Below are 56,832 nucleotides of genomic sequence, written 5' to 3'. Positions count from 1 at the left end.
GAAGGCCGGCGTGCCGCTGTTCATCGTGGTGGTGTTGACCCTGCTGATGCTGCAACTGCGCAGCTTCTCGCGCACGGCGATGGTGTTCCTCACCGCGCCGCTGGGGCTGATCGGCGTGACCCTGTTCCTGATGGTGTTCCGCCAGCCGTTCGGCTTCGTGGCCATGCTCGGGACCATCGCGCTGTCGGGGATGATCATGCGCAACTCGGTGATCCTGGTGGATCAGATCGAGCAGGACATCGCTGCCGGGCTCACGCCGTGGCAGGCGATCATCGAGGCGACGGTCAGGCGTTTCCGGCCGATCGTGCTGACCGCGTTGGCGGCGGTGCTGGCGATGATCCCGCTGTCACGCAGCGTGTTCTTCGGGCCGATGGCGGTGGCGATCATGGGCGGGCTGATTGTCGCGACGGCGCTGACCCTGCTGTTCCTGCCAGCGTTGTATGCGGCGTGGTTCCGGGTCAGGAAAACCTGAGCTTCTGTAGGAGCGAAGCTTGCTCGCGATTTAGACGCCGCTGTGTGCCTGGCACACTGCAGCGCCTAAATCGCGAGCAATCGAGCGTCGACCGGCCGCTCCTATGGGTAGGAGTTACAGGCTACCGAACACCTTCTTCGCCAGGCTGGTGGCCGCTGCCGCCGGGTTCTCGCGAATGGTCGCTTCCTGTTTGCCGATCATCTCGAACAGGCCGTTGAGCGCCTGTTCGGTCACGTAGCTTTCGATATTCGCGTTCTTCGCATCCAGCACGCCGAAGGTGGCGGCCTGGCCGGCGAAGGCGTTGTACTGCTTGGCCAGGCCCACCTGGTCGGTGGCCTGTTTGACGATTGGCAGGAACTTCACGCGGATCTGTTCGCGGCTGGTCTTGCTCAGGTACTGGGTGGCGGAATCCTTGCCACCGCTGAGAATGCCCTTGGCGTCCTCCACGCTCATCTTCTTCACGGCATCCACCAGCAGCGCCTGGGCCTGCGGCACGGCGGCCTCGGCGGCCTTGTTCATGCTGGTCTCGAGTTCCTCGACCTGGGCGCCCATGCCGAACTGCTTCATTTTCTTTGCCACTTTGCCGAGGTTGCCCGGCAGTTCGATGCGCACGTCCGGGTTGTTGCTGAAACCGCCGGCGGTGCCCAGTTGTTTGACCGCGACCTGGGCTCCCTGGGTCAGGGCGTCCTTGAGGCCGCCGGTGGCGTCTTGCTGCGACAGGTCGCCGAGGGACAGCGCCAGGGCACTGGCACAGATCAGCAGGCCGGCGCACAGGCTGGTGAAGCGAAGGGAAGAACGGAGCATGGCAGCTTCCTTGTTCGAGAAAAGGGATTAGCGAACCGCGTCGACACGGATTTTCAGCGGTTGCGGATCGCTGCCGTCGAGTTTCACCCCGTTATGCTCGGTGGTGACGAACAGCAGTTTGCCAGCCACTTCGATCCGCGCGCTGACCGAATAACGGTGCCCGGGTTTGACCTGGGCCGGGTCGTAGCTGAGGTGGAAGGGCAGCGGCACCTGGCCTTTGACCGGGCCCTTCTGTTCGGCCAGCAGCACCGCGGGGGCGTCGGCCAGCGACACGTCCTGCAGGCTGACGCTCAGGGTGGCGGCTGGCGGCAGGGCGATGCGTTGCAGGTAGAAGACTTCGCCATCGAGGCTGGCTTTGCTGGCAGGTTGCATGCTGTTACAGGCCCCGAGCAGGGTGGTAAGGGCGAGCAGGGTGAGCTTTTTCATGCTGGATCTCCGTATCGGGGGGGGCGCCAGAAACTACCTGGCGCCGATAAGAATCTAGTCGCTTTGTTGCGGGGCGGCGACCTGTTCGGCGGCATCTTCGCTACGATGCAGGGCCACTTGGCGGATCGATAGGCGAATTTCCGCCGGCAACACGCGCTTGGCCGCGCCCTCGGCCAGTTCACCGAGCAGTTCGTGGTAGCTCAGCTTGCCGGCCTCGTCGCGGCGCAGCACGTCCTGCTCCAGCAAAGTCTGGATGAAGTGGCGGAACAGGCTCTTGTCGAAGAACTCCGGGGCATTCAGGCCATGCAGGATCGACAGGCGCTGGGCCATGACTGTGCACAGGTCTTCCAGCTCTTCGGCGCTGATGCTGCGCTGGCCGCTGTTGAGTAGCAGCGAGATGGCCATGTAGAAGCGCTGCAGGGTCTGGGCGATGCTCTTGGACAGCAGGGTCAGCAGCACGAAATGCCGCGAGCTTGGGGCCGGACGCAGGTACAGCTCCTTCTCGAAGCGCAGCAGGCCTTGCTCGACGAAGGCCTCCAGCCATTGGTCGATCACCCCGTCCAGCTCGTCCAGGGACCAACGGATGAACAGCTCTGACTGCAGGTAGGGGTACAGCGCCCGGGTGTAGCGCAGGATCTGTTCGCGGCTCATGCGCGACGAGCTCTGGAAGAAGCTCGCCAGCAACGCCGGCAGGGCGAAGATGTGCAGCACGTTGTTGCGGTAGTAGGTCATCAGGACGGCGTTCTGCTCGTCCAGGTAGAGGATCTTGCCCAGGGCATCGCTCTGCTCGGACAGCAGGTCCATGTCCTTCACGTGCTCGATCAAGGCCCGGCCATCGCCTTCCGGCAGGGTGGTGTGGGGCGAGTAGGGAACCTTGCGCAGCAGCGCCAGGTACAGGTCCAGGACCCGGGCCATGGCGCGGTCGTCGAGGGCCAGGCGGCTGGTGGACAGCAGCGCCAGGGCCACCAGGTTGACCGGATTGATCGCCGCCGCCTCGTTCAGGTGCTGGGCGACTTTTTCACCCAGGCGGTTGGTGGTTTCGTTGAGCCAGGCCGGCTTGAACTGCGGACCCAGCTCCTGGGCGCGCCAGCCCGGCTGTTCCTGGTCGAGGAACTCGGCCAGCTTGATCGGCTCGCCGAAGTTCACCGCCACCTGGCCGAAACGCTGCTTGAGGGCGCCGATGACCTTGAAGATGTCGAAGATCGACTCTTTCTTCTTGCTCGCCCCGCGCAGCTCGCCCAGGTAGGTGCGGCCTTCCAGCACGCGCTCGTAGCCGATGTACACCGGGACGAAGACGATCGGCATGCGCGAGGAGCGCAGGAAGCTGCGCAGGGTGATGGCCAGCATCCCGGTTTTCGGTTGCAGCATGCGCCCGGTGCGCGAGCGCCCGCCCTCGACGAAGTACTCCACCGGGAAACCCTTGGTGAACAGGGTGTGCAGGTATTCGTTGAACACCGAGGTGTAGAGCGGGTTGCCCTTGAAGGTGCGGCGCATGAAGAACGCTCCACCCCTGCGCAGCAGGCTGCCGATCACCGGCATGTTCAGGTTGATCCCGGCGGCGATGTGCGGCGGGGTCAGGCCGTTGCGGAACAGCAGGTAGGACAGCAGCAGGTAGTCGATGTGGCTGCGGTGGCAGGGCACGTAGATCACTTCGTGGCCCGGGGCGACTTTCTGCACGCTTTCGATGTGGTTGACCTTGATCCCGTCGTAGATCTTGTTCCAGAACCAGCTCAGCACCACTTCGAGGAAGCGGATCGCGGTGAAGGTGTAGTCCGAGGCGATCTCGTTGCCATAACGCAGGGCCACGGCCTTGGCTTTTTCCGGGGAGATCTTTTCCCGTTCGGCTTCGTCGAGGATCGCCTGCTTGACCAGCGGCTGGTTCAGCAGGCCCTTGACCAGGTTGCGTCGGTGGGAAATGTCCGGGCCGATCACCGCGGCCTTCAGGTTGCGAAAGTGCACCCGCAGGATGCGCTGGGCCATGCGCACGGTGCGCTCGTGGCCCTTGTTGTGCTCGATCAGTTCGCGCAGGTGGATCGGCGCGGAGAATTGCACCCGGGTCTTGCGGCCCAGGATCATGATGCTCAGCAGCCGGCGCAGACGCCCGGTGACTGCCCAGCTGTCGGCGAACAGCAGTTTCCACGGGCTCGATTCGCTGTCCGGCGACTGGCCCCAGAACACGCTGACCGGAATGATCTGCGCGTCTTCGGCGGCATTCTGGCTCAGGGCGCTGACCAGGCGGGTCAGGGTCGGTGGCGCGCCGCGCTTGTCCTGGCGGCCTAGCCAGTCCGGGGCCGGGGTCAGGTAGAAGAACGCGGCGGGTTCCAGCAGGTTACCCACCGAGACCGGCAGCACCGGGCGCGGCAACCCGGCCTTGGTGCACTCGGTATCGACCACGGCAAGGTCGGTGAGCGAAGGGTTTTGCAGGACGTAGAACACCGGACGACTGCGGTCGAGGTTGAGGGTGAAGGACGACTGGTTGATCGTCTCCGAGCGAACCCAGAGGTACAACAGTCGACGCAAGGTGCCAAACACAAGACGGCGGAACGGGGAGCGGGTCATACGGCTTCTGCTTTAGTGGAAAAAACCGAGCAGTTGCTCGGGGCGGCTAGTGTGCCGGATTCACCGAAAATCGGCAAAAAAGCGGCAAACAAGATTGAGTTGAGAGTTTTTCTGCCTGTCATATACTCGCCCGACTGACGCCTGGGCATGCGGGGCCCATCAATAGAATCCCAGGTCCAGGCGAAAGTTCTCACGGCTTCGTTTCAGTAAGCCGACTGATAATAAAAAGACGGAGGATGGATTGATGGCAACTCGCGAGACCGGCAGCGTGAAGTGGTTCAACGACGCCAAGGGCTACGGCTTCATTCAGCGTGAAGGTGGTGCCGATGTATTTGTCCACTACCGTGCTATTCGTGGTGAAGGCCACCGCTCGCTGACCGAAGGGCAGCAGGTTGAATACGCCGTGGTAGAGGGGCAGAAGGGTTTGCAGGCAGAGGATGTAGTCGGCTTGTAAGCGCTGTGCCTTGTAGGAGCGAAGCGTGCTCGCGATAGCGTCAACGCTATGGTGGGCAAGCCTCGCTCCTACAGTAATCAGAGTCAGGCGGTACGCCAGGTAATCTCTTCTTCCCCGTCGGCGCTGATGCGAATCCAGCGGTCGGCCGATTCCTCACCTTCTTCCTCGACCCAGCTGCCCGGTGCGCAGCGCACTTCGACGTTCAGCGCGGCGAAGGCGGCGCGGGCGCAGGCGATGTCGTCGTCCCACGGCGTCTGGTCGCTTTCCAGGTACAGGCTGTTCCATTTGCCCACGGCTTTGGGCAGCCAGGTCACTGGCACGCTGCCCGCCTTGCATTTGTAGGTCTGGCCCTTCTGCACCCAATCGCTGCACGGGCCCAGGGCCGCGCCGAGCCAGGCGGCGATGGCCTTGTGGTCGACGTCGGCGTCTTTCAGGTAAATCTCGATATCCGGTTGGCGCATGGATGTCCTCACTGCGGGTCTGAAAAATCCATTCGCGGATTTATTCGGTCTCGAGTCGCTGCTCGAGACCGTGGATTAATGGGTTATTGCAGCACGAAGTAATCGTAGCGCATCGACACGCTGACCTCGAAGGGCTCGGCCTGCTCGATCACGCTGGCGCGGCGTTCGGCACTGGCGCGCCAGCCGTGGGGCGTCATGGCCAGCAGGTTGGCGCGATCCTGCGGATTGCTCAGCGTCAGCTTGAAGTCCAGGGTTTCACTGTGTTGCAGCGCCATGCCCGCGGGCACCAGCGCCAGGTGTTTGTCGTCGGTGTATTCGCGGACCTCGTCGTACAGGCGCTCGCGCAATTCCATCAGGTGGCCGCTGGTCGGCCCGACCTTCATCAGGCCGCCGCCAGGGCTGAGCAGGCGCTTGGCTTCCTGCCAGTCCAGCGGGCTGAAGACGCTGGCGAGAAACTGGCAACTGGCGTCGGCCAGGGGCACCCGGGCCATGCTGGCGATCAACCAGGTCAACTGCGGGGCACGGCGGCAGGCGCGCTTGACCGCTTCCCGGGAGATGTCCAGGGCATAACCGTCCGCCTGGGGCAGGGCTTCGGCGATCTGGGCGGTGTAGTAACCCTCGCCGCAACCGATATCGACCCAGCGCTGCGGGGCGCGCTCGGCGGCCAGCTCGGCCAGGCGCCTGGCCACCGGGGCGTAATGGCCGGCATTGAGAAAGTCGCGGCGGGCTTCGACCATGGCCTGGTTGTCCCCCGGGTCACGGCTGTTCTTGTGCTGCACCGGCAGCAGGTTCAGGTAACCCTGGCGGGCACGGTCGAAGCGGTGCCCGGCCGGGCACACGACACCGTTGTCGACGGCGCTCAGGGGCGCCGCGCAGATAGGGCAGGCAAGCATCAGGCGAGCAACTTGATCAGGGTCTGGTAGTAGATTTCGGTCAGCACGTCGAGGTCGCTGGCCAGCACGCGCTCGTTGACCTGGTGGATGGTGGCGTTGACCGGGCCCAGCTCGACCACCTGGGTGCCGAGGGTGGCGATGAAGCGCCCGTCGGAGGTACCGCCGCTGGTGGAGGCCTTGGTCTCGCGGCCGGTGACGTCCTTGATGCTGGCCGACACCGCGTCGAGCAGGGCGCCCGGCTCGGTGAGGAACGGCAAGCCCGACAGCGCCCACTCTACATGCCAGTCCAGGCCGTGCTTGTCGAGGATGGTGGCCACGCGCTGTTGCAGGCCTTCGACCGTGGATTCGGTGGAGAAGCGGAAGTTGAACACCGCCACCAGCTCGCCGGGGATCACGTTGGTCGCACCGGTACCGGAATTCAGGTTGGAAATCTGGAAGCTGGTGGGCGGGAAGAAGGCATTGCCGTCGTCCCAATGCTCCGCGGCCAGTTCGGCCAGGGCCGGGGCTGCCAGGTGGATCGGGTTCTTGGCCAGGTGCGGGTAGGCCACGTGGCCCTGCACGCCGCGCACCGTGAGTTTGGCGCCGAGGGAGCCGCGACGGCCGTTCTTGACCACGTCACCGACCAGGCTGGTGCTCGACGGTTCGCCGACGATGCACCAGTCCAGGCGCTCCTTGCGCGCTGCCAGGCGCTCGACCACCGCCTTGGTGCCGTGGTGGGCCGGGCCTTCTTCGTCGCTGGTGATCAGGAAGGCCACCGAGCCTTTGTGCTCCGGGTAGTCGGCGACAAAACGCTCGGCCGCCACCAGCATCGCCGCGAGGCTGCCTTTCATGTCCGCCGCGCCGCGCCCGCAGAGCATGCCGTGCTCGTCGATCAACGCGTCGAACGGGTCGTTCTGCCAGGCCTGGACCGGGCCGGTGGGCACCACGTCGGTATGGCCGGCGAAACACAGCACCGGGCCTTCGTGCTTGCCGTGGCTGGCCCAGAAGTTATCCACATCCTCGATGCGCATCGGCTCCAGCTTGAAGCCGGCATCGCCCAGGCGCTGCATCATCAGCTTCTGGCAGTCGGCGTCGACCGGCGTCACCGACGGGCGGCGGATCAGGTCACAGGCGAGTTGCAGGGTCGGCGAAAGGTCGGCGTGGGCCGTCATGGGGAAACTCCGGTGCAAGGCGTTATGTGTAGGCGCGAGGCTTGCCCGCGATGGAAAACCTGAGGTGTCTCAGGCAAACCGCGTCGTGGCTATCGCGGGCAAGCCTCGCGCCTACGGTAATGGGGCAAGGCGCGCAAAATGGCGGATATCTTAAAGCAAAACGGCGGCCAGAGGCCGCCGTTTAGTGCTTTGCCGCGATTTATGCGGCTGCCACCGGCGCGCTTTCGGCAAGCGGTTTTGGCAGCGACGACAGGAAGGCCATGACCAGTGCCGCCACATACGGCAGCGACTGCACCAGCAGCATGGTCACCCAGAAGCGCATGTCGTTGCTCGGCAGGCCGCCCTGCACCAGGTAGATGCCCAGCGCCGCGCCCCACAACAGCAGCATGATGAACAGCTCTTCCCGGGCTTCCGAGATCGCCACCCAGAAGCCGTGGTTGTCGGCATTCTTCGGCGTGCGGAAGAACGGAATGCTGCTGGTGAAGAAGCCGTACAGCACCGCCTTGGCGATGGTGTGGGACAACGCCAGGCCCGCCACGGCCGCGCAGAACGCGTCCTTGAGGTTGACCCCGACCGCCCGGCGGTAGAGGAAGATGATCTTGCCGACCTTGAACACGAACAGCGCCAGGGGCGGGATCGCGAAGATCAGCAACGGCGGATCGACGCGCTGCGGCACGATGATCATCGCCGCCGACCAGAGCAGGGCGCCGAGGGTGAAGAAGATGTTCATGCCATCCGCCACCCACGGCAGCCAACCCGCGAGGAAGTGGTAGCGCTGGCCACGGGTCAGCTCGGTGTCCTTGCCGCGCAGCAGGCTGGCGGTATGGCGCTTGATGATCTGGATCGCCCCATAGGCCCAGCGGAAACGCTGTTTCTTGAAGTCGATGAAGGTATCCGGCATCAGGCCCTTGCCGTAACTGGTGTGGTAGTACGCCGCCGACAGGCCTTTCTCGAACACCCGCAGGCCCAGTTCGGCGTCTTCGCAGATGCACCAGTCGGCCCAGCCCAGTTCTTCCAGGACCGAACGGCGGGTCATGGTCATGGTGCCGTGCTGGATGATCGCGTCACGGTCGTTGCGGGTGACCATGCCGATATGGAAGAAGCCTTTGTATTCCGCGTAGCAGAGCTTCTTGAAGGTGCTTTCGTTCTGGTCGCGGTAATCCTGCGGCGATTGCACCACGGCGATTTTCGGGTCGGCGAAGTGCGGCACCATGTGCTTGAGCCAGTTGCGATCAACGCAGTAGTCCGAGTCGATCACCGCGATCACTTCGGCGTCCTTGGCGGTGTGCGGGATCAGGTAGTTCAGCGCGCCGCCCTTGAAACCGGCCAGGGGCGCGACGTGGAAGAACTTGAAGCGCGGGCCGAGGGTCTCGCAATAGGCCTGCACCGGCTCCCAGACCGCCGGGTCCTTGGTGTTGTTGTCGATGATCAGGACTTCGAAGTCCGGATAGTCGAGGTTGGCCAGGGCATTGAGGGTCTGTTTGACCATTTCCGGCGGCTCGTTGTAGCACGGCACATGGATCGAGACTTTCGGCCGGTAGTTGGAGTCGCCTTCGACCGGCAGGAACTCGCGCCGGCGCTTGTGCACCCAGACCGCCTCGGCCAGTTCATGGGCCTCGGTGAGCAACACGATGAACACCCCGAGCGCACCCAGGGCGAGCAGGAAGCCCACCGTCAGGCTGAACCAGGTGCTGTATTGCTGGCTGTAGTCGTAGCCGATCCACACCAGCACCGAGCCGCAGAGGAAGGCGATGAAGGTCAGGAAGGTCCGCCCGCGCTGGCGCAGGGCCGAGCCGTCGATCATCAGCAGGGTCAGGGACAGCAGCGCCAGGACCACCGAGCCGATGGCCAGCACGCGCCATTGCGGGATCGCCACCACCGGGCCTTCGAAGTTGAATTTCTGCTGGCGCGCGGCGTTGAACACGCCCCAGTAGGCGCCCACCGAGCCTTCGTCGCTGGCCTTCCACGGCTGGTCGAAGGCTTCGATCACGAAGTAGTTGTAGCCCTGGCGGTTGAGCTTGTTGACCAGGTTACGCAGGTAAATCGCCTGGTCCGCCGGGCTGGCGTCGGCGCCGCCACGCATGCGGCCGTTGCTCGGCCAGCCCACCTCGGACAGCAGCAGCGGTTTTTTCGGGAACATTTGTTTCAGGTCGCGGGCGCGGTCGAGGACGAACTGCCCGGCCTTGTCCATTGGGACGAATTCCCAGTAGGGCAGGACGTGCGCGGCGATCAGGTCGACGTGCTGGGCCAGTTCCGGGTGTTCTTTCCAGACGTGCCACTGTTCGGAGGTGGTGACCGGCACCTTGACCGCGGCCCGTACGCGATCGAGCAGGACGCTCAACTGGTCGGCGGTGATTTCCTTGCGGAAGATCGCTTCGTTACCGACCACCACGCGCACCACACTGCGCGAGGTGTTGGCGATGTCGATGGCGCGGGTGATTTCACGCTCGTTGCGTTCCAGGTCCGGGCTGATCCAGATCCCCAGAGTCACGCGCAGGCCGAACTCTTCCGCCAGCTTGGGGATGTTCTCCAGCGTGCCATCGACCGAGTAGGTCCGGATGTTGTCGGTCAGCTTGCTCATGATCTCCAGGTCGCGACGCATTTCGTCGTCGGTCGGGAACTGGTCTTTCTGCGGGAACTGGCCCAGCTGGAAAGGCGAGTAGGAAAAGCCGGAGATTTGTGCAGGCCAATTGGGGGCGGAAACCGGGCGGTTGACCAGTGCCCAGAAGCCGGTGAACAGGGCGGCAATTGCCAGAACCACCACCAGGTTGAGTCCAAATTTACGCGATGACATAGCTATTTCGGGTTCCAAAGGGTGTGGAACGGGGGAACGGTCGGCATGCGCCAAGCGGCGCGCATCCTGCACTGGCCTTCGACTGAGCGTACAGCGCACAGGGGAAAGCCGCAGGTTGGGCAATCCAACTCGATTTAAGTTCTCGGCGCCGGAATTTTCAGATTGTTCCCTCATTAAAGCAGCCCTGACTGCCATTCATAGGGCAAAGATGCTCTTGGCGGGCATCGGCCCTATAATGCGCGCCGGTTTTTGGGGTAATGGTCATGAGTACAGAAGATCCGCGGTTTGCTGGCGTCGCCCGGTTGTATGGTATCGAGGGGCTGGAACGCTTGCGCGCCGCCCATGTGGCGATCGTCGGGGTCGGCGGGGTCGGCTCCTGGGCGGCGGAAGCCATAGCCCGTTGCGGCGTGGGCGAGATCTCGCTGTTCGACCTGGACGACGTCTGTGTCAGCAACAGCAATCGGCAGTTGCATGCCCTGGACAGCACGGTTGGCAAAGCCAAGGTCGAGGTCATGGCCGAGCGCCTGCGCGGGATCAATCCGGCCTGCACCGTGCATGCGGTGGCGGACTTCGTCACCCGTGAGACCATGGCCGAATACATCACGCCGAACATCGATTGCGTGATCGACTGCATCGACAGTGTCAACGCCAAGGCGGCACTGATCGCCTGGTGCAAGCGGCGCAAGATCCAGATCATCACCACCGGCGGCGCGGGCGGGCAGATCGACCCGACACTGATCCAGGTCTGCGACCTGAACCGGACCTTCAACGACCCGCTGGCCTCGAAAGTGCGTTCGACCCTGCGTCGCGACTACGGTTTTTCCCGCACCGTGACCCGCCACTACAGCGTGCCTTGCGTGTTTTCCACCGAGCAGCTGCGCTACCCTAAACCGGACGGCAGCATCTGCCTGCAGAAGAGCTTTGTCGGCGATGGCGTGAAGCTCGACTGCGCCGGCGGTTTTGGCGCGGTGATGATGGTGACCGCGACCTTCGGCATGGTTGCGGCGACCAAGGCGGTGGACAAGCTGGTGGCCGGTGTGCGGCGCCCGGCGGACAGAGTCAAACCCCTGTAGCCGCTGCCGCAGGCTGCGATAAGGCCCGAAGGGGCTTGCGAGGTCCTGAAGAGCACGTCTCCTGCGGAGTCGATCGCAGCCTGCGGCAGCGGCTACACAGCTCCGTGTCTTATCCAGGCTCAGCGGTTGTGTCGACCAGCGTCAGCGCGTGCCAGCCAGCTCGCGCATCCGCTGCAATACCGCGTTCAGCCCATTGCTGCGCGACGGCGACAGCTGGCGCGACAGGCCCAGTTGATTGAACCAGTCCGGCAAGTCCACCCGTTGCAGTTCCTCGGCGGACAAGCCGTTGACCCGCGCCAGCAGCAGGGCCACCAGGCCACGGATCAGGCGTGCATCGCTACTGGCGGCGAACTGCCAGTGGCCGTCCTGCAAGGTGCCCACCAGCCAGACCTGGCTTTCACAACCATGCACCCGATTGGCCTCGACCTTGTCGGCGTCGCTCAGCGGCGCCAGGCGTTCGCCCCATTGCATCAGCAAGCGCGCGCGCTGTTCCCAACCGGGAGCGCCCTGAAAGCTGTCGAGGGCCGCCAGGGCCTCGGCGGGCAGGCTCATCGCAACAGCTCCAGTGCCTGATCGAGGGCCTCGAAGAAGCGTTCCAGGTCCTCGGAGTCGTTATACAGCGCCAGGGATACGCGGATCGCCCCGGCCAGGCCGAAGCTTTTCAGCAGCGGCATGGCGCAGTGATGCCCGGCGCGCACGGCGATGCCCTGTTCGGTCAGCAGGTGAGCCAGGTCGGCGTTGTGCACGCCATCGACCACGAAGCTGACCAGCGCCAGCTGCGGCTTGCCCAGCAGGCGCAGGCCTTTGCGGGCCAGCAGGCCATGCAGCAGGTAGGCGTGCAGCGCAGCTTCATGGGCGCTGACGGCGTCCTGGTCGAGGCCGCTGAGGTAATCCAGGGTCGCGCCCAGGCCAATCACACTGGCGATCGGTGGAGTACCGGCTTCGAAACCCAGCGGGGCGGGGCGGAAGCTGGCGTGCTGGTATTCGGCCTGCTGGACCATCTCGCCACCAAACTGCCAGTGACGCAGGCCTTGCAGCGCCTCGGTGCGCCCGTACAGCACGCCGACGCCGTCCGGGCCGTAGAGCTTGTGGCTGGAGAACACATAGAAATCGCAGCCCAGCGCCTGCTCATCGTGGCGGCCGTGGACCACGCCCTGGGCGCCGTCGACCACGGTCAGGGCGGCGTGCGCCTTGGCCAGGGCCAGCAACTGCGGCAGGGGCTGCCAGGCACCGAGCACGTTGGACAGCTGGCTGACGGCCAGCAGCCGGGTGCGCGGGCCGATCAGGCGGGCCGCGGCGTCGAGATCGATCAGGCCGTCGTCGTCCAGCGGCAGTACCACCAGGTTGAGGCCGCGACGGTGCGCCAGTTGCTGCCAGGGCAGCAGGTTGGCGTGATGCTCCAGGGCGCTGATGACGATTTCGTCGCCCGGGTTGAATTGGTGTTCCAGGCCATAGGCCAGGAGGTTCAGCGCGGAGGTCGCGCCGTGGGTAAAGATGATCTGCCCGCTGTCACCGCTGTTCAGCCACTGCGCCACCTTGTGCCGGCTGTTCTCGAACGCCTGGGTGGCGTGAGCGCCAGGCAGGTGCTGCGCGCGATGCACATTGGCCGCGCCATTGGCGTAGTAGTGCGCCAGGGCGTCCAGCAGGGCTTGGGGTTTTTGCGTGGTGGCGGCGTTGTCCAGGTAGGTCTGGTCCTGCCGTTGCAGGGCGGCGATGGCCGGGAAGTCGGCACGCCAGGGAGAAGGAATCATCATGCTATCGGGCCCTGGTGAACATGGGCGGGTATACGCCGGACCTGTAACCGGTAGGAGCGAGGCTGCCCGCCAAGGGGCCTTCGAGGCAACCCAAAGTTTCGCGGGCCAGCCTCGCTCCTACAGGTAGAGGGGCGTGACGCTTAGTTGTGAGCGTGCAGCGCTGCGTTCAGTTCGATGGCCGATTTGTGGGTCTTGCACTCCACGGCACCGGTCTCCGAATTGCGACGGAACAGCAGGTCAGGCTGGCCGGCCAGCTCACGGGCCTTGACCACCTTGACCAGCTGGTTGTTCTCGTCCAGCAGCGCCACCTTGGTCCCGGCGGTCACGTACAGGCCCGATTCCACGGTGTTGCGGTCGCCCAGCGGGATACCGATACCGGCGTTGGCGCCGATCAGGCAGCCTTCGCCGACCTTGATCACGATATTGCCGCCGCCCGACAGGGTGCCCATGGTCGAGCAACCGCCGCCCAGGTCCGAACCCTTGCCGACGAACACACCAGCGGACACCCGGCCTTCGATCATGCCCGGGCCTTCGGTGCCGGCGTTGAAGTTGACGAAACCTTCGTGCATCACCGTGGTGCCTTCGCCCACATAGGCGCCCAGGCGGATACGCGCGGCGTCAGCGATACGCACGCCGGCCGGTACCACGTAGTCGGTCATTTTCGGGAACTTGTCCACCGAGAACACTTCCAGCAGCTCGCCACGCAGGCGGGCTTCCAATTGACGCTCGGCCAGTTCGCCGAGGTCGACCGCGCCCTGGTTGGTCCAGGCCACGTTCGGCAGCAGCGGGAAGATCCCGGCCAGGTTCAGGCCGTGCGGCTTGACCAGGCGGTGGGACAGCAGGTGCAGCTTCAGGTAGGCCTCCGGGGTGGAGGTCAACTGGGTGTCTTCGGCCAGCAGGGTGGCGACCAGCGGCTTGTGGCTCTCGGCCAGGCGGGTCAGCAGCGCGGCCTGGGTGGCGTCGATGCTTTTCAGGGCGTCGGCCAGCTCTGCGGCCTGGGCGGTGGTGAAGGTGATGGCCTGGTTGCCTTCGCTGTAACCCAGCACCGGGGCGATGGCGGCAACGATTTCCGCGGACGGCTTGAGCAGGGGCGCGGCGTAAAACACTTCCAGCCACGCGCCTTGACGGTTTTGAGTGCCGACACCAAAGGCCAGGCTGAACAGGGTAGTGGACATGCTGTTACCTCTTACAAAATTGAGCGGGCAGGCGTTATTTGATTTCTGCCGCGTAGATATCGGGCTTGAAGCCAATCAGGGTTCGGTCGCCGAGATCGAGCACCGGGCGCTTGATCATCGAAGGTTGCGCGAGCATCAGTTCGATCGCTTTCGCCTGGTCGAGATCGGCTTTGCGTTCGTCATCGAGTTTGCGAAAGGTCGTGCCCGCACGGTTCAGCACCACCTGCCAGCCGTGCTCGTTGCACCACTGGACCAGGTGTTCGCGGTCGATTCCGGCCGCTTTGTAGTCATGGAAGTCATAGCTGACAGCGTGTTCATCGAGCCAGGTGCGCGCCTTTTTCATGGTGTCGCAGGCTTTGATGCCGAAAAGGTGCAACGTTTTGCTTGAAGCGGTCAAGGAATTGCCCCCTTTTGAGATGCTGGAGTTAAAGGTCACGGATTATGCCATGCCCGCGCCGGTTCGGCGTCGGCGAAGGCCCGGCTTTGTAGCTTTGTGTGACAGCGGCATGGGCCGCTTGCGACTTTTGTGCAGCGGCGAGGCCCCAGCTTAAGCGGCTAATATGGCACTTCGACGGTAACCTGTTGCCTGAAGTCCGCTGTTGATCGATTGGGAAAACCGCTTTATGCAAACCGCCTATACCGTCCTTATCCTGCTGATGCTGGTGAGTCTCTCGCGCTTGGTCGGACGGGTAATTCCGTTGCCGTTGCCGCTGCTGCAGATCGCCGCTGGAGCCTTGCTGGCCTGGCCCACCCTGGGGCTGCACGTGGCCCTGGACCCGGAATTGTTTCTGTTCCTGTTCCTGCCGCCGCTGCTGTTCTCCGATGGCTGGCGCATGCCCAAGCGTGAGCTGTGGCGCCTGCGCGGGCCGATTCTGACCCTGGCCGTGGGCCTGGTACTGTTCACCGTGGTGGGGGCCGGTTATTTCATTCACTGGTTGCTGCCGACCATTCCCTTGCCGGTGGCCTTCGCCCTGGCGGCGGTGCTGTCGCCGACCGACGCCGTGGCGGTCTCGGCGATTTCCCAGAACCGTCTGCCGACGCCCTTGATGCACATGCTGCAAGGCGAGGCGCTGATGAACGACGCCTCCGGCCTGGTGACCTTCAAGTTCGCCCTGGCGGCGGCCGTGACCGGGGTGTTTTCCCTGGCCAATGCCAGCCTGACGTTTGTCCTGGTGGCCGTCGGCGGCCTGGCGGTCGGCGTGGCCCTGAGCTGGCTGGTGGGGCGCTTGCGGGCCTGGATGATCGCCCGCGGCTGGGACGACCCGGCGACCCATGTGGTGTTCATGCTGTTGCTGCCGTTCGCCGCCTACGTGCTGGCCGAGCGCCTGGGAGCCTCGGGCATCCTCTCGGCGGTGGCGGCGGGGATGATGCAGAGCTGGCTCGATCTGTTGCCCCGGCAGACCAGCACCCGCTTGCTCAACCGCAGTGTCTGGTCGTTGCTGGAGTTCGCCTTCAACGGCCTGATCTTTCTGCTGTTGGGCCTGCAACTGCCGGACATCATCAAGGCCGTGGTCAGCCACGAAACCACCTTGTGGCCGACCCTGTTCTATCGCTGCCTGGATGTGGGCGCGATCTTCCTGGTATTGCTGGTGCTGCGGTTCATCTGGGTGCAAAGCATCTGGCGCCTGTCCGGTCTGTTGCGCCGCTGGCGCGGCAAGGGGGAGCTGACCCTGGTGCCGACCGCGCGCTCCTGCTGGTTGCTGACGGTGGGCGGGGTGCGCGGGGCGGTGACCCTGGCGGGCGTCATGTCGGTGCCGCTGTTGCTGGGAGCGGGCGAGGCTTTTCCCGAGCGCGACCTGCTGATCTTCATTGCCGCCGGGGTGATCCTGTTGTCGCTGGTGGCCGCTTGTATCGCCTTGCCGCTCTTGCTGCGGGGCATCCAGAAGAGTCCTGACGAGAAGCGGCATGCCGAAGTGCGCGATGCCTGGCGCAAAACCGCCGAGGCGGCGATCCATGCCCTGGAGGCCGAGGAAGTGGCCGATGGAGCCAACTCGCCGGATGCGGCCCAGGCGGCGCTGGCCACCGAGCTCAAGGGGCGGCTGATGTCGGAGTATCGCCATCAACTGGAGGTGTTCAACGATTCCGCCGAAGCCCAGGCGCTGGCGTTTCAGATGGACTTGCTGGAGCGTAAGTTGCGTTTGAAGGCGCTGCGGGCGCAGCGGCTGGAGTTGTATCGGTTGAGCCGTCAGCACCAGATCGGTGACGACGTGCTACGCGAGATATTGGGCGAGCTGGACCTCAGCGAGGCCAATCTGGGGCAGGTGAAATAGCACCTGCCTTCCTGTAGGAGCAGGGGGACGCCCAGTCCTTGCCCGCGATGAACGATAACGCAGTGTTTCAGCTGTACGGCGTTATCTCTATCGCGGGCAAGCCTCGCTTCTACAGGGGCGTGAGTTATTTACGGCGCTGAACGAAATCGCGGATCCGCTCGGCGGCCTCCACGCATTCGGCCAATGGCGCCACCAGGGCCATGCGCACCCGACCGGCTCCCGGGTTGCTGCCGTCGACGTCGCGTGACAGGTAGGAGCCCGGCACCACGGTCACATGTTCCTGTTCGTACAGGTCGCGGCAGAACGCCGTGTCGTCGCCCGCCACGTTCGGCCACAGGTAGAAGCTGCCGTCCGGGCGTTGCACGTCGAGTACCGGCGCCAGGATCTCCAGCACCGCATCGAACTTCTCGCGATACAGCGCGCGGTTGGCGCGCACATGCACTTCGTCGTTCCAGGCGGCGATGCTGGCCAGCTGGGTCTGAACCGGCATGGCGCAGCCATGGTAGGTGCGGTACAGCAGGAAGCCCTTGAGGATCTCCGCGTCGCCGGCGACGAAGCCGGAGCGCAGGCCCGGCAGGTTGGAGCGCTTGGACAGGCTGTGGAACACCACGCAACGCTTGAAGTCCTGGCGTCCCAGCTCGGCGCAGGCACTGAGCAGGCCGGGTGGCGGGGTCTGTTCGTCGAAGTACAGCTCGCTGTAGCACTCGTCGGCGGCGATCACGAAATCGTACTGGTCGGCCAGGGCGATGAGTTTCTTCAGGGTTTCGATCGGGATCAGCGCGCCGGTCGGGTTGCCCGGCGAGCACAGGAACAGGATCTGGCAACGCTGCCAGATCTCGGCCGGTACCGCGTCGAAATCCGGATTGAAGCCGTTTTCATCCAGGCACGGCAGGTAGTGCGGCTTGGCGCCGGCGAGGAAGGCCGCGCCTTCGTAGATCTGATAGAAGGGGTTCGGGCTGACCACCAGTGCGTCGTCGCCGCGGTTGACCACGGTCTGGGTGAAGGCGAACAGCGCCTCGCGGGTGCCGTTGACCGGCAACACGTTGCGTGCCGGGTCGATCCAGCCGTCGGGCACGCCAAAACGCCGTTCGCACCAGCTGGCAATGGCTTCGCGCAGGGCTGGAAGCCCCAGGGTCGTCGGATACACGGCCATCTGGTCGAGGTTATTGGCCAGGGCCTCGGCGACAAAGCTCGGCGAGCGGTGCTTGGGTTCGCCGATGGACAGCGCGATAGGGCGCTTGGCCGGGTTGGGCTGGACGCCGCCGAGCAGGGCGCGGAGTTTCTCGAACGGGTAGGGCTGCAGCTGGTTCAGAGCGTTGTTCATCGGTGCGGTGTCTCACTCAAAGCGGGTCGTGGCGCGTGGTCAGAAGTTCAGGCGCGTCAAGGCGGTAGGCGGTTCGTGGCTGACGCTCAGCTGTTCGACGATGGCGTCCTGCAGTCGGCTGCACAGCTGGGGATCGGACAGTTGCTGGTTGTGCGCGTCGGTAATGAAGAACACGTCTTCCACGCGCTCGCCCAGGGTCGCGATCTTGGCGTTTTGCAGCGACAGGTCGAACTCCAGGAAGATCTTGCCGATGCGCGCCAGCAGGCCGGGGCGATCGGGAGCGCTCAGTTCGAGCACGGTGACCGGGCGCTGGGCATCGTTGTGGATAGTCACTTGCGGCGGGAAGGCGAAATGCTTGAGCTGACGCGGTACCCGACGCTGGATGATGGTCGGGTAGTCGTCAGGATTGCGCAGGGCCTCGGTAAGGCCGTCGCGGATCTGTTTGACGCGTTGCGGGTTGTTGCCGATCGAGCCGCCGTCGTTATCGAGCACGATATAGGTGTCGAGGGTGAACTGGCTGCTCGAAGTGATGATCCGGGCGTCATGGATGTTCAGGTTCAACTGGTCCATCGCGGCCACGGTCACAGCGAAGAAATCGTGCTGGTCCGGGGCGTAGATGAAGATCTGCGTGCCACCCTCGAATTCGCGCTGGGTGGTTTCCTTGATCAGCACCAGCGGGTCGCCGTCGGCCGGCTGCTGGAGGATCGCATCGCTGTGCCAGGCCACATCGCCGGCGGTGTGGCGCAGGAAGTAGTCGTCACCCAGTTGCGCCCAGAGCTGCTCGACGTCGTCCGGGTCGGTGCCGGCGCGGACCAGGATGTCCAGGGCCGCGCTTTGCGTCTGGCGGATCTGCTCTTCGCGGTCCACTGGGTTTTCCAGGCCGCGGCGCAGGGCGCGCTTGGTCTCGGTGTAGAGCTGGCGCAACAGGCTGGCGCGCCATGAGTTCCACAGCGTCGGGTTGGTCGCGTTGATGTCGGAAACCGTCAGCACGTAGAGATAGTCCAGGCGGGTCTGGTCGACCACGATCTGGGCGAAATCATGGATGACCTGCGGGTCGGACAGGTCCTTGCGCTGGGCGGTGGTCGACATCACCAGGTGGTTCTGCACCAGCCAGACGATCAGGCGGGTGTCCCACAGCGGCAACTGGTGGCGGATGCAGAAGGCTTCCGCGTCCACGGCGCCGATATCCGAGTGGTCACCGTGCCGGCCCTTGCCAATGTCATGGTAGAGCCCGGCGAGGTAGATCAGCTCGGGCTTGGGCAGCTTGGCCATGAGCTTGCTGGCCAGCGGGAATTTCTCCGAAACCTGGGTGTACTGCAGTTTGCGCAGGTGCTTGATCAGGTTCAGGGTGTGGGCGTCGACCGTATAGATGTGGAACAGGTCGTGCTGCATCTGTCCGACGATATGGCCGAACTCCGGCAGATAACGCCCGAGAATGCCGTAGCGATTCATCCGCCGCAGGTTGCGGTGGATGCCGATCTCGCACTTGAACAGCTCGATGAACAAGCTGGTATTGCGAATGTCGTGGCGGAAATCGTCGTCGATCAGGTGGCGATTTTCGCGCAGCAGGCGAATGGTGTCGGCGCGTACGCCTTTGATCTCCGGGTGCTGGGCCATGAGCACAAAGATTTCCAGCATGGCGAACGGCGTGCGGCGGAACACGTTGGCGTTGATCGCCTCGATGTAGCCGTCGTGCAGCTGGAAGCGCGAGTTGATCGGCTGCGGCGGTGCTTCGTCTTCCGGGGCGAGGATGACCTCCTCGAAATGCTGGATGATCAGGTCGCTGAGCTGGGCGATGCTCATCACCACCCGGTAGTACTGCTGCATGAAGCTTTCGATGGCCTGCTTGGCATCGTTGCCCTCGAACCCCAGCAGCTTGGCGATCGAGCGCTGGTGATCGAACAGCAGGCGGTCTTCGGCGCGCCCGGCGAGCATGTGCAGGGCGTAGCGGACTTTCCACAGGAACTCCTGGGACGAGGCCAGCAGCGCGTTCTCGCTTTCCACCAGGAAGCCTTCGCCGGCCAGGGCCCGCAGGTTCAGCGTGCCGTACTGGCGACGGGCGACCCAGAGGATGGTCTGGATGTCCCGCAGGCCGCCGGGCGAGCCTTTGACGTTGGGTTCCAGGTTGTATTCGGTGTCGTTGTACTTGTGGTGCCGGGCTTTCTGTTCGGCGCGCTTGGCCAGGAAGAAGTCCTTGCTCGGCCACATGTGCGCCGTGCTGGTGACGTCGAGCATGCGCTGGCGCAGGCGTTCGGGGCCGCAGATGGTGCGGCTTTCCATCAGGTTGGTAACCACCGTCAGGTCGGCGCGGGCCTCTTCGGCGCATTCCTCCACCGAGCGCACGCTTTGCCCGACTTCCAGGCCGATGTCCCAGAGCAGGGTCAGGAAGCGTTCGATGGAATCGCGGAAAATCTCGTGGTCGGCGCTGCCCAGCAGGATCAGCAGGTCGATGTCCGAGTAGGGGTGCAGCTCGCCGCGACCGTAGCCGCCGACCGCCACCAGGGCGATGTCGGCGTCGTCGCTCCAGTCGAACTGGTCCCAGGCCTTTTGCAGGATGTTATCGACGAACCAGGCGCGGTCCTCGATAAGCCGGCGGATATCCCGTCCGCTGCGAAAGCGCTCGTCGAGCACTTCGCGTGCCTGACGAATGGCTTTCTTGAAGGCAGCGATAGGGCTTGCCTTCAGGGCCAGTTCCGCCTGGAACTGGCCGCGGTCGAACAATTCGGGATCCACCTGCGGCATCGATTGGCTTTCCTTTCTATCTATAGGTAGGGGCGCAGCTGCGTGGATCAGGCCGAGACGCGCGCGATGGTGTCATCGCTGCGCAGGGTGAAGATCTCGTAGCCGGTCTCGGTCACCAGCAGGGTGTGTTCCCACTGCGCGGAGAGCTTGCGGTCCTTGGTGATCGCGGTCCAGCCGTCGCCCAGCACCTTGGTGTCGGCCTTGCCCTGGTTGATCATGGGCTCGATGGTGAAGGTCATGCCGGCTTTCAGTTCCATGCCGGTGCCGGCGCGGCCGTAGTGCAGGATCTGCGGCTCTTCGTGGAACACCTTGCCGATACCGTGGCCGCAGAACTCGCGCACCACCGAGAAACCGTTCTTTTCAGCGTGCTTCTGGATGACTTCGCCGATGTCGCCCAGGCGGCAGCCCGGCTTCACCAGTTCGATGGCCTTGTACATGCATTCCTGGGTGACCTGCGACAGGCGCTCGGCCCAGACCGGCACGGTGCCGACGTGGAACATGCGGCTGGTATCGCCGTGGTAGCCGTCCTTGATGACGGTGACGTCGATGTTCAGGGTGTCGCCATCCTTCAGCGGCTTCTCGTTCGGGATGCCGTGGCACACCACGTGGTTGATCGAGGTGCAGATGGACTTGGGGAAACCCTTGTAATTCAACGGTGCGGGAATCGCATGCTGCACATTGACGATGTAATCGTGGCAGATGCGGTCCAGCTCTTCGGTGGTCACGCCGGGTTTGACATGCTCGGCAATCATTTCCAGCACTTCGGCGGCCAGTTTGCCGGCGACACGCATTTTTGCGATGTCCTCGGGAGTTTTGAGGGTGACGGTCATACAGGCTCTCTTGACGCTCAGTGGCGCGGATAAACACAGAATGGCTTGAAAACGGTGTATCGGAGGCAGATCCCGTTGTGGGGTCGCCGCGCTTTCAAAAGCCTCAAAGGTGCGATTCTAACAGAGCCCCGGGGCAAATCTGAGGCTCTGTGCGTCGCTTCTTTCTATAACAGTGGAGCATTCTGGCCCGATTCCAAGGGGGAGCAAAAAAGCCCTCCGGGGGAAATGAGAATCCGGGTTCCGTTTTTACCCTTCTTGTGGTATAAAATGCGCCGCTTTCCGGGGATGCCCTGAAAAGCCTAAACCCACACACGTGTCGACACGATGACCTGGGTGCCCTCAGCACAAGCTGTTGGTTGGTCATTGGGATACGTGGAGGCCTAACCCGACTTATTAAGGAACTATCATGTCCCAAGTCAACATGCGCGATATGCTGAAGGCCGGTGTGCACTTCGGTCACCAAACCCGTTACTGGAATCCGAAAATGGGCAAGTACATTTTCGGCGCGCGTAACAAGATTCACATCATCAACCTTGAAAAAACCCTGCCAATGTTCAACGAAGCTCTGACTTTCGTAGAGCGTCTGGCCCAGGGCAAAAACAAGATTCTGTTCGTCGGCACCAAGCGTTCCGCTGGCAAGATCGTTGCTGAAGAAGCAGCACGTTGCGGTTCGCCGTACGTCGATCACCGCTGGTTGGGCGGCATGCTGACCAACTACAAGACCATCCGTGCTTCCATCAAGCGTCTGCGTGACCTGGAAGTTCAGTCGGAAGACGGCACCTTCGCCAAGCTGACCAAGAAAGAGGCGCTGATGCGCACTCGCGATCTGGAAAAGCTGGATCGTAGCCTGGGTGGTATCAAGGACATGGGCGGTCTGCCTGACGCACTGTTCGTGATCGACGTTGACCACGAGCGCATCGCGATCACCGAAGCCAACAAGCTGGGCATCCCGGTCATCGGCGTTGTCGATACCAACAGCAGCCCGGAAGGCGTTGACTACATCATCCCAGGCAACGATGACGCCATTCGCGCCATCCAGCTGTACATGGGTTCGATGGCTGATGCCGTGATCCGTGGCCGCAACAACGTTGCTGGTGGCACCGAAGTATTCGCTGAAGACGCTCCAGCGCCGGCAGCTGAAGCCTGAGTAACTGACGCTTAGCGTTTACTCAGTACGCAAAAAGGGGGCTAGGCCCCCTTTTTGCCACCTCGAAAATCATTTACCGATGGCGCCCCTGCAGTTCTTGTCATGTGTGGCGGCTATCAAGGGTTTTCGAGAGCGCAGCTCAAGAATTGATCGCCCGTTGAGTCGGGTGGAATGGTTGAAAACCTATCCAAGAGGAATTTGAAAATGGCAGAGATTACTGCGGCGTTGGTTAAAGAACTGCGCGAGCGTACCGGCGAAGGCATGATGGACTGCAAGAAAGCCTTGACCAAGGCTGGCGGCGACATCGAGAAAGCCATTGATGACATGCGCGCTTCGGGCGCCATCAAGGCTGCCAAGAAAGCAGGCAACATCGCTGCTGAAGGCGCCATCGCCATCAAGGACGACGGTAAAGCCGCCGTTCTGCTGGAAGTCAACTCGCAGACCGACTTCCTGGCTCTGCAAGACGATTTCAAGGCATTCGTTGCTGCCAGCGTGGAAAAAGCTTTCGCTGACAAGCTGACCGATGCCGCTCCGCTGATCGAAGCTCAAGAAGCCGATCGTCTGGTTCTGGTTGGCAAGACTGGCGAGAACGTCAACATCCGTCGTCTGGCTCGCGTTGAAGGTGACGTGGTCGGTACTTACCTGCACGGTAACAAGATCGGTGTTGCGGTTGTCCTGAAAGGCGGTTCCGTGGAACTGGCCAAGGATATCGCCATGCACGTGGCTGCAAGCAACCCTGAGTTCCTGCTGCCATCGCAAGTGTCCGCTGAAGCCATCGAGCGCGAAAAAGCCGTGTTCCTGCAGCTGAACGAAGACAAGATGAAAGGCAAGCCAGCCGAAATCGTTGAGAAAATGATCGGTGGTCGTATCAGCAAGTTCCTGGCCGAAGCCAGCCTGGTAGAGCAAGCTTTCGTCAAGGATCCAGAAATCACCGTAGGTGCCCTGGCCAAGAAAGGCGGCGCAGAAATCGTTTCGTTCACCCGCTTCGCGGTAGGTGAAGGCATCGAGAAGAAAGAAGACAACTTCGCTGAAGAAGTTGCCGCACAACTGGCTGCTGCCAAGCAACAGTAAGACGGTTTTTCAACTGTCGCCCGAAAGAGGCTGCCCGCTCACGCGCGCAGCCTCTTTTCAAATGGGGTAACCAATTTATTGGGTTGCCTTCGGAACCGGTTTACAAAGTCGTGTTCTGATGGCGCTGTGACAGCGTCAAGCTAGAGTGAACGCAGGCTGCAAACAGCTTGCAGAGAATTTTTAAAATACGCCGCAGGAGAGATTCGCAATGGCTCAGCAGGGCAGTGGTTATCAAGCTCGCTATAAACGCATTCTACTCAAGCTTAGCGGCGAGGCCCTGATGGGCTCGGAAGAGTTCGGGATCGACCCTAAGGTGCTCGATCGCATGGCGCTGGAAGTTGGCCAGCTGGTGGGCATCGGTGTTCAGGTCGGCCTGGTCATCGGTGGTGGCAACCTGTTCCGTGGTGCGGCGCTCAGCGCGGCGGGCATGGATCGGGTAACAGGCGACCACATGGGCATGCTGGCCACTGTGATGAACGGCCTGGCCATGCGCGACGCGCTGGAACGTGCGAATATCTCGGCGATCGTCATGTCGGCCATTTCCATGGTGGGTGTGACTGATCACTATGACCGTCGCAAGGCGATGCGCCATCTGAACTCCAAGGAAGTGGTGATCTTCGCTGCCGGTACCGGCAACCCGTTCTTCACGACCGACTCCGCAGCATGCTTGCGGGCGATCGAGATCGATGCCGACGTAGTGCTCAAGGCAACCAAGGTTGACGGTGTGTACACCGCAGACCCATTCAAAGACCCGCATGCCGAGAAGTTCGATCATCTGACCTACGATGAAGTACTGGATCGCAAGCTGGGTGTCATGGATCTGACGGCGATCTGCCTGTGCCGCGACCATAAGATGCCGTTGCGCGTATTCAACATGAACAAGCCCGGCGCCCTGCTGAACATCGTGCATGGCGGCGCTGAAGGAACCCTGATCGAGGAAGGCGAACAATGATCAACGAAATCAAGAAAGACGCTCAAGAGCGCATGAAGAAGTCCCTGGAGTCGCTGGCTCACGCGTTCGGCCAGATCCGCACCGGCAAGGCGCACCCGAGCATCCTGGGTAGCGTGATGGTGCCTTACTATGGCACTGACACCCCATTGAGCGGTGTGGCCAACGTTACCGTGAAAGACTCTCAGACCCTGCAGGTGGTGCCATTCGAGCGCAACATGCTTGGGGCAATCGACAAGGCCATTGGTAGTGCTGGCCTGAACCTCAATCCGACCAATCTTGGCGAGCTGTTGCTGATCAAAATGGCGCCGCTGACTGAAGAAACCCGCAAAGGCTTCACCAAGCAGGCGCGTGCTGCTGCTGAAGATGCCCGGGTCGCTGTGCGCAATATTCGTCGCGATGCCTTGGGTGATCTGAAGAAGCTGTCCAAGGACAAGGAAATCAGTGAAGACGAAGAGCGTCGCGCCGGTGCTGAGATCGACAAGCTGATCAAAGAGTTCGAGGCTCAGATCGCTAAGGCAACTGACGAAAAAGAAAAGGACCTGATGGCCGTATAAGGGTCGGGCTTTAAATGGACAAGACCAAGCAGAGTGCGCCGTCCTCGGTGCCGCGCCATGTCGCGATCATCATGGATGGCAACAATCGCTGGGCGAAAAAACGCTTCATGCCCGGCGTCGCCGGGCACAAGGCGGGTGTGGATGCCGTGCGGGCAGTGATCGAGGTCTGTGCCGAAGCCAAGGTCGAGGTGCTGACCCTGTTTGCCTTCTCCAGTGAAAACTGGCAGCGGCCGGCCGATGAGGTCAGTGCCTTGATGGACCTGTTCTTCAAGGCATTGCGTCGCGAGGCCAAACGCCTCAACGAAAACAACATCAGCCTGCGCATCATTGGTGATCGTTCGCGTTTCCATCCTGAGTTGCAGGCGGCAATGCGCGAGGCGGAGGCGATGACTGCGGGTAGTGACCGCTTCATTCTGCAGATCGCTGCCAACTATGGCGGTCAGTGGGATATCGCCCAGGCCGCTCAGCGCCTGGCGCGGGAAGTTCAGGCGGGGCACCTGCGTCCTGAGGACATTACCCCTGAGTTGTTGCAAACCTGCCTGGCGACTGGCGACCTGCCATTGCCGGACCTGTGCATTCGTACGGGTGGTGAGCACCGCATCAGCAATTTCCTGCTCTGGCAGCTGGCTTATGCCGAGCTGTACTTCTCCGACCTGTTCTGGCCGGACTTCAAACACGATGCCATGCGCGCTGCGCTGGCCGATTACGCTTCTCGCCAGCGCCGCTTCGGTAAAACGAGCGAGCAGGTCGAAGCTGGAGCCCGGGTTTAATGCTCAAACAACGAATCATTACTGCGCTGATCCTGCTGCCGATCGCCTTGTGCGGTTTTTTCCTGCTCGAAGGTTCCGCCTTCGCCCTGTTTATCGGGCTGGTGGTGACCCTCGGGGCTTGGGAATGGGCGCGCCTGGCGGGTTTCGAGGCTCAGTCGACCCGTATTGCCTATGCAGTAGTGGTCGCTGCGCTGTTGTTCCTGATGCAGCTGTTGCCAGGTATCGCGCCTTGGGTGCTGGGTGCTGCGGTGCTCTGGTGGGGGCTGGCGACTTTCCTGGTGCTCACCTATCCGCGTACCCGTGAGCATTGGGCCGGCGCCGCGGCCAAGCTGGTGATCGGTCTGCTGATTCTGCTGCCGGCCTGGCAAGGCCTGGTCTTCATCAAGCAGCAGCCTTTGGGTAACTGGTTGATCATGGCGGTGATGGTGCTGGTCTGGGGCGCTGATATCGGCGCCTACTTCTCCGGCAAGGCATTCGGCAAGCGCAAGCTGGCGCCGCAGGTCAGCCCGGGCAAGAGCTGGGAGGGCGTGTACGGCGGCTTGTTGCTGAGCCTGGTGATCACCGCGGTGGTCGGTCTGGTTGCGGGCTGGTCCGTTGGGCAGATCATCCTCGGCTTGCTCGGAGCGGCTATCGTGGTGTTCATCTCGGTGGTCGGCGACCTGACCGAAAGCATGTTCAAGCGCGAGGCCGGGATTAAGGACAGCAGTAACCTGCTGCCGGGGCATGGTGGCGTGCTCGATCGTATCGACAGCCTGACCGCGGCCATTCCGGTATTTGCCGTGTTGTTGTGGATGGCTGCATTGTGAGTCGCCCACAGCAGATTACGGTTCTCGGAGCCACCGGCTCTATCGGCCTCAGTACGCTGGATGTCATTGCCCGTCATCCCGAGCGTTATCAGGTCTTCGCCTTGAGCGGTTTCAGTCGTCTGGCTGAGTTGCTGGCGCTGTGCATCCGTCACGCTCCCCGTTTTGCCGTCGTCCCGCATATCGCTGCTGCGCGCAGCTTGCAGGAAGACTTGCGCAATGCCGGTTCGCGCACCCGTGTACTGGTGGGCGAGGAGGGGTTGTGTGAGGTGGCGTCCGACCCTGAAGTCGACGCGGTCATGGCGGCTATCGTCGGTGCTGCGGGCTTGCGTCCGACCCTGGCTGCCGTCGAGGCCGGCAAGAAAATTCTCCTGGCCAATAAAGAAGCACTGGTCATGTCCGGCGCGCTGTTTATGCAGGCGGTGGGCAAGAGTGGTTCGGTATTGCTGCCTATCGACAGTGAACACAACGCCATCTTCCAGTGCATGCCTGCGGACTTTTCCCGTGGGTTGAGCAACGTGGGGGTGCGGCGTATTTTGCTGACCGCATCCGGTGGCCCGTTCCGCCAAACTCCGCTAGCCGAACTGGAGCAGGTAACGCCCGAGCAGGCGTGTGCCCACCCTAACTGGTCCATGGGGCGCAAGATTTCCGTCGATTCGGCCAGCATGATGAACAAAGGCCTCGAGCTGATCGAGGCGTGCTGGTTGTTTGATGCCAAGCCCGCCCAGGTCGAGGTGGTGATTCATCCACAAAGCGTGATTCATTCGCTGGTCGACTACGTGGACGGTTCGGTGCTGGCCCAGTTGGGCAACCCGGATATGCGCACGCCGATCGCCAATGCCCTGGCTTGGCCGGAGCGGATCGACTCCGGCGTGCCGCCCCTGGATCTGTTCGCCGTGGCACGCCTGGACTTCCAGGCGCCTGATGAAGGGCGGTTCCCTTGCTTGCGTTTGGCGCGCCAGGCCGCGGAAGCTGGCAACAGCGCTCCGGCCATGTTGAACGCAGCCAACGAGGTGGCTGTTGCCGCGTTTCTCGAACGGCGCATCCGCTACCCCGAGATCGCGAGTATCATCGAAGAAGTTTTAAGCCTCGAACCGGTTGTTGCAGTCGATGAACTGAGCGCCGTGTTCGCGGCGGACGCCAAAGCCCGTGCCCTGGCTGAGCAGTGGCTGGGTCGCAACGGCCGGTAAGGATTGCGACAAGCCTGAGCGTATCGGCACTGGATAGGATTGCGGAGAAAGTAGATGAGCGCGCTCTATATGATTGTCGGCACCCTGATCGCCCTGGGTGTGCTGGTCACCTTCCATGAATTCGGTCACTTCTGGGTGGCGCGTCGTTGCGGCGTCAAGGTTCTGCGTTTCTCCGTGGGCTTCGGCATGCCGCTGCTGCGTTGGCATGACCGCCAGGGTACCGAGTTCGTGATTGCCGCCATTCCGCTGGGCGGCTACGTGAAGATGCTCGACGAGCGCGAAGGTGAAGTACCTGTCGATCAGCTTGATCAGTCGTTCAATCGCAAGTCGGTGCGCCAGCGTATCGCCATCGTTGCCGCCGGTCCTGTCGCCAACTTCCTGCTGGCGCTGGTGTTCTTTTGGGGGCTGGCGATGCTCGGTACCGAGCAGGTACGTCCGGTCATCGGCAGTGTCGAGGCTGGAAGCATTGCCGCGAAGGCAGGCCTGAGTTCCGGCCAGGAAATTGTTGCAATCGATGGCGAACCCACCGTGGGGTGGTCGGCGGTCAACCTGCAGCTGGTTCGGCGTCTGGGCGAAAGCGGCACCTTGCAGTTGTTGGTTCGCGAGCAGGGTTCGACTGCCGACTCGCCCCGCGAGCTGGTGCTCGACAATTGGCTCAAGGGGACCGATGAGCCGGATCCTATTCGTTCCCTGGGGATTCGCCCCTGGCGTCCGGAGCTCGCCCCCGTTCTGGCCGAGCTTGACCCGAAAGGCCCGGCCCAGGCGGCTGGCCTGAAAACCGGCGATCGTTTGCTGGCGCTGGATGGTCAGGCGCTGACCGATTGGCAGCAGGTCGTCGACTGGGTGCGTGTACGTCCTGATACCAAAATTGTGCTGCGCGTCGAGCGTGATGGTGCTCAAATCGACGTCCCGGTGACCTTGGCAGCGCGTGGTAAAGAGAAAGTTGCCAGTGGTTATCTGGGGGCTGGGGTGAAGGCAGTCGATTGGCCGCCGGAAATGCTTCGCGAGGTCAGTTATGGTCCGCTGGCTGCGATTGGTGAAGGTGCCCGGCGTACCTGGACCATGAGCGTGCTGACCCTCGACTCACTGAAGAAAATGTTGTTCGGCGAGCTCTCGGTAAAAAACTTGAGTGGACCGATAACCATTGCTAAAGTGGCGGGCGCTTCTGCCCAGTCGGGCGTTGCTGATTTCTTGAATTTCCTTGCTTATCTGAGTATTAGCCTAGGGGTTCTGAACTTGCTGCCCATTCCTGTACTGGATGGGGGGCATCTGTTGTTTTATCTGATCGAGTGGGCGCGTGGTCGTCCCTTGTCGGATCGGGTGCAAGGTTGGGGGATACAGATCGGTATCAGCTTGGTGGTCGGGGTGATGTTGCTTGCCTTGGTCAACGATCTGGGTCGTCTGTAACGCTTCGCTGAATTGCGAATCTGCCGCATTTTGCGGCAGTTTCTTTATTGCCAGTTGGAATAAGAAAGGACTTCATGAAACGTCTGCTGCTAACTGCGGTTCTCTCCGTATTGATGATCGCCGAAGTTCACGCCGAGTCCTTCACTATCTCCGATATCCGCGTCAACGGCCTCCAGCGGGTCTCCGCGGGTAGCGTCTTTGGGGCCTTGCCGCTGAACGTCGGTGAGCAGGCGGACGATCGTCGTCTGGTGGAATCCACTCGTGCGCTGTTCAAAACCGGCTTCTTTCAAGATATCCAGCTGGGCCGCGATGGCAATGTCCTGGTCATCACGGTAGTCGAGCGTCCATCCGTCGCCAGTATCGAAATCGAAGGCAACAAGGCGATTTCCACTGAAGACCTGATGAAAGGTCTCAAGCAATCTGGTCTCGCGGAAGGCGAAATCTTCCAGCGTGCGACCCTTGAGGGTGTGCGTAACGAACTGCAGCGCCAGTATGTTGCCCAGGGCCGCTACTCGGCCACCGTCGATACCGAAGTGGTTCCGCAGCCGCGCAACCGTGTGGCGTTGAAGGTCAATATCAACGAAGGCACCGTCGCTGCCATCCAGCACATCAACGTCGTGGGCAACACCGTATTCCCGGACGAAGACCTGGTCGAACTGTTCGAACTCAAAACCACCAACTGGCTGTCGTTCTTCAAGAACGACGACAAGTATGCGCGTGAGAAGCTGTCCGGTGACCTGGAGCGCCTGCGTTCCTATTACCTGGACCGTGGCTATATCAATATGGATATCGCTTCGACCCAGGTTTCGATCACCCCGGACAAGAAGCATGTCTACATCACTGTGAACGTCAACGAAGGCGAGAAGTACAGCGTTCGTGACGTGAAGCTCAGCGGTGACCTGAAAGTGCCTGAAGACCAGGTCAAGTCGCTGCTGCTGGTCGAGAAGGGCCAGGTGTTCTCGCGTAAATTGATGACCACCACTTCCGAGCTGATCACCCGCCGCCTGGGTAACGAGGGTTATACCTTCGCCAACGTCAACGGCGTTCCGCAGCCGCACGACGAAGACCACACGGTCGATATCACGTTCGTGGTTGATCCGGGCAAGCGTGCCTATGTGAACCGCATCAACTTCCGCGGCAACACCAAGTCCGAGGACGAAGTGCTGCGTCGCGAAATGCGTCAGATGGAAGGTGGCTGGGCTTCGACTTACCTGATCGACCAGTCCAAGACCCGTCTGGAGCGTCTGGGCTTCTTCAAGGAAGTCAACGTTGAAACCCCGGCTGTGCCAGGTGTCGACGACCAGGTAGACGTCAATTACGCAGTAGAAGAGCAGGCTTCCGGTTCGATTACCGCCAGCGTCGGTTTCGCCCAGAGTGCCGGTCTGATCCTTGGTGGTTCGATCACCCAGAACAACTTCCTGGGTACCGGTAACAAGGTCAGCATTGGCCTGACCCGCAGCGAATACCAGAGCCGTTACAACTTCGGTTATGTCGACCCCTACTGGACTGCCGATGGCGTGAGCCTGGGTTATAACGCGTTCTATCGCACCACTGACTACGACGACCTCGATGTCGACGTGGCGAGCTATGCGGTAGACAGCCTGGGTGCCGGCGTCAGCGTTGGTTACCCGATCAGCGAGACTTCGCGTCTGACCTTCGGCCTGACCGCGCAGCAAGACAAGATCAAGACCGGTCGTTATACCGTCGATGAAATCTTCGACTTCGTGAACCGCGAAGGCGACAACTACCTGAACTTCAAGGCTTCGGCCGGCTGGTCCGAGTCGACCCTGAACAAAGGTGTCCTGGCGACCCGTGGTCATTCCCAAAGCCTGGTGCTGGAAGCCACTACTCCAGGTAGCGACCTGTCGTTCTTCAAGCTCGACTACCGTGGCCAGTTGTTCCAGCCGCTGACCGATACCTACACCATGCGCCTGCACACCGAGCTGGGTTATGGCGACGGTTATGGTTCGACCGACGGCTTGCCGTTCTATGAAAACTACTATGCTGGTGGTTTCAATTCGGTTCGTGGTTTCAAGGACAGCACCTTGGGTCCTCGCAGTACTCCGAGTCGTGGTGTGGGTACGACAGGCAACGCCGGTACCTCGCTTGACCCGGACCAGGATGCCCTGCCATTCGGTGGCAACGTGCTGATCCAGGGGGGGGTCGAGGTGTTGTTCCCGATGCCGTTCGTCAAGGATCAGCGTTCGCTGCGGACTTCCGTGTTCTGGGATGTGGGTAACGTATTCGACTCCAAGTGCGAGAAGACCACCAACACCAACGGCACACCGTCCAATACACAGTGTAACGACATCAGCCTGAGCAATCTGGCCAGTTCCGTGGGTGTCGGCGTGACATGGGTAACCGCTCTGGGCCCGCTAAGCTTTGCTCTGGCGATGCCGATCAAGAAACCTGACGACGCTGAAACCCAGGTGTTCCAATTCTCCCTCGGTCAGACTTTCTAAGAGTCCGACCCAAGATAACGACAATGGATTTTGTAGGAGTGCATCGTGCGTAAGTTGACTCAATTGGTTCTCCTGGCGACTGTCCTGGTAGCAGGTCCGGCCTTCGCCGACATGAAAATCGCCGTGCTGAACTATCAGATGGCACTGCTGGAATCCGATGCTGCGAAGAAATACGCAGTGGACGCCGAGAAGAAGTTCGGCCCGCAGTTGAACAAGCTGAAAACCCTGGAAAGCAGCGCCAAGGGCATCCAGGATCGTCTGGTTGCCGGTGGCGACAAGATGCAGCAAGGCGAGCGTGAGCGCCTGGAACTCGAATTCAAGCAGAAAGCCCGTGACTTCCAGTTCCAGTCCAAGGAACTGAACGAAGCCAAGGCCGTTGCCGATCGTGAAATGCTCAAGCAACTGAAGCCGAAACTGGACAGCGCCGTGGAAGAAGTCATCAAGAAAGGTGGTTTTGACCTGGTGTTCGAGCGTGGCGCAGTGATTGATGTCAAACCTCAGTACGACATCACTCGCCAGGTTATCGAGCGCATGAATCAGCTGAAGTAACCCATGACAGCGACTATAAAGCTCGGCCAGCTGGCCGAGTTCCTCGGAGCTACCCTGCGTGGCTCCGCAGAGAAAGAAATCACTGGGCTAGCCACCTTGCAGGAGGCTGGCCCAGCTCAGTTGAGCTTTTTGGCAAATCCCCAATACCGTAAGTATCTGACTGATAGCCAGGCGGGTGCCGTGTTGCTGAAGGCGGCGGATGCCGAAGGTTATGCCGGTGATGCCCTGGTCGTGGCCGATCCCTACCTGTCGTACGCGCGGATTTCCCACCTGTTCGATCCCAAGCCCAAGGCGCCGGCCGGCATTCATCCGACTGCGGTCATTGCCGAGGATGCTGTGGTCGACGCAACGGCCAGTGTTGGCGCGTTTGCGGTCGTCGAGAGCGGCGCGCAAATCGCCGCGGGCGTCACGATCGGTGCTCATTGTTTTATCGGTGCTCGTTGCCAGATCGGCGAGGGCGGCTGGCTGGCTCCGCGCGTGACGCTTTATCACGATGTGCGTATCGGCAAGCGTGTGGTCATTCAGTCTGGTGCGGTACTGGGCGGCGAAGGTTTCGGTTTCGCCAACGAGAAGGGCATCTGGCAGAAGATCGCGCAGATTGGCGGTGTCACCATTGGCGATGATGTCGAGATCGGTGTGAATACCGCTATCGATCGCGGTGCGCTGGCCGATACCGTCATCGGCAATGGCGTGAAGCTGGATAACCAGATTCAGATCGCCCACAACGTCCAGGTCGGTGATCACACCGCCATGGCAGCCTGTGTCGGAATTTCCGGCAGCACCCGGATCGGCAAGCACTGCATGCTCGCCGGCGGTGTCGGGCTGGTTGGCCACATCGATATTTGCGACAACGTTTTCCTGACCGGGATGACCATGGTGACCCACTCGATTACTGAGCCGGGTGCCTACTCTTCCGGTACAGCCATGCAGCCTGCTGCCGAGTGGCGCAAAAGCGCGGCACGCATCCGTCAGCTCGATGATCTCGCGCGACGCCTGCGACAACTGGAAAAGCGCGTTGGGGAAGTGACCCCCGACGGTAAAGCTTCATCAGATGGCTGATACCATTTCCATATCAAGTGTGCACAGCCGTTAGACTACCTCCTTGATTTGCTAGAGGAGTGTGCGTTAGTCGCACGCTCCCAATCTTTACTACAGGCTTCCCCCCGAAATGATGGACATCAACGAGATTCGCGAATACCTGCCTCACCGTTACCCGTTCCTGTTGGTGGACCGGGTAGTGGACCTGGATGTTGAGGGCAAGTGCATTCGTGCCTACAAGAATGTCAGCATCAACGAACCTTTCTTCAATGGTCACTTCCCCGCGCATCCAATCATGCCGGGCGTGCTGATCATCGAAGCCATGGCTCAGGCTGCGGGCATTCTTGGTTTCAAGATGCTGGACGTGAAGCCGGCCGATGGCACCCTGTATTACTTCGTCGGTTCCGACAAGCTGCGCTTCCGCCAGCCGGTGCTGCCGGGTGACCAGTTGATCCTGGAAGCCAAGTTCATCAGCTGCAAGCGCCAGATCTGGAAATTCGAATGCCAGGCTTCGGTCGACGGCAAGCCAGTCTGCTCCGCTGAAATCATCTGTGCGGAACGCAAACTATGAGTTTGATTGACCCTCGCGCAATCATCGATCCGACGGCCATTCTGGCCGACGACGTTGAGGTTGGCCCGTGGTCGATCGTTGGCGCCGGTGTGGAAATCGGCGAGGGTACGGTGATCGGGCCTCATGTGGTTCTCAAAGGCCCGACCCGGATCGGTAAGCACAATCGTATCTACCAGTTCTCCTCGGTAGGCGAAGACACTCCCGATCTGAAGTACAAAGGCGAGGAAACCCGCCTGGTGATTGGTGACCACAACGTCATTCGTGAAGGCGTGACCATTCATCGCGGCACTGTCCAGGATCGTTCCGAGACTACTCTCGGCGATCACAATCTGGTCATGGCGTACGCCCATATCGGTCACGACAGCGTGATCGGCAACCATTGCATCCTGGTCAACAACACGGCGTTGGCCGGCCATGTGCATGTGGACGACTGGGCGATCCTGTCCGGTTTCACCCTGGTTCACCAGTACTGCCATATCGGCGCCCACAGCTTTTCCGGCATGGGTACGGCGATCGGCAAGGATGTTCCGGCCTTTGTCACAGTGTTTGGCAACCCGGCCGAGGCACGCAGCATGAACTTCGAGGGCATGCGTCGTCGTGGTTTCAGCGAAGACGCGATTCACGCCCTGCGTCGAGCCTATAAAGTGGTGTATCGCCAAGGCTTGACCGTCGATCAGGCGCTCGTCGAGTTGGCTGAAGCTGCTGCACAGTTTCCCGAAGTCGCAGTATTTCGCGACTCGATCCAGTCTTCGACCCGCGGCATCACCCGTTAATCATGAGCAAACTGCGTATTGCGCTGGTGGCTGGCGAAGCTTCCGGCGACATTCTTGGCGCCGGTTTGATGCGCGCGCTCAAGGTCCAGCATCCCGCCGTTGAGTTCATCGGTATCGGAGGCCCGCTGATGCAGGCCGAAGGGCTGACCTCTTACTTCCCGATGGAGCGCCTGGCGGTCATGGGGCTGGTGGAAGTCCTGGGACGCTTGCGCGAACTGCTGGCCCGGCGCAAGAAACTGGTTCAGACCCTGATCGCCGAGAAGCCGGACGTGTTTATCGGTATCGATGCCCCCGACTTCAACCTCAACATCGAACTCAAGTTGCGTCAGGCCGGTATCAAGACCGTGCACTACGTCAGCCCTTCGGTCTGGGCGTGGCGGCAAAAGCGCGTGCTGAAGATTCGCGAAGGTTGCGACCTGATGCTGACGCTGTTCCCGTTCGAAGCCAAATTCTATGAAGAGAAGGGTGTGCCGGTGCGGTTCGTCGGGCACTCCCTGGCTGATGCCATTCCATTGGAGGCCGATCGGGCCGCGGCTCGCAGTGAGCTGGGCCTGCCCGATGGCCCGCTGGTGGCCCTGATGCCGGGCAGCCGTGGCGGTGAAGTCGGGCGCCTGGGAGCATTGTTCCTCGACGCGGCACAGCGCCTGCGCGCCTTGCGTCCAGGGGTGCGTTTCGTCATGCCCTGCGCGAGCCCCGAGCGACGCACTCAGTTGGAGGAGCTGCTGGCCGGTCGCGACCTGCCGCTGACCCTGCTCAACGGTCAGTCGCATCAGGCGCTGGCAGCTTGCGACGCGGTATTGATCGCCTCCGGCACCGCGACCCTTGAGGCGCTGCTGTACAAGCGCCCGATGGTCGTTGCCTATCGCCTGGCGCCGCTGACCTTCTGGATTCTCAAGCGCATGGTCAAGAGCCCTTATATTTCCCTGCCGAACCTGCTGGCCCAACGCCTGCTGGTTCCCGAGCTGCTGCAGGACGATGCCACTGCAGAGGCCCTGGCCCAGACCCTGTCGCCCTTGATCGAAGACGGCCAGGAGCAGACCCGCGGGTTTGACGAGATCCATCGTACCCTGCGCCGGGATGCCTCCAACCAGGCGGCTGACGCGGTGTTGAACCTGATTGGCAAACCGGCATGAGTAACGAAAAGATGCAGATGGGACTGGATTTCTCGCTGGTAGCCGATGCTGAAGACCTGGTGGCCGGTGTCGACGAAGTAGGGCGCGGCCCCTTGTGCGGCGCGGTGGTCACGGCTGCGGTCATCCTTGATCCAAGCCGGCCGATTCTCGGCCTGAACGATTCTAAGAAGCTCACCGAGGCCCGTCGTGAAAAGCTCTACGACGAGATTTGTGAAAAAGCCCTGAGCTGGTGCATTGCCCGCGCCGAAGTCGAGGAAATCGACGAGTTGAATATCCTGCATGCCACCATGCTGGCCATGCAGCGCGCGGTAGAAGGGCTGAGCGTGACCCCGAAACTGGCGATGATCGACGGTAATCGTTGCCCGAAGCTGTCGATGCCTGCCGAAGCCGTGGTCCAGGGTGATGGCAAGGTGCCTGCGATCGCCGCGGCGTCGATTCTGGCCAAGGTCAGCCGGGATCGCGAGATGGCGGCGTTCGAGTTGATCTACCCCGGTTATGGCATCGGCGGACACAAGGGCTATCCGACGCCCGTTCATCTGGAAGCGCTGGCCCGCCTAGGGCCGACGCCGATTCACCGGCGCTCGTTCGCGCCGGTACGCCAAGCCTACGAAGCCCGTGAGAACGTGGGCGAGATTCAGTCCTGAGGCTGATGTTTTAGCGAAGGCCCGGTACAATCCGGCTGTTTTAGAGGGTGAAGAGCGAAGGTAAGACAAGGCGAACGGTGGCGATAAAGCGCAGTTGACGTTAGTCAATGAGCATTTTGAGCCGCTGTTCAACGCAGTATTACCGAGCTCGACCCCTTTAAATCGCCGGATTTCCGGGCCTTGTTGTTTTCGCGCTTTCTTACAGGATCACTATGCCGGCTTCATTCGTTCATCTACGCCTGCACACTGAATATTCCCTGGTTGACGGTCTGGTGCGGATCAAACCGCTGGTCAAGACGTTGGCCGGCATGGGCATGCCCGCCGTGGCGGTTACCGACCAGAACAACATGTGTTCCCTGGTCAAGTTCTACAAGGCGGCCATGGGCACCGGGATCAAGCCGATCTGTGGCGCCGACTTGTGGCTGTCGAACAAGGATCCCGAGAATCCACTGAGCCGCATCAGCCTGCTGGTGATGAATGCCGTGGGCTATCGCAACCTGACCGAGCTGATTTCCCGCGGCTTCATCGATGGCCAGCGTAATGGCCAGATCATCATCGAGCGCGAGTGGGTGGCCGAGGCCGCCGAAGGCCTGATCATGCTCTCGGCCGCGAAAGAGGGCGAGATCGGTATTGCCCTGCTCGCTGGCGACCTGCAAGAAGCGGAAACCCTGGCTCGCGAGTGGATGGCGGTGTTCCCGGACCGTTTCTATCTGGAAGTGCAGCGTACCAACCGTCCCAACGACGAAGAGCAATTGCACGCTGCGGTGGCCCTGGCGGACAAGATCGGCGCGCCGCTGGTGGCGACCAACGATGTGCGGTTCATCAAGCGCGAAGACTTCGAGGCCCATGAAACCCGGGTCTGCATCGGTGAGGGCCGCGCCCTCGACGACCCGCGTCGCTCGAAGAACTACAGCGACCAGCAGTACCTGAAAAGCGCCGAGGAAATGGCCGAGCTGTTCAGCGACCTGCCCGAGGCCCTGGAAAACACGGTCGAGATCGCCAAGCGCTGCAATATCGAAGTGAAGCTAGGCAAGCACTTCTTGCCTGACTATCCGATTCCCGATGGCATGACCATCGATGAGTATTTCCGCAAGGTGTCGTTCGACGGGCTGGAAGAGCGCCTCAGCGTGCTGCTGCCCAAGGACACCACCCAAGACTATGAAGCCAAGCGCCAGGTGTATGTCGACCGGCTGAATTTCGAGCTGGATATCATCATCCAGATGGGGTTCCCCGGTTACTTCCTGATCGTTATGGACTTTATCCAGTGGGCCAAGAGCAACGGTGTGCCGGTGGGGCCGGGCCGGGGGTCGGGTGCCGGCTCCCTGGTGGCCTACGTGCAGAAGATCACCGACCTTGACCCGCTGGCCTACGACCTGCTGTTCGAACGTTTCCTCAACCCGGAACGGGTCTCCATGCCCGACTTCGACGTCGACTTCTGCATGGACGGTCGTGACCGGGTCATCGACTACGTGGCCGAGAAGTATGGCCGTAACGCGGTAAGCCAGATCATCACCTTCGGTTCCATGGCCGCCAAGGCGGTGGTACGTGACGTGGCGCGGGTGCAGGGCAAGTCTTACGGCCTGGCTGACCGTTTGTCGAAGATGATTCCCTTCGAAGTTGGCATGACCCTGGAAAAAGCCTACGAGCAGGAAGAAATCCTGCGCGACTTCATCAAGGTCGATGAAGAAGCGGCGGAAATCTGGGAGATGGCGCGCAAGCTTGAGGGCGTGGTGCGTAACGTCGGCAAGCACGCCGGTGGCGTGGTTATCGCCCCGACCAAGCTGACCGACTTCTCGCCGATCTACTGCGACGAAGCCGGCGACGGCCTGGTGACCCAGTTCGACAAGGACGACGTCGAGGCCGCCGGCCTGGTGAAGTTCGACTTCCTCGGCCTGCGGACCCTGACCATCATCAAGTGGGCGATGGAGACCATCAACCGCGAGCAGGCGAAAAAGAACCTGCCCGACGTCAACATTGACTTCATCCCGCTGGACGACAAGAAGACTTACGAGCTGCTGCAGAAGGCCGAGACCACTGCGGTGTTCCAGCTCGAATCCCGAGGCATGAAAGAGCTGATCAAAAAGCTCAAGCCCGACTGTCTGGAAGACCTGATCGCACTGGTAGCGCTGTTCCGTCCTGGTCCGTTGCAATCGGGCATGGTGGACGACTTCATCAACCGTAAGCACGGTCGCGCCGAACTGGCCTATCCACATCCGGACTACCAGTACGAGGGCCTGCGGCCGGTACTGGCGCCGACCTACGGCATCATCCTGTATCAGGAACAGGTGATGCAGATTGCCCAGGTGATGGCTGGCTACACCCTTGGCGGGGCCGACATGCTGCGTCGTGCCATGGGTAAGAAGAAACCCGAGGAGATGGCCAAGCAACGCGGCGGCTTCATCGAAGGTTGCGCCAACAACGGTATCGATGCCGACCTGGCGGGCAACATCTTCGACCTGGTGGAAAAGTTCGCCGGCTACGGTTTCAACAAGTCCCACTCAGCCGCCTACGGCCTGGTGTCCTACCAGACTGCATGGCTCAAGACGCATCACCCGGCGCCTTTCATGGCCGCGGTACTGTCCGCGGATATGCACAACACCGACAAGGTGGTGGTGCTGATCGAAGAAGTGCGCAGCATGAAGCTGCGCCTCGATGCTCCGGATGTGAACAGTTCCGACTTCAAGTTCACCGTTAATAATGACGGCCGCATCGTCTATGGCCTGGGAGCGATCAAGGGCGTGGGCGAGGGGCCGGTGGAGGCGATCGTCGAGGCCCGTGCCGAAGGTGGCCCGTTCAAGGACCTGTTCGACTTCTGTAGCCGGGTCGACCTCAAGCGCATCAACAAACGTACCCTCGATGCATTGATCCGCAGCGGTGCCCTGGACCGCCTGGGACCCTACTTCCACGACGAAATCAAGGCCTACCAGGCCAACATCGACCGCAACCGCGCGGTGCTGTTGTCGGCCCTGGAGGAAGCGGTCAAGGCGGCCGAGCAGACAGCGCGAACCGCCGACAGTGGCCACGCCGACCTGTTCGGCGGGGTCTTCGTCGAAGAAGATGCGGATGTCTACGCCAATCATCGCAAGGCCAAGGAGCTGACCCTCAAGGAGCGCCTGAAAGGGGAGAAAGATACCCTCGGCCTGTACCTGACCGGGCACCCGATCGACGAATACGAAGGTGAGATCCGCCGTTTCGCCCGCCAGCGCATTGTCGACCTGAAGCCGGCGCGCGATACCCAGACCGTCGCGGGCATGATCATTGCCCTGCGAGTCATGAAGAACAAAAAGGGCGACAAGATGGGGTTCATTACCCTTGACGATCGTTCGGGGCGGATCGAGGCTTCGCTGTTCGCTGAGGCTTTCCATTCGGCCCAGTCCCTGCTGCAGACCGACGCAATGGTGGTGGTCGAGGGCGAAGTCAGCAACGACGACTTCTCCGGCGGCCTGCGCCTGCGGGTCAAGCGGGTGATGAGCATGGAAGATGCGCGCACCAATTTGGCGGAAAGCCTGCGCCTGAAGGTGCACACCGAAGCCCTCAAGGGCGATCAGCTACGCTGGCTGGGGGAGTTGTGCAAACGCCATCGCGGCGCTTGCCCGATCTCCATGGAGTACACCAAGGAGGACGCCAAGGCCTTGCTGCAGTTCGGCGAAGCCTGGCGGATCGATCCGGCGGATGCCTTGATTCAAGCCCTGCGTGACCAGTTCGGGCGAGACAACGTCTTCCTCCAATACCGTTGACGGTCTGGCGCCATAAAAGTGCGCCGATCTCGACCCGAACTTTTAATCTCGACCTGAACGCGCCTCTCCCTTAAGGTAGGGCGCGAATAGACAACCGGCCGGCCCAAGCTCTCTTGGACGTCGACCCAAGACGGACGCCTATGAACCCGAATTTTCTTGATTTCGAACAGCCGATCGCCGACCTGCAAGCCAAGATCGAAGAGTTGCGCTTGGTCGGTAATGACAATTCGCTGAATATCGGCGATGAGATCTCCCGCCTGCAAGACAAGAGCAGCACCCTGACCGAGGACATCTTCGGCAAGCTGACCAGCTGGCAGATCGCACGCCTGGCGCGTCATCCGCGTCGTCCGTATACCCTGGACTACATCGAGCACATCTTCACCGAGTTCGACGAACTGCATGGCGATCGTCACTTCTCCGACGACGCCGCGATCGTCGGCGGCGTTGCCCGCCTGGACGACCAGCCGGTCATGATCATCGGTCACCAGAAAGGCCGTGAAGTGCGCGAGAAGGTCCGCCGCAACTTCGGGATGCCGCGTCCTGAAGGCTATCGCAAGGCCTGCCGCCTGATGGAAATGGCCGAGCGCTTCAAGATGCCGATCCTGACCTTTATCGACACCCCGGGCGCCTACCCGGGCATCGACGCCGAAGAGCGTAACCAGAGCGAGGCTATTGCCTGGAACCTGCGGGTCATGGCGCGCCTGAAAACCCCGATCATCGCCACTGTGATCGGTGAAGGTGGTTCTGGCGGTGCGCTGGCCATTGGTGTCTGCGATCAGCTGAATATGCTGCAGTACTCCACTTACGCGGTAATTTCGCCGGAAGGCTGCGCCTCGATCCTGTGGAAAACCGCCGAGAAAGCCCCGGATGCCGCCGAAGCCATGGGCATCACTGCCGAGCGCCTGAAAGGCCTGGGCATTGTCGACAAGGTCATTGGCGAGCCACTGGGTGGCGCGCACCGTGACCCGGCCGCTGCTGCCGCGCTGATCCGCGCCGAGCTGACTTCCCAGCTGGCGATGCTCAAGAAGATGGATAACGACACCCTGTTGGCCCGTCGTTACGATCGCCTGATGAGCTACGGTCTCTGATAGATCGACGCTCCTTGTAGGGGCGGGCTTGCTCGCGAAATGGGCGCCTCGGCCATTCAGGTCGAGGCTTTTCAGGCACTGCGAGCACGCTCGGTCTCTACTCAGGATCCGCTCCATTCATGAGCCCATTCGATACAGCCCTCACGCAAAAACTGCTGCAACGCCTCCTGCCCTGGCTGGATCGATCGGCCTGGCGCATCGCATTCTCTGGTGGCCTCGATTCCACCGTCCTGCTGCACCTGCTGGCCCAACTCGGGCAACGACACAGGCTTCCCCCTTTGACCGCCATACACGTGCATCACGGCCTCCAGGCTGCGGCTGACGCCTGGCCGGAGCATTGCCGGGCCCAGTGCGAGGCTTTGGCTGTGCCGTTGCAGGTAGTGGCGGTGCAGGTGCAACCAGGAGCCAGTCTCGAGCGCGCGGCGCGAGAAGCGCGTTATGCCGTGTTCGAAGAGATAACCGGCAGCAATGAGTTGCTGCTGACGGCCCAGCACCGCGACGATCAGGCGGAAACCCTGCTGTTCCGTCTGCTGCGTGGAGCCGGAGTCAGGGGGCTGTCGGCCATGCCGGCATCGCGTGCGTTGGGGCAGGGGCATTTGCTGCGGCCTTTGCTCGACGTCTCCCGCGACGAACTGGAGCGCTACGCTCGGGATCACCAGTTGTACTGGATCGACGACCCCTCCAACCAGGACCGGCAGTTCTCCCGCAATTACCTGCGCCATCAGGTATTCCCGTTGCTGACCGCCCGCTGGCCACAAGCGGCCAGCAGCATGGCGCGCAGCGCGGCGCATTTGCGCGAGGCACGGGAGTTGCTGGATGAGCTGGCCTCCATTGACCTGCAAGAGGCGGTCAAGGGCGTTGAGTTCGAGTGGCTGGGGTTGCCGTCCCTGGCGCTGGCGCCTTTGCTCGGCTTGTCGCAGGCACGCCAGCGCAATGCCTTGAGTCACTGGCTGAGCCGCTTCACGCCGCTGCCGGACAGCGATCACTGGGCGGGCTGGCAGACGCTGCGCGATGCCACGGGCGACAGCCGTCCGGTGTGGCGGCTGGGGCAGGGCGAGTTGCAGCGGGCGGCAGGGCGCGTCTGGTGGTTGTCGGATAGCTGGCTGCAACCTCCGCTACCGGCGCCGAGTTGGGTCGATACCGCTGCGCCTCTGCCATTGCCGGGTAATGGTCAACTGCAACTCATCGGTGGTGCGCCGCAAGGGCCTTTGCAAGTGCGTTACCGTCAGGGGGGCGAGGTGATGCAACTGCCAGGACGCGGCCACCGCGACCTCAAGCGTCTGCTCAACGAGGCAGGTCTGCCAGCCTTCGTCCGTGGCAGATTGCCGCTGCTGTATCGAGGTGAAGAATTGCTCGCGGTGGCGAACCTGCCAGGTCTTGACGCAAATGCCCATGAAGGTTGGCAATTGCATTGGCAGCCGCCTTCGAGCGATCAAGGTTTGAGCTGAAAGTCCCTTTCCGGTAGACTACGCTCCCTTCTTGATACAACTTCTGTGGATTCGCCTGAATTGCAGGAGTTGCCGATTACCAAGCAGTCTTTGCTGGGCGATTCCAAAAAATGTGTAGCGAGCAACGTACCGGTGTTTTCTCTTCCGGTCTGTCCCAACGCGGCGGTTTTTTTGAAAGGTGCACTGTGATTAATGCAGGTGATCGGGGGCTTCGGCCTTCCTTCGCTTTCCCCGGCGGCTCGGACCGCTTTAACGCAGACTTCTAGGGTTTTTCATGACGCGCTACATATTCGTCACGGGCGGTGTTGTTTCTTCATTGGGGAAAGGCATTGCCTCGGCTTCATTGGCGGCCATCCTGGAGGCGCGGGGACTTAAGGTCACCATGCTCAAGCTGGACCCGTACATCAACGTTGACCCGGGCACCATGAGCCCGTTCCAGCACGGTGAAGTGTTCGTCACCCACGACGGCGCCGAGACCGACCTGGACCTGGGCCACTACGAGCGGTTCATCCGCACGACCATGACCCAGAACAACAACTTCACCACCGGTCGTGTCTACGAGCACGTGCTGCGCAAAGAGCGCCGTGGTGATTACCTGGGCGCCACCATCCAGGTGATTCCGCACATCACCGACGAAATCAAGCGCCGCATCATCAAGGGCGCCGGCGATGCTGACGTGGCCCTGGTAGAAATCGGCGGCACCGTGGGCGACATCGAGTCGCAACCGTTCCTCGAGGCCATCCGCCAGCTGCGTGTCGAAGTCGGTTCCAAGCGCGCGATGCTGATGCACCTGACCCTGGTTCCGTACATCGCTACCGCTGGCGAGACCAAGACCAAGCCAACCCAGCACTCGGTAAAAGAGCTGCGCTCCATCGGCCTGCAGCCTGACGTGCTGATCTGCCGCTCCGACCATCCGGTGGATGTGTCCTCGCGTCGCAAGATCGCGCTGTTCACCAACGTTGAAGAGCGCGCGGTGATCTCCCTGGAAGACGTCGACACTATCTACAAGATCCCGGCCGTGCTGCACGCGCAGGGTCTGGACGATTTCGTCGTCGAGCGTTTCGGCCTGCAATGCAACGGTGCCGATCTGTCCGAGTGGGAAAAGGTGGTCGATGCCAAGCTCAACCCCGAGCACGAAGTCACCATCGCCATGGTCGGCAAGTACATGGAGCTGCTGGACGCCTACAAGTCGCTGATCGAAGCGATGAGTCACGCCGGCATCACCAACCGTACCAAGGTCAACCTGCGTTATATCGATTCCGAAGACATCGAGAACCAGGGCACCGCGCTGCTCGAAGGCGTCGATGCGATCCTGGTTCCAGGCGGCTTCGGTCTGCGTGGCGTGGAAGGCAAGATCACCGCCGTCCAGTACGCTCGCGAAAACAAAGTGCCGTATCTGGGTATCTGCCTGGGCATGCAAGTGGCCGTGATCGAGTTCGCTCGTAACGTCATGGGCTGGAAAGACGCCAACTCCACCGAGTTCGATCGCGCCAGTGGTCACCCGGTCGTCGGCCTGATCACCGAGTGGGCAGATGCCACCGGCGCCGTCGAAACCCGTACCGAGGCCTCCGACCTGGGCGGCACCATGCGTCTCGGCGCTCAGGAATGCCTGCTCGAAGCTGGCTCCAAGGTGCACGATTGCTACGCCAAGGACGTGATCGTCGAGCGTCACCGTCATCGCTACGAAGTGAACAACAACCTGCTGCCGCAGCTGATCGACGCCGGTCTGAAGATTTCCGGTCGTTCCGGCGATGGCGCGCTGGTTGAAGTGGTCGAGGCGCAGGATCATCCATGGTTCGTCGCCTGCCAGTTCCACCCTGAGTTCACCTCGACCCCACGTGACGGCCATCCGCTGTTCAGTGGCTTCGTCAAGGCGGCTTTGGCTCAACACCAGAAGAAGGCGTAACCCCGATGGCACAGAAGATCATCCGCGTCGGCGACATCGAGATTGCCAACGACAAACCCATGGTGCTGTTCGGCGGCATGAACGTGCTGGAAAGCCGTGACATGGCCATGCAGGTCTGCGAAGAGTACGTGAAGGTCACCGAGAAGCTCGGTATCCCTTACGTGTTCAAGGCCAGTTTCGACAAGGCCAACCGGTCTTCTGTGACCTCCTATCGTGGTCCTGGCCTGGAAGAGGGCATGCGCATCTTCCAGGACATCAAGCAAGCCTTCGGCGTGCCGATCATCACCGACGTCCACGAGCCCTACCAGGCCGCGGTCGTCGCCGAGGTCTGCGACATCATTCAACTGCCGGCCTTCCTGTCGCGCCAGACCGACCTGGTGGTTGCAATGGCCAAGACCGGTGCGGTGATCAACATCAAGAAAGCCCAGTTCCTCGCGCCCCAGGAAATGAAACACATCCTGAGCAAATGCGAGGAAGCGGGTAACGATCAGTTGATCCTCTGCGAGCGTGGTTCGAGCTTCGGCTACAACAACCTGGTGGTCGACATGCTCGGCTTCGGCATCATGAAGCAGTTCGAATACCCGGTGTTCTTCGATGTGACCCACGCGCTGCAAATGCCCGGCGGTCGTGCCGATTCGGCTGGCGGTCGCCGTGCCCAGGTCACCGACCTGGCCAAGGCCGGCATGAGCCAGTCCCTGGCCGGCCTGTTCCTGGAAGCCCACCCGGACCCGGACAACGCCAAATGCGACGGTCCATGCGCCCTGCGCCTGGACAAGCTCGAACCTTTCCTGGCCCAGCTCAAGGCCCTGGACGAACTGGTTAAGAGTTTTCCGACGGTAGAGACCGCGTAAACCCGATTTCTCCGGTAAAGTACCGCACGATTAATCGCTCAGGCCCGCGGGCCTGAGCCTTATCGTCCGCAAGTCTGCCCCTGTTCCCTGCTTGCCGACGGTAAAGAGATTCCCTTCAGCTGCGTCGTTTTCGTCAACTTTGGAGTGTTTACAACAATGGCAAAAATCGTCGACATCAAAGGTCGTGAAGTTCTCGACTCCCGTGGCAACCCCACCGTCGAAGCGGACGTGCTTCTCGATAACGGCATCATCGGCAGCGCCTGCGCGCCGTCCGGTGCCTCCACCGGCTCGCGTGAAGCGCTGGAGCTGCGTGATGGCGACAAGAGCCGTTACCTGGGCAAGGGCGTACTGAAGGCCGTAGCCAACATCAATGGTCCGATCCGCGACTTGCTGCTGGGTAAAGACCCAAGCGACCAGAAAGCCCTCGACCAGGCGATGATCAAGCTGGACGGTACCGACAACAAGGCCACCCTGGGCGCCAACGCGATCCTCGCCGTTTCCCTGGCCGCGGCCAAGGCAGCAGCACAGGACCAGGACCTGCCGCTGTACGCGCACATCGCCAACCTGAACGGTACTCCAGGCGTGTACTCGATGCCGGTGCCGATGATGAACATCATCAACGGTGGCGAGCACGCCGATAACAACGTCGACATCCAGGAATTCATGGTGCAGCCGGTTGGCGCCAAGTCCTTCTCCGAAGGCCTGCGCATGGGCACCGAGATTTTCCATCACCTCAAAGCTGTGCTGAAAGCCCGTGGCCTGAGCACTGCCGTGGGTGACGAAGGTGGTTTTGCACCGAACCTGGCTTCCAACGAAGACGCCCTGAAAGTGATCTCCGAAGCGGTGGCCAACGCCGGTTACAAGCTGGGCACCGACGTGACCCTGGCTCTGGACTGCGCGGCCAGCGAGTTCTTCGAAGATGGCAAGTACAACCTGTCCGGCGAAGGCCAGGTGTTCACTGCTGAAGGTTTCGCCGACTACCTCAAGGGCCTGACCGAGCGTTACCCGATCATCTCCATCGAAGACGGTCTGGACGAGTCCGACTGGGCTGGCTGGAAGATCCTCACCGACAAGATCGGCGAGAAGACCCAGCTGGTGGGCGACGACCTGTTCGTGACCAACACCAAGATCCTGAAAGAAGGCATCGACAAGAAGATCGCCAACTCGATCCTGATCAAGTTCAACCAGATCGGCACCCTGACCGAAACCCTGGAAGCCATCCAGATGGCCAAGGCTGCCGGTTACACCGCAGTGATTTCGCACCGTTCCGGCGAAACCGAAGATTCGACCATTGCTGACTTGGCCGTGGGCACCTCGGCTGGCCAGATCAAGACCGGTTCGCTGTGCCGTTCCGACCGCGTGTCCAAGTACAACCAATTGCTGCGTATCGAAGAGCAATTGAATGGCAAAGCCAAGTACAACGGCCGCAGCGAGTTTCGCGGTTAAGCGGTAGATGGTACAAAGACACCGGATTGGGTCAGAAAAATCGCATCAACGAGATTTTTGCCACTAATCTGATGCCTTAAGAGCACAAGCCTGGTTCTTCCAGGCTTCGTGCTGTCAGTAGGTTCGAAGTTGTTGGCATGGCTGTCTTTTTTCACTGGATACCCGATATTCGATGCGCAGTCCCAATTGGTTGTTCCTCGTCTTGCTCTTGCTGCTGGCTGGCCTGCAGTACCGCCTTTGGGTGGGGAATGGCAGCTTGGCGCAGGTAACCGACCTGACTCAGCAAATTGCCGACCAGCGCGCTGAAAACGAGCGCCTGCTGGAGCGCAATCGCGTACTCGACGCGGAAGTCATGGAATTGAAGAAAGGCATGGAGACCGTGGAAGAGCGGGCTCGTCATGAACTGGGCATGGTCAAGGAGGGCGAAACCCTCTACCAGTTGGCCCAATGATCCAGTCGCTGCCGGCCTTCTGGGCCGTGATTCCTGCCGCGGGCGTCGGTGCCCGCATGGCCGCGGACCGTCCCAAGCAATACTTGCAACTGGGCGGGCGCACTATTCTCGAACACAGCCTCGGCTGTTTCCTCGACCATCCTTGCCTGAAGGGGCTGGTGGTCAGCCTGGCGCTGGACGATCCTTACTGGCCGACCCTGGCCTGTGCCCACGACCCAAGGATCCAGCGGGTCGAAGGCGGCGCGGAGCGTTCCGGATCGGTCCTCAATGCCTTGCTCTATCTGCATGCCCAGGGCGCTGCGGATGAAGACTGGGTGCTGGTTCACGATGCCGCACGGCCGAACCTGTCCCGTGATGACCTGGACAAGTTGCTGAGCGAACTGACGGATGACCCGGTGGGCGGCCTGCTCGCGGTGCCGGCCCGTGACACCCTGAAGCGGATCGACAAGCACGGACGGGTGCTGGAAACCGTGGACCGCAGCCTGATCTGGCAAGCCTATACGCCGCAGATGTTCCGTCTTGGCGCCTTGCATCGCGCCTTGGCCGACAGCCTGGTGGCGGATGTGGCGATTACCGATGAAGCGTCGGCGATGGAATGGGCCGGCCAGGCGCCACGCCTGATCGAAGGGCGTTCGGACAACCTCAAGGTGACCCGTCCGGAAGACCTGGAGTGGCTGCGCCAGCGTTGGGCCAATCGCCGCTGAGCGCAATCTGTTTCCTGTAGCTAGCCGCAGCGGCTACGGATCAATCCTTGTACTCCGGCCGTTTGGCCAACCCCTCCTTGAGATAGTCCACCAGCTTGCGCACCTTGGGCGACAGATGCCGTTGTTGCGGATACAGCGCCCATACCGCGGTATTCGGCGGCTGATGCGCCTCGAGCAGGGAAATCAGGGTGCCCTGATGCAAATGTTCCAGCACGTAATAATCCGGCAGCTGGCAGAGGCCAACCCCCTGTAGCGCTGCATCCAGCACGGCCTGCCCGCTGTTGCAGCGCCAGTTGCCTTGCACCCGCTGGGAGAACTCGCGGCCGTCCTGCTCCAGTTGCCAGATGTCCGAGCTGCCGATCAGGCAGTTGTGCCGACTCAACTCCGACAGGCTGTGGGGGCGGCCGTAGCGTTCCAGGTAGGACGGCGAGGCGCAGAGGTACATGCGGCGTGGCGCCAGGCGGGTCGCCACCAGTCGTGAGTCCTGCAGGCGACCGAGGCGGATGGCCAGGTCCAGGCCTTCGTGCACCAGATCCAGGGGCCGGTTGCTCAGTTCGATATCCACCCGCAGTTGCGGATAAAGGCCCATGAAACTGGTGACCAGCGGTATGATAAACCGCTCGCCGTAAGCCACTGCGCAGGTCATGCGCAGCATGCCCTTGGGCTCGCTGGTCAGGTCGCCGACGGCGCGCAACGCCTCTTCGCGCCCGTCCTGCAGACGCTGGCAATGCTGCAAGAAAGTTTGCCCGGCCTCGGTCAGGGTCACTCGGCGGGTACTGCGATACAGCAGGCGGGTCTGCAGCCGTTCTTCCAGGCGGACGATCTGCCGGCTGATATGGGAAGACGACACCCCGAGGCGCTCCGCGGCGGCAGTGAACTGGCTGCACTCGGCCACGGCGACGAATTCGTCGATGCCTTCCCAGCGGTTCTCGTTCATGATGATTATCCCTGTACAGCAATAATGTTTTGCTTTTGTCCGGATTATTCATCGTCAGGCGCTGTTTTACACTCCCTGTCTCGTTTTTATTCGCTGGAGACCCAGGATGATCAAGTCGCGCGCTGCCGTTGCCTTCGAGGCCAAGAAACCCCTTGAGATCGTTGAGGTCGATGTCGCCATGCCCAAGGCTGGCGAGGTGTTGTTGCGGGTCGTCGCTTCCGGCGTGTGCCACACCGACGCCTACACCCTGTCCGGGGCCGATCCGGAAGGTATCTTCCCGTCGATCCTCGGTCACGAAGGCGGCGCCGTGGTCGAGGCCATCGGCGAGGGCGTGACCTCGGTGGCCGTGGGCGATCACGTGATCCCGCTGTACACCCCGGAATGCGGCAAGTGCAAATTCTGCCTGTCGGGCAAGACCAACCTGTGCCAGGCGATCCGCGCCACCCAGGGCAAGGGCCTGATGCCGGACGGCACCACCCGTTTCTCCTATAAAGGCCAGCCGATTTTCCACTATATGGGCACCTCGACCTTTTCCGAGTACACCGTGTTGCCGGAAATCTCGGTGGCCAAGATCCCTAAAGAAGCGCCTCTGGAAAAGGTCTGCCTGCTGGGTTGCGGCGTCACCACCGGGATCGGCGCGGTGATCAATACCGCCAAGGTCAAGGCTGGCGACACCGTGGCGATCTTCGGCCTGGGCGGCATCGGCCTGTCGGCGGTGATCGGCGCCGTGAAAGCCAAGGCTGGCCGGATCATCGCCATCGACATCAACCCGGCCAAGTTCGAGATCGCCAAGCAGCTGGGCGCCACCGATTGCGTGAACCCGAAAGACTTCGACCGGCCGATCCAGGAGGTCATCGTCGATATGACCGACGGCGGCGTGGACTTCTCCTTCGAGTGCATCGGCAACGTGCAGCTGATGCGTGCCGCATTGGAATGCTGCCACAAGGGCTGGGGCGAGTCGGTGATCATCGGCGTGGCCGGTGCCGGCCAGGAAATCTCTACCCGTCCGTTCCAGCTGGTCACCGGACGCGTCTGGCGCGGTTCGGCGTTCGGTGGCGTGCGTGGCCGCTCCGAGTTGCCAAGCTATGTGGAAATGGCCCAGAGCGGCGAAATCCCGTTGGATACCTTCATCACCCACACCATGGGGCTGGAGGACATCAACAAGGCCTTCGACCTGATGCATGAAGGCAAGAGCATCCGTACCGTCATTCATTTCTAAGGAGCAGTGGCAAGCTGCAAGCCGGAAGCTGCAAGAGCGATCACCGCCAACTTGCAGCTTGAAGCTTGAAGCCTGCGGCTGAAATGCCCATGAGTCTGGAAAACCTGTCCTGCCAGAAAAGCTTCGGCGGCTGGCACAAACGCTACAAGCATCATTCCGAGGTGCTGGGCTGCGACATGGTGTTCGCCGTGTACCTGCCGCCGCAGGCGGAGCAGGGCGGCAAGCTGCCGGTGCTGTACTGGTTGTCCGGCCTGACCTGCACCGACGAGAACTTTATGCAAAAGGCCGGTGCCCAGCGTCTGGCCGCCGAGCTGGGGTTGATCATTGTCGCGCCGGATACCAGCCCGCGTGGCCCTGGCGTGCCGGGCGACCCGGATGGCGCCTGGGACTTCGGCCTGGGGGCCGGGTTCTATCTGAATGCCACCCAGCAGCCCTGGGCCGAGCATTACCGCATGCATGACTATGTAGTGCAGGAGCTGCCGGCATTGGTCGAGGCGCATTTCCCGGCCTCGGACAAGCGCGGCATCAGCGGGCACTCCATGGGCGGCCACGGTGCTCTGGTCTGCGCGTTGCGCAATCCGGGGCGCTACCAGTCGGTGTCGGCCTTCGCGCCGATCAGCAACCCGATGGATTGCCCATGGGGGCAGAAAGCCTTTTCCCGTTACCTGGGCGAAGAGCGCTCCCGTTGGCGCGAATGGGATGCCAGTGTGCTGATCCAGGAAGCCAGCGAAAAGCTGCCGTTGCTGGTGGACCAGGGCGATCGTGACGATTTCCTGGCCAATCAGCTCAAGCCCGAAGTGCTGCAACAAGCGGCGAAAGCCGCCGGTCATCCGCTGACGTTGCGCCTGCAACCCGGCTACGACCACAGCTATTTCTTCATCGCCAGCTTCATCGGCGACCACCTGCATCATCATGCGCGCGCTCTGAGCGGCTAATGTCCGCCAAAGCAGGTAGAATCACGCCCTGACTCAATCAGGGCGTTTTTTTATGCGTATTGGCCACGGCTACGATGTGCACCGTTTCGCTGAAGGCGATTTCATCACTCTGGGCGGCGTGCGTATTGCACACAGCTTCGGGCTGCTCGCCCACTCCGACGGCGACGTGCTGTTGCATGCTCTGAGCGATGCCCTGCTGGGTGCTGCCGCACTGGGCGACATCGGCAAACATTTCCCGGACACCGATCCGCAGTTCAAGGGCGCCGACAGCCGTGCGCTGTTGCGTCATGTCGTCGCACTGATCCATGCCAAGGGCTGGAAGGTCGGCAACGTCGATAACACCATCGTGGCCCAGGCGCCGAAGATGGCTCCCCACATTGAAACGATGCGCGCGCTGATTGCCGCGGATCTGCAAGTCGAGTTGGATCAAGTGAACGTCAAGGCCACCACCACCGAAAAGCTCGGCTTCGTCGGGCGCGAAGAAGGCATCGCCGTGCATTCCGTTGCCTTGTTGCTGCGCGCATGAACGAACTGCAACTGTTGGGCCCGCGGGCCTATGGCGAAGCCCTGGGTAGCGCGGTACTGAAGGCCACCGCCGAAGACTTTCAGGTCGACGAAGTCCTGGACATTCCCCTCACCGGCGAAGGCGAACACCTGTGGTTGTGGGTGGAAAAGCGCGGCTTGAACACCGAAGAGGCGGCACGGCGGATTGCCAAGGCCGCGGGTGTGCCGTTGCGCACCGTCAGCTATGCCGGCTTGAAGGATCGCCAGGCGCTGACCCGGCAGTGGTTCAGTGTGCAGTTGCCCGGCAAGGCGGATCCAGACCTGTCGGCGGCTGAAAACGACACGCTGAAGATCCTCAAGCTGACCCGCCACAAGCGCAAGCTGCAACGCGGCGCCCATGCGGCCAACGGCTTTACCCTGCGCCTGACCGAATTGAAGGCAGACAAGGCGGGGATTGAAGAGCGCCTGCAATCGATCGCCAAACACGGCATCCCCAATTATTTCGGCGCCCAGCGTTTTGGCCATAACGGCGGTAATCTGGTCGATGCCCGCGATTGGGCCGCCCGCAAGGCCTTGCCGGAGCAGCGCAATGTACGTTCGCGGCTGCTTTCCACCGCGCGCAGCTATCTGTTCAACCGGGTGCTGGCGGCGCGCGTGGCCGATGGCAGTTGGCAACGGGCACAGGTCGGCGACCTGCTGGCCTTCACCGACAGCCGCAGTTTTTTCCCGGCCGGCGAAGCCGAATGCAGCGATCCGCGCCTGGCCATCCTCGACTTGCACCCGACCGGCCCGCAGTGGGGAGAAGGCGAATCGCCTACCGCCGGGGCGACCCAACTGCTGGAGCAGCAGGTGGCCGCCGACGAAGCGGATCTGCGCGATTGGTTGATTAAAGCCGGAATGAGCCACGAACGTCGCATCCTGCGGCTGCCCATTGGCGGGTTGACGTGGCATTATCCCGAGCCTGACATTCTGCAACTGGAATTCGTCCTGCCGGCCGGATGCTTCGCCACCGTATTGGTGCGTGAACTCGTCGATCTGGTGCCGGTGGGGCAGACGGACAGCCCATGCGTATTCTGATTTCTAACGACGATGGTGTAACAGCACCCGGTCTCGCCGCGCTTCATGCTGCGCTGGCGGATTACGCCGAGTGCGTGGTGATCGCCCCGGACCAGGACAAAAGCGGCGCCAGCAGCTCGCTGACGCTGGACCGGCCGTTGCACCCGCACACCTTGAGTAACGGTTTCATCAGTATCAATGGCACCCCCACCGATTGCGTGCACCTGGGCCTCAACGGGCTGCTGGAACGCGATCCGGACATGGTCGTGTCCGGAATCAACCTCGGGGCGAACCTGGGTGACGACGTGCTGTATTCCGGCACCGTCGCCGCAGCCCTGGAAGGGCGTTTCCTGAACCTGCCGGCGTTTGCCTTTTCGTTCGTCTCGCGTCAGGTGGATAACCTGCCGACGGCTGCCTATTTCGCCCGCAAACTGGTCGAGGCCCACGGGCAGCTGGATCTGCCACCACGTACCGTGCTGAACGTGAACATTCCCAATCTGCCCATCGATCACATTCGTGGCATTCAGTTGACTCGCCTGGGCCATCGCGCCCGTGCGGCGGCGCCGATGAAGACGGTCGACCCGCGCGGCAAGGCCGGTTATTGGATCGCCGCGGCGGGGGACGCCGAGGACGGCGGACCGGGTACGGACTTCCACGCCATCATGCAGGGCTATGTGTCGATCACGCCGTTGCAGCTCGATCGCACCTTCAATGATGCTTTCAGAAGTCTTGATGGCTGGCTGGAGGGGCTGCGCTGATGGCTCGCGAGCAGGACGATTTGTTGCGTCGCGGTATCGGGATGACTTCCCAGCGTACCCGCGAACGCCTGATCCAGCGTCTTTACGATGAAGGCCTGTCCAACGCCCAGGTACTGGAAGTCATTCGGCGTACGCCGCGGCATCTGTTCGTCGACGAGGCCCTGGCGCATCGCGCCTATGAAGACACGGCCCTGCCGATCGGGCACAACCAGACGATCTCGCAGCCTTATATGGTGGCGCGCATGAGCGAGTTGTTGCTGGCGGCTGGCCCGTTGGACAAGGTGCTGGAGATCGGCACCGGGTCGGGTTACCAGACGGCGGTATTGTCGCAATTGGTGGAGCGGGTGTTCTCGGTCGAGCGCATCAAGGTGTTGCAGGATCGGGCCAAGGAGCGTCTGGTCGAGCTGAACCTGCGCAACGTGGTATTCCGCTGGGGCGACGGCTGGGAAGGCTGGCCGGCGTTGGCGCCGTACAACGGGATTATCGTGACGGCGGTCGCCACCGACATCCCCCAGGCCCTGCTGGACCAATTGGCGCCCGGTGGCCGGATGGTGATTCCAGTCGGTGCCGGCGAAGTGCAGCAACTGATGCTGGTCATTCGTGAGGAGCAGGGGTTTTCACGGCAGGTTCTCGGCTCGGTTCGCTTCGTTCCCTTGCTCAACGGGCCATTGGCCTGAGCATTTGTTTGGAACGGGTGAATTCTGTTTGATCGGCTTGGTCTTACAGCTTGATCAATCGGTTAAGTAACCTTGAACCCGGATCGATATGCTGATGCCTGCCGATTTCGCTTTGCCGGGAATAAAGCGTGGGCGGCCGGTTATACTTGCGACATTTCATGCCTGAGCCAGGCACTATTTATCTTCAACCACCACAAAGGGAGCGGCGGGTGAGTCTCACAGTCATTGCGCAGCGTATGGGTACAACAAGCTTTCAGCGACTGGTGATTGGCCTTGTCTTGAGTTCTCTGTTGGTCGGCTGTTCGAGCAATAAGTCGAGCAGCGCCCGGGTCGTCGATCGCACCAGCGCGGTACCGCAGCGTCCGACGGTGACCACGGGGCAATACACGGTTCGTCGCGGCGATACCCTGTTCTCCATCGCCTTCCGTTATGGCTGGGACTACAAGGCCCTGGCCGCGCGCAACAATATTGCCGAGCCGTACACCATTCACCCGGGGCAGACCATCCGCTTCGACGGCCGCTCGGGTTCGGCCCCGACAGCCGTGGTTACAAAGTCGGCTTCCAGTGCATCTTCTTCAAGTAAAACCACGGTAATTCGTCGTCCGGCAGGGGCCGCGCCAACGATTGCGAGCCAGCCCGCGCCGGCTCCATTACCGCCTGCAGGCCCCGCGCCAAAGGGCTGGGGCTGGCCTGCGAACGGTATTCTGATTGGAAAATTCTCTTCAAACGGTAGTTTGAATAAAGGCATTGATATCGCCGGGGATTTGGGACAGCCTGTTTTAGCTGCGTCTGATGGGACGGTGGTTTACGCCGGGAGTGGCTTAAGGGGCTACGGCGAACTCGTCATCATCAAACACAGCGATACCTACGTCAGTGCTTACGGCCACAGCCGTAGGCTGTTGGTTCGGGAGGGGCAGCAGGTCAAAGTCGGACAGACAATTGCCGAAATGGGATCAACTGGTACAGACCGGGTGAAACTGCACTTTGAGATTCGCCGACAAGGTAAACCTGTAGATCCGCTGCAATTCCTGCCACGTCGTTGATCCGTTACCAAGCCTGTTCCGTCACGTAGAGGGAACAGGTTCCAGCGTTGCCAAGGATAAAGGCGTCGCTTGAGCCTGAGGTCGAACTCACCAAAGGACTATAACAATGGCTCTCAGTAAAGAAGTGCCGGAGTTTGACATCGACGATGAAGTTCTCCTTATGGAGACGGATATCGCCACTGATTCGATGTCGAATGAGGGATCTGCTGTACCTTCAGTTCGTGCCAAATCCAAACACTCCGCTTCATTGAAACAACACAAGTACATTGATTACACGCGAGCGCTCGACGCGACGCAGCTGTATCTCAATGAAATCGGCTTTTCCCCATTGCTCTCTCCGGAAGAAGAAGTTCATTTTGCGCGTTTGTCGCAAAGTGGCGATCCGGCCGGGCGCAAGCGCATGATTGAAAGCAACCTGCGTCTGGTGGTGAAAATCGCCCGGCGTTATGTCAATCGTGGGCTTTCGCTGCTGGACCTGATCGAAGAGGGCAACCTCGGTCTGATCCGGGCGGTGGAGAAGTTCGATCCGGAGCGCGGTTTCCGCTTCTCGACCTATGCCACCTGGTGGATCCGTCAAACCATCGAACGGGCAATCATGAACCAGACCCGGACTATCCGGCTGCCGATTCATGTGGTCAAAGAGCTCAACGTCTACCTGCGGGCAGCACGGGAGCTGACACAGAAACTCGACCATGAACCCTCCCCTGAAGAAATCGCCAACCTGCTGGAGAAACCGGTAGGTGAGGTCAAGCGCATGCTGGGCTTGAACGAGCGGGTTTCTTCAGTCGACGTCTCGCTGGGTCCGGATTCGGATAAAACCCTGCTGGACACCCTCACCGACGATCGTCCTACCGATCCGTGCGAGCTGCTGCAGGATGACGACCTGTCGCAAAGCATCGATCAGTGGCTTTCCGAATTGACCGACAAGCAGCGTGAAGTGGTGGTTCGCCGCTTCGGCTTGCGCGGTCACGAGAGCAGCACCCTGGAAGATGTGGGCCTGGAGATCGGGCTTACCCGAGAGCGGGTACGCCAGATCCAGGTCGAAGGTCTCAAGCGTCTGCGTGAGATCCTCGAGAAGAACGGCCTCTCCAGCGAGTCGCTGTTCCAGTAACGGCACGAGCAATCCTGCCGTGAAAAGCCCCGACACGTTCGGGGCTTAATGAGATGGTCAGCCTGACCGAGAAGCCCTGCAGGTTTACGCTTGCAGGGCTTTTCTCGTTTTCGGCGGAGGATCTCTCATGAGCACGATGACGCTTCTCGGTATCGATATTGGCAAACACAGTTTCCACCTGCATGACCAGGATGCTCAAGGTCATCAGGTATTGCGCAAGAAAACCAACCGTGGCCAGTTGCTCAGCACATTGGCCCAGTTACCCGCCTGCACGGTGGTGATGGAGTCATGCGGTGGTGCCCACTGGCTGGCTCGACAGATCGGTGTTCAGGGCCACGACGTGAAGCTGATCGCCCCGCAGTACGTCAAGCCGTTCGTCAAAGGCAACAAAAACGACTTCATTGATGCCGAAGCGATTTGCGAGGCGGCGAGCCGCCCCGCGATGCGCTTCTGCTCGATCAAAACCGCAGAGCAGCAAACGCTTTCAGCTCTGCATCGTGTCCGCGAATCCTTGATTGGCCATCGCACCGCGGTGATCAATCAGATTCATGGCTTTCTGCTGGAGTTCGGGATCAGCCTGCCTACTGGTGCCGCTGCGCTGCACCGTGTGCCGACGTTGCTCGACGACCCGCAACACCCGGTTCCATTGAGCTTCAAGCATTTGCTGATGCGTCTCTATCGCCAGATTCAACAACTGGATCAGGAGATCAAGGAC

The 56,832-nt window shown here is 61.5% G+C and carries 51 protein-coding genes (1 of these 51 only partly in view); 36 read left to right on the top strand and 15 right to left on the bottom strand.

Annotated features, from left to right (window positions below):
• Positions 1 to 472: the end of an efflux RND transporter permease subunit gene (locus CRO75_RS16580; RefSeq protein ID WP_097136855.1), read on the top strand. Its footprint begins 2,594 nt before the window's first position; the window shows 472 of its 3,066 coding nt (coding positions 2,595-3,066); its start codon lies off the left edge, out of view; it ends in the stop codon at positions 470 to 472.
• A gap of 114 nt (positions 473 to 586) precedes the next feature.
• Here CRO75_RS16580 and CRO75_RS16575 read toward each other — a convergent pair whose 3' ends face one another.
• From CRO75_RS16575 to plsB, 3 genes are read right to left on the bottom strand one after another with little or no spacing between them, the layout of a single operon-like run.
• Positions 587 to 1,276: a DUF4197 domain-containing protein gene (locus CRO75_RS16575; RefSeq protein ID WP_007927927.1), complete on the bottom strand. Its 690-nt coding sequence runs from the start codon at positions 1,274 to 1,276 to the stop codon at positions 587 to 589.
• 27 nt (positions 1,277 to 1,303) lie between these two features.
• Entirely contained in the window at positions 1,304 to 1,702 is a 399-nt protein-coding gene (locus tag CRO75_RS16570; RefSeq protein WP_062823547.1) for a YbaY family lipoprotein, read from the bottom strand.
• Positions 1,703 to 1,756: 54 nt separating this feature from the next.
• Complete coding sequence (gene plsB / locus CRO75_RS16565; RefSeq protein ID WP_053259787.1) at positions 1,757 to 4,261, bottom strand: glycerol-3-phosphate 1-O-acyltransferase PlsB; 2,505 nt, start codon at positions 4,259 to 4,261, stop codon at positions 1,757 to 1,759.
• 244 nt (positions 4,262 to 4,505) lie between these two features.
• Here plsB and CRO75_RS16560 point away from each other — a divergent pair, with 244 nt between their 5' ends.
• A complete protein-coding gene (locus CRO75_RS16560; protein WP_007927922.1) occupies positions 4,506 to 4,715 on the top strand; it encodes a cold-shock protein in 210 nt (69 codons plus the stop codon).
• Between the two features lie 83 nt (positions 4,716 to 4,798).
• Here the strand turns inward: CRO75_RS16560 and CRO75_RS16555 are convergent, their stop codons facing one another.
• The 4 genes from CRO75_RS16555 to CRO75_RS16540 all read right to left on the bottom strand — a co-directional run bounded on the left by CRO75_RS16555 (position 4,799) and on the right by CRO75_RS16540 (position 10,014).
• Positions 4,799 to 5,176 carry a hypothetical protein gene (locus CRO75_RS16555; RefSeq protein WP_007927921.1) on the bottom strand — a complete coding sequence of 126 codons (378 nt, stop codon included), beginning with the start codon at positions 5,174 to 5,176 and terminating at the stop codon, positions 4,799 to 4,801.
• An 83-nt stretch (positions 5,177 to 5,259) separates the two neighbouring features.
• The gene (locus CRO75_RS16550; protein WP_007927919.1) at positions 5,260 to 6,069 is read right to left on the bottom strand and encodes a putative RNA methyltransferase; all 810 of its coding nucleotides are present in this window, start codon (positions 6,067 to 6,069) and stop codon (positions 5,260 to 5,262) included.
• Positions 6,069 to 7,220 carry a succinyl-diaminopimelate desuccinylase gene (gene dapE / locus CRO75_RS16545; RefSeq protein WP_062823546.1) on the bottom strand — a complete coding sequence of 384 codons (1,152 nt, stop codon included), beginning with the start codon at positions 7,218 to 7,220 and terminating at the stop codon, positions 6,069 to 6,071. The genes CRO75_RS16550 and dapE overlap by 1 nt, the downstream gene beginning before the upstream one ends.
• A gap of 199 nt (positions 7,221 to 7,419) precedes the next feature.
• Entirely contained in the window at positions 7,420 to 10,014 is a 2,595-nt protein-coding gene (locus tag CRO75_RS16540) for a glycosyltransferase (protein WP_097136852.1), read from the bottom strand.
• A gap of 263 nt (positions 10,015 to 10,277) precedes the next feature.
• Here CRO75_RS16540 and tcdA point away from each other — a divergent pair, with 263 nt between their 5' ends.
• On the top strand, positions 10,278 to 11,087 hold the full coding sequence (tcdA, locus tag CRO75_RS16535; RefSeq protein WP_162270014.1) for a tRNA cyclic N6-threonylcarbamoyladenosine(37) synthase TcdA: 810 nt from the start codon (positions 10,278 to 10,280) through the stop codon (positions 11,085 to 11,087).
• Between the two features lie 141 nt (positions 11,088 to 11,228).
• Here tcdA and CRO75_RS16530 read toward each other — a convergent pair whose 3' ends face one another.
• The 4 genes from CRO75_RS16530 to CRO75_RS16515 form a co-directional block, all read right to left on the bottom strand.
• A complete protein-coding gene (locus CRO75_RS16530) occupies positions 11,229 to 11,639 on the bottom strand; it encodes a SufE family protein (protein ID WP_062823544.1) in 411 nt (136 codons plus the stop codon).
• Positions 11,636 to 12,841 carry a cysteine desulfurase gene (locus CRO75_RS16525; RefSeq protein ID WP_097136850.1) on the bottom strand — a complete coding sequence of 402 codons (1,206 nt, stop codon included), beginning with the start codon at positions 12,839 to 12,841 and terminating at the stop codon, positions 11,636 to 11,638. The genes CRO75_RS16530 and CRO75_RS16525 overlap by 4 nt, the downstream gene beginning before the upstream one ends.
• Before the next feature lie 140 nt (positions 12,842 to 12,981).
• Entirely contained in the window at positions 12,982 to 14,016 is a 1,035-nt protein-coding gene (dapD, locus tag CRO75_RS16520) for a 2,3,4,5-tetrahydropyridine-2,6-dicarboxylate N-succinyltransferase (RefSeq protein WP_085529943.1), read from the bottom strand.
• Between the two features lie 34 nt (positions 14,017 to 14,050).
• Positions 14,051 to 14,413: an ArsC family reductase gene (locus CRO75_RS16515; protein ID WP_009042378.1), complete on the bottom strand. Its 363-nt coding sequence runs from the start codon at positions 14,411 to 14,413 to the stop codon at positions 14,051 to 14,053.
• Between the two features lie 226 nt (positions 14,414 to 14,639).
• Here CRO75_RS16515 and CRO75_RS16510 point away from each other — a divergent pair, with 226 nt between their 5' ends.
• Positions 14,640 to 16,286 (top strand): Na+/H+ antiporter, encoded by a 1,647-nt coding sequence (locus CRO75_RS16510; RefSeq protein ID WP_062823542.1) that lies wholly within the window; start codon positions 14,640 to 14,642, stop codon positions 16,284 to 16,286.
• A gap of 124 nt (positions 16,287 to 16,410) precedes the next feature.
• Here the strand turns inward: CRO75_RS16510 and dapC are convergent, their stop codons facing one another.
• Genes dapC through map form a run of 3 tightly spaced genes read right to left on the bottom strand, consistent with a single transcriptional unit; the run spans position 16,411 to position 21,182 of the window.
• Positions 16,411 to 17,610 (bottom strand): succinyldiaminopimelate transaminase, encoded by a 1,200-nt coding sequence (gene dapC, locus CRO75_RS16505; RefSeq protein ID WP_085529946.1) that lies wholly within the window; start codon positions 17,608 to 17,610, stop codon positions 16,411 to 16,413.
• 39 nt (positions 17,611 to 17,649) lie between these two features.
• Positions 17,650 to 20,352 carry a [protein-PII] uridylyltransferase gene (locus tag CRO75_RS16500; RefSeq protein WP_097136848.1) on the bottom strand — a complete coding sequence of 901 codons (2,703 nt, stop codon included), beginning with the start codon at positions 20,350 to 20,352 and terminating at the stop codon, positions 17,650 to 17,652.
• A gap of 47 nt (positions 20,353 to 20,399) precedes the next feature.
• Positions 20,400 to 21,182 (bottom strand): type I methionyl aminopeptidase, encoded by a 783-nt coding sequence (map, locus tag CRO75_RS16495; protein WP_097136846.1) that lies wholly within the window; start codon positions 21,180 to 21,182, stop codon positions 20,400 to 20,402.
• Between the two features lie 406 nt (positions 21,183 to 21,588).
• On the opposite strand from map, the gene rpsB reads away from it, so the two are divergent.
• The 23 genes from rpsB to ispD all read left to right on the top strand — a co-directional run bounded on the left by rpsB (position 21,589) and on the right by ispD (position 47,877).
• Positions 21,589 to 22,329: a 30S ribosomal protein S2 gene (gene rpsB / locus CRO75_RS16490; RefSeq protein ID WP_007924078.1), complete on the top strand. Its 741-nt coding sequence runs from the start codon at positions 21,589 to 21,591 to the stop codon at positions 22,327 to 22,329.
• 204 nt (positions 22,330 to 22,533) lie between these two features.
• Complete coding sequence (gene tsf / locus CRO75_RS16485; RefSeq protein WP_009042383.1) at positions 22,534 to 23,400, top strand: translation elongation factor Ts; 867 nt, start codon at positions 22,534 to 22,536, stop codon at positions 23,398 to 23,400.
• Between the two features lie 208 nt (positions 23,401 to 23,608).
• A complete protein-coding gene (gene pyrH, locus CRO75_RS16480) occupies positions 23,609 to 24,352 on the top strand; it encodes a UMP kinase (protein WP_007924076.1) in 744 nt (247 codons plus the stop codon).
• On the top strand, positions 24,349 to 24,906 hold the full coding sequence (gene frr / locus CRO75_RS16475) for a ribosome recycling factor (protein ID WP_007924074.1): 558 nt from the start codon (positions 24,349 to 24,351) through the stop codon (positions 24,904 to 24,906). Before pyrH ends, frr begins: the two co-directional genes overlap by 4 nt.
• A 14-nt stretch (positions 24,907 to 24,920) precedes the next feature.
• Positions 24,921 to 25,676: a polyprenyl diphosphate synthase gene (uppS, locus tag CRO75_RS16470; RefSeq protein WP_007924072.1), complete on the top strand. Its 756-nt coding sequence runs from the start codon at positions 24,921 to 24,923 to the stop codon at positions 25,674 to 25,676.
• On the top strand, positions 25,676 to 26,482 hold the full coding sequence (locus tag CRO75_RS16465; RefSeq protein WP_097136844.1) for a phosphatidate cytidylyltransferase: 807 nt from the start codon (positions 25,676 to 25,678) through the stop codon (positions 26,480 to 26,482). Before uppS ends, CRO75_RS16465 begins: the two co-directional genes overlap by 1 nt.
• A complete protein-coding gene (gene ispC, locus CRO75_RS16460; RefSeq protein WP_097136842.1) occupies positions 26,479 to 27,669 on the top strand; it encodes a 1-deoxy-D-xylulose-5-phosphate reductoisomerase in 1,191 nt (396 codons plus the stop codon). The genes CRO75_RS16465 and ispC overlap by 4 nt, the downstream gene beginning before the upstream one ends.
• A gap of 54 nt (positions 27,670 to 27,723) precedes the next feature.
• Positions 27,724 to 29,076: a sigma E protease regulator RseP gene (gene rseP / locus CRO75_RS16455; protein WP_097136840.1), complete on the top strand. Its 1,353-nt coding sequence runs from the start codon at positions 27,724 to 27,726 to the stop codon at positions 29,074 to 29,076.
• A 74-nt stretch (positions 29,077 to 29,150) separates the two neighbouring features.
• On the top strand, positions 29,151 to 31,538 hold the full coding sequence (gene bamA, locus CRO75_RS16450; RefSeq protein ID WP_009042387.1) for an outer membrane protein assembly factor BamA: 2,388 nt from the start codon (positions 29,151 to 29,153) through the stop codon (positions 31,536 to 31,538).
• A gap of 45 nt (positions 31,539 to 31,583) precedes the next feature.
• Positions 31,584 to 32,087: an OmpH family outer membrane protein gene (locus tag CRO75_RS16445; RefSeq protein WP_007924063.1), complete on the top strand. Its 504-nt coding sequence runs from the start codon at positions 31,584 to 31,586 to the stop codon at positions 32,085 to 32,087.
• A gap of 3 nt (positions 32,088 to 32,090) precedes the next feature.
• Positions 32,091 to 33,146, top strand: coding sequence for a UDP-3-O-(3-hydroxymyristoyl)glucosamine N-acyltransferase (lpxD, locus tag CRO75_RS16440; protein WP_085529951.1), 1,056 nt, complete (start codon positions 32,091 to 32,093; stop codon positions 33,144 to 33,146).
• Between the two features lie 109 nt (positions 33,147 to 33,255).
• The gene (gene fabZ, locus CRO75_RS16435) at positions 33,256 to 33,696 is read left to right on the top strand and encodes a 3-hydroxyacyl-ACP dehydratase FabZ (RefSeq protein WP_007924058.1); all 441 of its coding nucleotides are present in this window, start codon (positions 33,256 to 33,258) and stop codon (positions 33,694 to 33,696) included.
• A complete protein-coding gene (lpxA, locus tag CRO75_RS16430) occupies positions 33,693 to 34,469 on the top strand; it encodes an acyl-ACP--UDP-N-acetylglucosamine O-acyltransferase (protein ID WP_007924057.1) in 777 nt (258 codons plus the stop codon). The genes fabZ and lpxA overlap by 4 nt, the downstream gene beginning before the upstream one ends.
• Positions 34,469 to 35,602, top strand: coding sequence for a lipid-A-disaccharide synthase (gene lpxB, locus CRO75_RS16425; RefSeq protein ID WP_177409758.1), 1,134 nt, complete (start codon positions 34,469 to 34,471; stop codon positions 35,600 to 35,602). The genes lpxA and lpxB overlap by 1 nt, the downstream gene beginning before the upstream one ends.
• Positions 35,603 to 35,613: 11 nt before the next feature.
• Positions 35,614 to 36,246 carry a ribonuclease HII gene (gene rnhB, locus CRO75_RS16420; protein ID WP_097136837.1) on the top strand — a complete coding sequence of 211 codons (633 nt, stop codon included), beginning with the start codon at positions 35,614 to 35,616 and terminating at the stop codon, positions 36,244 to 36,246.
• Positions 36,247 to 36,458: 212 nt separating this feature from the next.
• Positions 36,459 to 39,983 carry a DNA polymerase III subunit alpha gene (gene dnaE, locus CRO75_RS16415; protein ID WP_097136835.1) on the top strand — a complete coding sequence of 1,175 codons (3,525 nt, stop codon included), beginning with the start codon at positions 36,459 to 36,461 and terminating at the stop codon, positions 39,981 to 39,983.
• A gap of 140 nt (positions 39,984 to 40,123) precedes the next feature.
• Complete coding sequence (locus tag CRO75_RS16410; RefSeq protein WP_053277647.1) at positions 40,124 to 41,071, top strand: acetyl-CoA carboxylase carboxyltransferase subunit alpha; 948 nt, start codon at positions 40,124 to 40,126, stop codon at positions 41,069 to 41,071.
• Between the two features lie 119 nt (positions 41,072 to 41,190).
• Positions 41,191 to 42,519, top strand: coding sequence for a tRNA lysidine(34) synthetase TilS (gene tilS / locus CRO75_RS16405; protein ID WP_097136833.1), 1,329 nt, complete (start codon positions 41,191 to 41,193; stop codon positions 42,517 to 42,519).
• Between the two features lie 274 nt (positions 42,520 to 42,793).
• A complete protein-coding gene (locus CRO75_RS16400; RefSeq protein ID WP_007924045.1) occupies positions 42,794 to 44,425 on the top strand; it encodes a CTP synthase in 1,632 nt (543 codons plus the stop codon).
• A gap of 5 nt (positions 44,426 to 44,430) precedes the next feature.
• Positions 44,431 to 45,276 carry a 3-deoxy-8-phosphooctulonate synthase gene (gene kdsA, locus CRO75_RS16395; protein ID WP_009047224.1) on the top strand — a complete coding sequence of 282 codons (846 nt, stop codon included), beginning with the start codon at positions 44,431 to 44,433 and terminating at the stop codon, positions 45,274 to 45,276.
• 156 nt (positions 45,277 to 45,432) lie between these two features.
• On the top strand, positions 45,433 to 46,722 hold the full coding sequence (gene eno, locus CRO75_RS16390; RefSeq protein ID WP_009042397.1) for a phosphopyruvate hydratase: 1,290 nt from the start codon (positions 45,433 to 45,435) through the stop codon (positions 46,720 to 46,722).
• 172 nt (positions 46,723 to 46,894) lie between these two features.
• Positions 46,895 to 47,173, top strand: coding sequence for a cell division protein FtsB (gene ftsB, locus CRO75_RS16385; RefSeq protein WP_007924039.1), 279 nt, complete (start codon positions 46,895 to 46,897; stop codon positions 47,171 to 47,173).
• On the top strand, positions 47,170 to 47,877 hold the full coding sequence (ispD, locus tag CRO75_RS16380; protein WP_097136831.1) for a 2-C-methyl-D-erythritol 4-phosphate cytidylyltransferase: 708 nt from the start codon (positions 47,170 to 47,172) through the stop codon (positions 47,875 to 47,877). The genes ftsB and ispD overlap by 4 nt, the downstream gene beginning before the upstream one ends.
• Before the next feature lie 40 nt (positions 47,878 to 47,917).
• On the opposite strand, the gene CRO75_RS16375 is transcribed toward ispD, so the two are convergent.
• On the bottom strand, positions 47,918 to 48,814 hold the full coding sequence (locus CRO75_RS16375) for a LysR substrate-binding domain-containing protein (RefSeq protein ID WP_097136829.1): 897 nt from the start codon (positions 48,812 to 48,814) through the stop codon (positions 47,918 to 47,920).
• 106 nt (positions 48,815 to 48,920) lie between these two features.
• Here CRO75_RS16375 and CRO75_RS16370 point away from each other — a divergent pair, with 106 nt between their 5' ends.
• The 9 genes from CRO75_RS16370 to CRO75_RS16330 all read left to right on the top strand — a co-directional run.
• Positions 48,921 to 50,033: an S-(hydroxymethyl)glutathione dehydrogenase/class III alcohol dehydrogenase gene (locus tag CRO75_RS16370; protein ID WP_007924035.1), complete on the top strand. Its 1,113-nt coding sequence runs from the start codon at positions 48,921 to 48,923 to the stop codon at positions 50,031 to 50,033.
• Between the two features lie 83 nt (positions 50,034 to 50,116).
• A complete protein-coding gene (fghA, locus tag CRO75_RS16365) occupies positions 50,117 to 50,968 on the top strand; it encodes an S-formylglutathione hydrolase (protein WP_177409756.1) in 852 nt (283 codons plus the stop codon).
• A gap of 52 nt (positions 50,969 to 51,020) precedes the next feature.
• Complete coding sequence (gene ispF, locus CRO75_RS16360) at positions 51,021 to 51,494, top strand: 2-C-methyl-D-erythritol 2,4-cyclodiphosphate synthase (protein ID WP_007924033.1); 474 nt, start codon at positions 51,021 to 51,023, stop codon at positions 51,492 to 51,494.
• Positions 51,491 to 52,549, top strand: a complete 1,059-nt coding sequence (gene truD / locus CRO75_RS16355) for a tRNA pseudouridine(13) synthase TruD (RefSeq protein ID WP_062823529.1) — start codon at positions 51,491 to 51,493, stop codon at positions 52,547 to 52,549. Before ispF ends, truD begins: the two co-directional genes overlap by 4 nt.
• Complete coding sequence (gene surE / locus CRO75_RS16350) at positions 52,537 to 53,286, top strand: 5'/3'-nucleotidase SurE (protein WP_009042402.1); 750 nt, start codon at positions 52,537 to 52,539, stop codon at positions 53,284 to 53,286. Before truD ends, surE begins: the two co-directional genes overlap by 13 nt.
• A gap of 41 nt (positions 53,287 to 53,327) precedes the next feature.
• Entirely contained in the window at positions 53,328 to 53,963 is a 636-nt protein-coding gene (locus tag CRO75_RS16345; RefSeq protein ID WP_172963011.1) for a protein-L-isoaspartate(D-aspartate) O-methyltransferase, read from the top strand.
• Between the two features lie 209 nt (positions 53,964 to 54,172).
• A complete protein-coding gene (locus CRO75_RS16340; RefSeq protein ID WP_007924027.1) occupies positions 54,173 to 55,006 on the top strand; it encodes a peptidoglycan DD-metalloendopeptidase family protein in 834 nt (277 codons plus the stop codon).
• 106 nt (positions 55,007 to 55,112) lie between these two features.
• The gene (gene rpoS, locus CRO75_RS16335; protein WP_007924026.1) at positions 55,113 to 56,117 is read left to right on the top strand and encodes an RNA polymerase sigma factor RpoS; all 1,005 of its coding nucleotides are present in this window, start codon (positions 55,113 to 55,115) and stop codon (positions 56,115 to 56,117) included.
• A 127-nt stretch (positions 56,118 to 56,244) separates the two neighbouring features.
• On the top strand, positions 56,245 to 56,832 hold a 588-nt coding region (locus CRO75_RS16330), incomplete at its 3' end, for an IS110 family transposase (protein ID WP_143503940.1).

This window comes from Pseudomonas sp. LAMO17WK12:I10, assembly GCF_900215185.1.
Lineage (GTDB): Bacteria > Pseudomonadota > Gammaproteobacteria > Pseudomonadales > Pseudomonadaceae > Aquipseudomonas > Aquipseudomonas chlororaphis.
Note: the sequence above shows the minus strand (reverse complement) of the source record. Positions and strands in the feature narration are given on the sequence as shown.

What these genes read in the sequence shown, in the direction of transcription:
- CRO75_RS16575 (WP_007927927.1), bottom strand. Translation starts at nt 1,276, where the DNA reads ATGCTCCGTTCTTCCCTTCGCTTCACCAGCCTGTGCGCCGGCCTGCTG.
- CRO75_RS16570 (WP_062823547.1), bottom strand. Translation starts at nt 1,702, where the DNA reads ATGAAAAAGCTCACCCTGCTCGCCCTTACCACCCTGCTCGGGGCCTGT.
- plsB (WP_053259787.1), bottom strand. Translation starts at nt 4,261, where the DNA reads ATGACCCGCTCCCCGTTCCGCCGTCTTGTGTTTGGCACCTTGCGTCGA.
- CRO75_RS16560 (WP_007927922.1), top strand. Translation starts at nt 4,506, where the DNA reads ATGGCAACTCGCGAGACCGGCAGCGTGAAGTGGTTCAACGACGCCAAG.
- CRO75_RS16555 (WP_007927921.1), bottom strand. Translation starts at nt 5,176, where the DNA reads ATGCGCCAACCGGATATCGAGATTTACCTGAAAGACGCCGACGTCGAC.
- CRO75_RS16550 (WP_007927919.1), bottom strand. Translation starts at nt 6,069, where the DNA reads ATGCTTGCCTGCCCTATCTGCGCGGCGCCCCTGAGCGCCGTCGACAAC.
- dapE (WP_062823546.1), bottom strand. Translation starts at nt 7,220, where the DNA reads ATGACGGCCCACGCCGACCTTTCGCCGACCCTGCAACTCGCCTGTGAC.
- CRO75_RS16540 (WP_097136852.1), bottom strand. Translation starts at nt 10,014, where the DNA reads ATGTCATCGCGTAAATTTGGACTCAACCTGGTGGTGGTTCTGGCAATT.
- tcdA (WP_162270014.1), top strand. Translation starts at nt 10,278, where the DNA reads ATGAGTACAGAAGATCCGCGGTTTGCTGGCGTCGCCCGGTTGTATGGT.
- CRO75_RS16530 (WP_062823544.1), bottom strand. Translation starts at nt 11,639, where the DNA reads ATGAGCCTGCCCGCCGAGGCCCTGGCGGCCCTCGACAGCTTTCAGGGC.
- CRO75_RS16525 (WP_097136850.1), bottom strand. Translation starts at nt 12,841, where the DNA reads ATGATGATTCCTTCTCCCTGGCGTGCCGACTTCCCGGCCATCGCCGCC.
- dapD (WP_085529943.1), bottom strand. Translation starts at nt 14,016, where the DNA reads ATGTCCACTACCCTGTTCAGCCTGGCCTTTGGTGTCGGCACTCAAAAC.
- CRO75_RS16510 (WP_062823542.1), top strand. Translation starts at nt 14,640, where the DNA reads ATGCAAACCGCCTATACCGTCCTTATCCTGCTGATGCTGGTGAGTCTC.
- dapC (WP_085529946.1), bottom strand. Translation starts at nt 17,610, where the DNA reads ATGAACAACGCTCTGAACCAGCTGCAGCCCTACCCGTTCGAGAAACTC.
- CRO75_RS16500 (WP_097136848.1), bottom strand. Translation starts at nt 20,352, where the DNA reads ATGCCGCAGGTGGATCCCGAATTGTTCGACCGCGGCCAGTTCCAGGCG.
- map (WP_097136846.1), bottom strand. Translation starts at nt 21,182, where the DNA reads ATGACCGTCACCCTCAAAACTCCCGAGGACATCGCAAAAATGCGTGTC.
- rpsB (WP_007924078.1), top strand. Translation starts at nt 21,589, where the DNA reads ATGTCCCAAGTCAACATGCGCGATATGCTGAAGGCCGGTGTGCACTTC.
- tsf (WP_009042383.1), top strand. Translation starts at nt 22,534, where the DNA reads ATGGCAGAGATTACTGCGGCGTTGGTTAAAGAACTGCGCGAGCGTACC.
- pyrH (WP_007924076.1), top strand. Translation starts at nt 23,609, where the DNA reads ATGGCTCAGCAGGGCAGTGGTTATCAAGCTCGCTATAAACGCATTCTA.
- frr (WP_007924074.1), top strand. Translation starts at nt 24,349, where the DNA reads ATGATCAACGAAATCAAGAAAGACGCTCAAGAGCGCATGAAGAAGTCC.
- uppS (WP_007924072.1), top strand. Translation starts at nt 24,921, where the DNA reads ATGGACAAGACCAAGCAGAGTGCGCCGTCCTCGGTGCCGCGCCATGTC.
- CRO75_RS16465 (WP_097136844.1), top strand. Translation starts at nt 25,676, where the DNA reads ATGCTCAAACAACGAATCATTACTGCGCTGATCCTGCTGCCGATCGCC.
- rseP (WP_097136840.1), top strand. Translation starts at nt 27,724, where the DNA reads ATGAGCGCGCTCTATATGATTGTCGGCACCCTGATCGCCCTGGGTGTG.
- bamA (WP_009042387.1), top strand. Translation starts at nt 29,151, where the DNA reads ATGAAACGTCTGCTGCTAACTGCGGTTCTCTCCGTATTGATGATCGCC.
- lpxD (WP_085529951.1), top strand. Translation starts at nt 32,091, where the DNA reads ATGACAGCGACTATAAAGCTCGGCCAGCTGGCCGAGTTCCTCGGAGCT.
- fabZ (WP_007924058.1), top strand. Translation starts at nt 33,256, where the DNA reads ATGATGGACATCAACGAGATTCGCGAATACCTGCCTCACCGTTACCCG.
- lpxA (WP_007924057.1), top strand. Translation starts at nt 33,693, where the DNA reads ATGAGTTTGATTGACCCTCGCGCAATCATCGATCCGACGGCCATTCTG.
- rnhB (WP_097136837.1), top strand. Translation starts at nt 35,614, where the DNA reads ATGCAGATGGGACTGGATTTCTCGCTGGTAGCCGATGCTGAAGACCTG.
- dnaE (WP_097136835.1), top strand. Translation starts at nt 36,459, where the DNA reads ATGCCGGCTTCATTCGTTCATCTACGCCTGCACACTGAATATTCCCTG.
- CRO75_RS16410 (WP_053277647.1), top strand. Translation starts at nt 40,124, where the DNA reads ATGAACCCGAATTTTCTTGATTTCGAACAGCCGATCGCCGACCTGCAA.
- tilS (WP_097136833.1), top strand. Translation starts at nt 41,191, where the DNA reads ATGAGCCCATTCGATACAGCCCTCACGCAAAAACTGCTGCAACGCCTC.
- CRO75_RS16400 (WP_007924045.1), top strand. Translation starts at nt 42,794, where the DNA reads ATGACGCGCTACATATTCGTCACGGGCGGTGTTGTTTCTTCATTGGGG.
- kdsA (WP_009047224.1), top strand. Translation starts at nt 44,431, where the DNA reads ATGGCACAGAAGATCATCCGCGTCGGCGACATCGAGATTGCCAACGAC.
- eno (WP_009042397.1), top strand. Translation starts at nt 45,433, where the DNA reads ATGGCAAAAATCGTCGACATCAAAGGTCGTGAAGTTCTCGACTCCCGT.
- ftsB (WP_007924039.1), top strand. Translation starts at nt 46,895, where the DNA reads ATGCGCAGTCCCAATTGGTTGTTCCTCGTCTTGCTCTTGCTGCTGGCT.
- ispD (WP_097136831.1), top strand. Translation starts at nt 47,170, where the DNA reads ATGATCCAGTCGCTGCCGGCCTTCTGGGCCGTGATTCCTGCCGCGGGC.
- CRO75_RS16375 (WP_097136829.1), bottom strand. Translation starts at nt 48,814, where the DNA reads ATGAACGAGAACCGCTGGGAAGGCATCGACGAATTCGTCGCCGTGGCC.
- CRO75_RS16370 (WP_007924035.1), top strand. Translation starts at nt 48,921, where the DNA reads ATGATCAAGTCGCGCGCTGCCGTTGCCTTCGAGGCCAAGAAACCCCTT.
- fghA (WP_177409756.1), top strand. Translation starts at nt 50,117, where the DNA reads ATGCCCATGAGTCTGGAAAACCTGTCCTGCCAGAAAAGCTTCGGCGGC.
- ispF (WP_007924033.1), top strand. Translation starts at nt 51,021, where the DNA reads ATGCGTATTGGCCACGGCTACGATGTGCACCGTTTCGCTGAAGGCGAT.
- truD (WP_062823529.1), top strand. Translation starts at nt 51,491, where the DNA reads ATGAACGAACTGCAACTGTTGGGCCCGCGGGCCTATGGCGAAGCCCTG.
- surE (WP_009042402.1), top strand. Translation starts at nt 52,537, where the DNA reads ATGCGTATTCTGATTTCTAACGACGATGGTGTAACAGCACCCGGTCTC.
- CRO75_RS16345 (WP_172963011.1), top strand. Translation starts at nt 53,328, where the DNA reads ATGACTTCCCAGCGTACCCGCGAACGCCTGATCCAGCGTCTTTACGAT.
- rpoS (WP_007924026.1), top strand. Translation starts at nt 55,113, where the DNA reads ATGGCTCTCAGTAAAGAAGTGCCGGAGTTTGACATCGACGATGAAGTT.